Raw genomic sequence first — 57,671 nt, forward strand, 5'->3', positions numbered from 1 at the left:
CGAACCTGGAAGCTAAGGCCCGGCACGGCGATGGTACTGCACCCGACAGGGTGTGGGAGAGTAGCACGCCGCCGCAACCAAACGTAGGAAAGGCCCCGGACCCACACGGTCCGAGGCCTTTTCCCATATCCAGACCCCATCCCAATCACATGACTATGTGATTGGGATGGGCCTAACCACATATTCAAGAAAAAGTCACGTTCGTCAACATTCTTCTTTCAGTTGGACGAAACGACGACACCTCCATTTGGATGGATATAACACAGTCCATTCGATGGGGGAGCCATGAATCATAAGGATCGCAGGAAGCGCCGTTTCGTTTTTCGACGCTGTCAGGAAGAACGGCGGCGTATGCGGCAAAACAACGCCGTTGCCGTCGTCATCGTATTGGCGTTGTCACTCGTCGTGGTTGTCTCACCGAGATCCGTGCCCTCGGCAAGCGGCTCTGCCGATGTGGGATGCGCCGCCGCATTCATCTGGCCGGTACGGACCTCAGGTTCGGTGGATCCTCCCTTGGCACGTGTCTTCGACAACCCCGCGCAGCCGTGGCTTCCCGGCCATAGGGGAGTGGACATCGCGACCGGTACAGGTACCCAGCTTGTCTCACCTGCGGACGGCCATATTGTCTTCTCCGGCAAAGTCGCCACGAAGGACGTCATCAGCATAAGACATGCCAACGGATACACAACCACATACGAGCCGTCCGTATCCACACTGCCAAAGGGTGCAGCATTGCGGCAGGGACAGGAATTCGGAATCGTCAGGGGGAACTCCGACCATTGCGATACGACATGCCTGCATTGGGGGATGAAGACCGGAGACCGGTCATACCGTGATCCGGTGCACGAGGTGCATAAACGACGAATCGCGCTGAAACCACTGTGATGGAGAGCCGGTCTATACCGGCGGGAACCGTGTTCTTGTGTAGAATCCAAAGTAGAAGTTTCAACGATGGGAGCATCATGCTTAAGGAATACACTCGTCCCGAGGCAAACAGCATCGATTCCAACAAGAACATCTTCTCCATCCTTGAGGAGCGCGCCAATCGCACGCCTGCGGACTCGCTGGTGGAGTACAAGGACGAGAACGGCGTCTGGCAATCCTTCACAGCCGAGGAATTCCAGAATCTGGTCATCGCCCTGGCCAAGGGATTGATAGCCAAAGGTGTGACCAAGGGTGATGCCATCGCCGTCATCTCACATACCCGTTGGGAGTGGACGGCCTTGGATCTGGCGATCATGTCCATAGGTGCACTCACCGTTCCGGTCTATGAGACCAATTCCGCCTTGCAGGTCAAGACCATCTTCAACGATTCCAAGGTGCGTATGGCCTTTGTGGAGGACGACGGCCAACGCGACAAGATCGACTCCATTCGCGATCAGGCCGCCTACCTCGAAGAGGTGTATGTCATCGAACTCGGCGCATTGGACATGCTCGCCGAGTTCGGCCGAACCATCGCCGACGACGAGTTCTGGAACAGGGAGAACATGGTCGGGGGAGAGGACCTGGCGACCATCGTGTATACATCCGGTTCCACCGGCACGCCCAAGGGCATTGAACTGACCCACGGCAGCTTCGTGTTCATCGCGTATTCCGGATGCAACACCATGCCGGACATCGCCATGAAGCCCGACCGTCGACTGCTGCTGTTCCTGCCGTTGGCACATGTCTTTGCACGATACATGCAGTTCTTCTGCTTCGCAGGCAACGTCACTCTTGGCTTGTCCAGCAATCTCAAGACCATCATCCAGGATTTCCAGTCGTTCAAACCGACATTTGTATTGGCCGTTCCGCGAATCTTCGAGAAGATCTACAATGCCGCGTCGCAGAAGGCCGGTGCCGGCATAAAGGGACATCTGTTCTTCGACGCGGCGGATACCGCAAGGGAATGGTCCCGATACCAGCAATCGGCGCAGAAGATGCCTCTGCCTTTGAAGATGAAGCATGCGCTGTATTCCAAACTTGTATATTCGTCCATCATGGACGTCTTCGGCGGCCATGTCGAATATGCGGTCTCCGGTGGAGCGCCGTTGGACAGTTCCATCGCGCATTTCTTCAACGGCATCGGTCTGCCGCTGCTGGAGGGATACGGCATGACGGAGACCTGTGCGCCGGCCTGCGTGAATCCGACAAGTGGATACCGCATCGGCACCATCGGCCTGCCCATGCAGGGAGTGACGTTCGGCGTGGCCGATGACGGCGAGTTGTGCATCAAGAGCCGTGCAGTGTGCAAGGGATACCATAATCATCCTGAAATCACCACACAGCAGATCGTTGACGGATGGCTTCATACCGGCGATCTCGGCGACATTGATGACGATGGATTCATCACCATCACCGGTCGTAAGAAGGATCTCATCATCACCGCCGGCGGCAAGAACGTATCGCCCAGCGTATTGGAGACCTCGGTCATGACTTCTCCGGTCATCGACCAGTGCCTGGTGATAGGAGACAGACGTCCATTCATCGCGGCACTGATCACCATCGATTTGGATGATGCCAATGCATGGCTCAAGGCGCAAGGTGCCGAGCCGGTGGGATCGCTGATGGAGGCCAAGACGAACCCGATTATCGCGACCGAGGTGGAACGGGCGGTGGATGCGGCCAACGCCTTGGTCTCGCGTGCCGAGTCGATCCGCAAGTTCGAGATTCTCGACGAAAGCTTCACTCAGGAGAACGGATTGCTGACACCGAGTCTGAAGACCCGCCGCGCCGCCATCGAGGAACGGTACGCCGGTCTCATCAACGCCGTCATCTATGTGCCGCGTAAGAACCGTTGATCCGACATCGGAATAAATATGGGGAGTGACTGAGCAAGCGTTCGGTCACTCCCCATATTTGTCATCAGGGAACGTCTCTTACAATCCCGCGTCCGCGGGCCTGATGTACCCCGGATCGATCAGCATTTTCTTCAGGTTGCTTGCGGAGACGCTGCGAATCGATTCATGCACGGTCGGCACCTTGACATCATCCATCAGCGTTGTGGACAGTTTCAGGGACGACGTCGAGGCGAGCTTGTCTCCATTCGCCAGCATCCTGCATATCGTGGCGGCATCTGCCGCGTACTGGTTGCGGTCCTCCAGACCGGTGCTCCACTGTCGTCCGTTGACGACGTTCGTGATATTGGAAAGATACGCGCCATAGCCAGTGACAATGGGCCAGGCTGGATCGTCCTTGCCATTCTGGACTTCTGCGTCGGTCTCGGATTCGTCGCCGTCAGCGGAATCCGTCTTGCCTGGATCGGGGACCTTGCCCTTTTTCAGGTCCTTGTTGCCGGCGAGATTATCGACTATGCCGCCGATGGTGATTTGTGGATTGATATCCGCGGCCGATCCCTCGTATTTCATGTCCGACAGCGCATCCGTGACCGCCGCCGCAACCATGTCGTTCATGGCCAGTACACCATCCAGCGGGGGGTGCAGGTCGTTGTCGTCGTCGAAACCGATTCGTTTGGTGAACTCGGCGGAGATCGCAGAACGGTCGGTATTCTTGACGACCAGACTCTTCCAGCTGTCTTCGGTACTCGTCGAATCAAGTGCGCCCGAGGGGCTTACCGCCGCTCCCGATTTGAAGTAGGGGCCGAGAACCTGCCAGATGCCGGCAAAGATCTCCTTGTCGGTGGCGTCGCCGCTGGAGGGGATAAGAATCTCTACATGCTTCGGATTGGCCTTGGTGGCATGGGAGAGATCGAGTTTGTTGGCCAGCAATGTGGCCTGCGTATGGGCGATTTCACGTAGGGACGACATCTGCACATACGCATCGGGAGCGTAGCCCTCGATGGTGTTGGCGACGAGCACAACGGAGATTCCGGCTTTCTGGGCCTTGACCAGCGATGAGCGGAGCTCGAGGGCATCACTCGCCGATGCTGATGCGGAAGAGGAGACTTTCGCATCAGTCGGGGAATTCTCCGTGTTTTCGGTGCTCTTGTCGACGGAAAGACTCTGGTTGATATAGTCCCCATATTGACGCGTCGCATCATCGGGCTGTGCGACCGGAGCCAGGACCAACGTGGCCTTGGCATCCTTCGATGCTTCGTTCTCCTTGGTGAAATCCTCTACGGCACGGGTCTGGTCCTCAAGGGTCTTCGATTTGACGGAAGTGATGTCATCATCGTCGAAGCCCTGATCCGTAAGGGCCTTTTTCAGGCTGGAACCGAAGGATGTCCATTTGTTCAGAGGAGTGCTCTGCGAAAGGGTGATGCCGTCGTCGGGGAGCATCAGCGCCACTGGCCCCAATGATGATGTTGTGGCGGAGGGGCTGCTTGATGGAGTGTCCTGTGCCGGCCCGCCGCAGGATGCGGCGGCGAGCAGCAACGCCATTCCCATCACCGCACCGGTGGCCTTCCGCCCCCACCTGCTCAATCCACGCACTGGCATCACACATCCTTCGTAGTCGCCGGCATCTCGAACTTCTTAGACGATTATGTTAACCGACTATGGGGATTGTAGGGCATTTCGCCGACGCATGACGAAGCGGGTGTCAGGACGTTTTGAGGGGAGCAATGCCTCTGTAATGGTCCCGGCACCCGCTGCATGCGAGAGGAACGTCAGGCGGCGAGCGCCTTGGCGAGGTTCTCGTCGAGGGCGTTCATGAAGCCCTCTGTATCGAGCCATGCCTGATCGGGGCCGATGAGCATGGCAAGGTCCTTGGTCATCTGGCCGCCTTCGACGGTGTCGACGATGACCTTCTCCAGGGTCTCGGCGAAGTGGCGGACCTCGGGCGTGCCGTCAAGGTCCGCGCGGTGCTTGAGTCCGCCGGTCCAGGCGAAGATCGATGCGATCGGGTTGGTGGACGTCTTCTCGCCCTTCTGCCAACGGCGGTAGTGGCGGGTCACGGTGCCGTGCGCGGCCTCGGCCTCCACGGTCTGTCCGTCCGGGGTCATCAGTACCGAGGTCATAAGGCCCAGCGAGCCGAAGCCCTGAGCCACGGAATCGGACTGCACGTCTCCGTCGTAGTTCTTGCACGCCCAGATGTAGCCGCCGTGCCATTTGAGCGAGCTGGCCACCATGTCGTCGATGAGACGGTGCTCGTAGGTCAGTCCCTCGGCCTCGAAACGGTCCTTGTACTCGGTCTCGAACACTTCGGCGAAGGTGTCCTTGAACTGGCCGTCGTAGGCTTTGAGGATGGTGTTCTTGGTGGAAAGGTATACGGGGTAGTGGCGCATGAGGCCGTAGTTGAAGCAGGCGCGGGCGAATCCACGGATGGAGTCGTTGACGTTGTACTGCACCTGGGCCACGCCGCCGTCGTCGCCGTAGTCGTAGACCACGTGCTCGATGGGTTCGGAACCGTCCTCGGGAGTGAAGGTGACGGTGAGCCGTCCGGCTCCCGGAACCTTGAAGTCCGTGGCCTTGTACTGGTCGCCGAAGGCATGACGCGCCACGACGATCGGCTTGGTCCAGCCGGGGACCAGACGGGGGACGTTGCTCATCACGATGGGCTCGCGGAAGATGGTGCCGCCGAGGATGTTGCGGATGGTTCCGTTGGGGGACTTCCACATCTTCTTCAGACCGAATTCCTTGACACGGGCCTCGTCCGGGGTGATGGTGGCGCATTTGACGCCCACGTGTTCGCGCTTGATGGCTTCGGCGGCGTCGACCGTCACCTGGTCGTCGGTCGCGTCGCGGTTCTCGATGCCGAGATCGTAGTAGTCGAGGTCGATGTCGAGGTACGGCAGGATGAGGCGATCCTTGATGTCCTTCCAGATGACGCGGGTCATCTCGTCGCCGTCGAGTTCGACGACTTTGCCTTCGACTTTGATTTTCGCCATGGGATTGCGCTCCTTCTAACGGCATAAACGTATGCGTTGTCGATACAACATCATTTACATACACGATTCATGTTTCGTCGTGCGGGGAATGTCCAGTTTTTCTGCGGCGACATGTCGTCTTCACGCCGCATTAGCCTAGGAGTCATGACTCAAGAGACTGAAATCGGCCTGGGCAAGTCCGGCCGTCTGAGCTATTCGTTGGACGATGTGGCCATCGTTCCCTCCCGCCGTACGCGCGACCCCGGCGATGTGTCCACCTCGTGGCAGGTCGATGCCTATGAGTTCGACATTCCGGTCATCGGCGCGCCGATGGATTCGGTGATGAGCCCGGCGACCGTGATCGAGCTGGGACGTCTCGGTGGTCTCGGTGTGCTCGACCTCGAAGGCCTGTGGACTCGTTACGAGGATCCGGAACCGTTGCTGGAGGAGATTGCGCAGGCCCCGCAGGCAGAGGCCACCACGCGCATGCAGGAATTGTACAAGGCCCCGATTCGTTCCGACCTGATCACCCGCCGCCTGCATGAGATCCGTGACGCCGGCGTGACGGTCGCCGGATCGTTGACCCCGCAGCGTACGCAGGAATTCTATTCCACGGTGCTGGAGGCCGGGGTCGACCTGTTCGTAATCCGCGGGACCGCGGTCTCCGCGGAGCATGTCTCAAGGTCGCACGAGCCGTTGAACCTGAAGAAGTTCATCTACGAGCTTGATGTGCCGGTCATCGTCGGCGGTGCCGCGACCTATCAGGCCGCGCTTCATCTGATGCGCACGGGTGCCGCCGGCGTACTGGTGGGAATCGGCGGCGGCGCCGTCTCCACCATGCGCACCACCATCGGCATGCATGCCCCCATGGCCACGGCGATCGCCGATGTCGCCGCCGCGCGTCGCGACTACATGGACGAGTCCGGCGGCCGTTACGTGCATGTGATTGCCGACGGCGGCACCGGTGTTTCGGGCAATTTCGTCAAGGCGTTCGCTCTGGGCGCCGACGCCGTGATGCTCAGCGCTCCGCTGGCAAGGGCCTCCGAGGCCCCCGGCCATGGCGAGCTGTGGGGCTCCGAGGCCCATCATGCCGAGCTGCCGCGCGGTCGTCGCTTCCACGTCGGAACGGTGGGCGACATGCGCGAGATTCTGTTCGGGCCGAGTCATCAGGCCGATGGCACGGTGAACTTCGTGGGGGCGCTGCGTCGTGCCATGGCATCGACGGGCTACCTCGACGTCAAGGAATTCCAGCGCTGCGGCGTCGTGGTGACGCCCTACGAGCGCTTGTAGGATGTCGCCGCCGTACGTGCCGGTCTTGCGCGACGCGCGGCGGATTGCGGGGCCCTGCGAACAATGTTCGCAGGGCCCCGTTTCGTCGGTGGGGCCATCGCATCTCGTATCCATGCGTGAACATCCTCCCATGGTCTCGAATCGTCGTCGTGAAGACGAGTTGTTCGAGTTATCCACAATTTCGATACCCGAGTTGACCTATGGGGGCATTCGTACCATGCTTGTGAATGGCCCCCTTTTCCAAGGATGGTCGGGGGAAGCATTCAGGGCGATGAACGTCCTGCGGATAGGAAGAAGAAGATATGGCAAAGAAGCACGACGACAATGACGATTCCGATGAGGACCGCTGCTTTTCGTTCCGCCTGCCCAGCGCATATGGGGCCGAGGGCGGCGTACGCATGCGGATCAGCCGTATTTCGAAAAAGGACCTGACCATCAGAGAGGGTGCCGATCTGGCATCGAAGGCATGCCAGCTCGCGTGCCTTGGTTCCGACGTCGTCCGAGGACGCGTCTCCAGCAAGGTACTGGTATCGTCGGTGGACGACAGGACCATCGGCAGGCTGATGTTCATGGCGGGGCTGGTCAGGGAGAGCCGCGAACAGGGGAAGAGGGGATCCCTGCGCAACAAGCATCTGCCGCCCATCCCGATGTACCTGTATGGAACCGTGCTCAGCCATAATCGATTCGACGCCTGCGTCGGCATGACGATCGGCTATGACGACTACAGCGCCACGGTGGTCCTCGAGCGACGGGGAAGCCGCTGGGTGTGCACCGCGCTCGACTTCGGGTGACGGATTGCCCCTGACGGACGATCGGCGACGAGTGGCGTGCCTGTGGGGCGCGTCGTCCTATAGTAGTGCTTATGCTTCGTGAATACTCGGTCGATGTTATTCGCCCTACTACGGAAAAAGACACCATATACTCGTTGCTCGCGCGCCGATTCTCCAGGGACGGCGATGACCTCATCGCGCAATGGCAGGATGACGACACCCGTCAGTGGCATGACGTCACGGCGGCCGAGATGTACCACAGGGTGCGGCAGGTGGCCAAAGGCCTTATGGGGCTTGGCGTCAAGGCCGGAGACAACGTCGTCATCTATTCGGCGACCTGCTACCCGTGGGGTGTGGTGGACTTCGCATGCGCCGCCATCGGTGCCGTAAGCGTGCCGATATACGAAACCGATTCCTCGGAGCAGACCGCCAACATCGTCACGGACGTCGAACCGGTTATTGCATTTGCGGGGGACTATGAGCATGCGCAGACCCTGGAGCTGATTCGCAAGCACCGCGATTCCCTGAGGTATGTGTTCAACTTCAAGGCCGATGGCCTTGATGCGGTATCGGATTTCGGAGAGTCCGTATCGGACGCCGATCTGGATGCGGCAATCGAAGCGGTGAAGGCCGACGATCCGGCGACCATCGTATACACATCCGGATCGACGGGGAAGCCGAAGGGCGCCGTGCTGTCGCATCGCAACTTCACCCATACCGTGCTCAATGGCTATGAGGTGCTCAATGACATGCTCTTCCAGCCCAGCCGACTTCTGCTGTTCCTTCCGCTGGCCCACTGCTTCGCCCGATACATCCAGTACGTCGCCATCGGATCGCATGGCGTGGTCGGATATATTCCCGGGGCCCGTCATCTGCTCGCCGACCTGCGAGGCTTCAAACCCACGTATCTGCTGGGTGTCCCCCGTGTATTCGAAAAAGTGTACAATGCTGCCTCCCAGAAGGCCGGCGCCGGCATGCGCGGCCGCGTCTTCGCCAACGCGTTCCATCATTTCGTGCAATGGTCGAAGGACGAGCAGGACAAGGGAACGCACGGATTCGCCGACCGTATTCGCCATGCCTTCTACATGAAGACCGTCGGTGCGTCCATTCGTTCCGCCCTTGGCCCGAACCTGAAGTATCTGGCCTGCGGCGGGGCCCCGCTGAACACCGATCTCGCCCATTTCTTCAACGGATTCGACGGCATCACCTTCATCCAGGGTTATGGCATGACCGAGACGGCGGCACCCTGCATGGTGAACTTCCAGGATCGCAACGAGATCGGGTCCGTCGGGCTTCCCGGCTGCATGGAGGTGAAGCTGGCCGACGATGACGAGCTGATGATTCGCGGTGCCAGCGTGTTCCTCGGATACTACAAGCAGCCCGAACTGACCAGGGAGGTTCTGGAGCCCGACGGATGGCTGCACACCGGCGATCTCGCCCGTATCGACGACAACGGATTCACCTTCATCACCGGCCGCAAGAAGGACATCATCATCACCGCCGGCGGCAAGAACGTATCGCCGGCCCCTCTCGAGGACACCGTCGGCACCTGTCCGATAGTCTCCCATGCCGTGGTCATCGGTGACGGGCGTCCGTTCATCTCCGCACTGATCGCGCTGGACCCCGACATGCTGTCGTCGTGGCTTGAATCCCAGGGGTTGGATGCGTCCATGGACGCATCCCAGGTCGCCGACAACGATGCCGTCCGAGCACTGGTCCAGCAGTATGTCGACCGTGCTAACGCCACGGTGTCCCGTGCCGAATCCATCCGCAAGTTCGTCATCCTCGACCACGATTTCAACCAGGAGGACGGTACACTGACACCGAGCATGAAGGTGGTCCGTCCGAAGGTGCTCAAGATCTACGCCGATATGATCGACAAGGTGCTTTATGCCCCCAAGGCCGGTGCCCCCCGTCCCGCGCCTGCGCTTTCATCGAAGCAGATCTTCGAGCGGGCCTCCGAGACCATTGCGTCCCTGCCGAGCACCAAGGAGGCGAGGGAGATGCTCGACCAGGCCAAGAGCAATGTCAGCGGTTCCCTGGCCAACGTGTCGAAGAAGCTGCATCAGTCGGACGGCCGTGAGGAACAGGACGAGGCCTCCGAACAATCCGATACGCTTGAGGACGACATCCCGAACAACGACAACGACGATAAGGAGTAGAAGCCAGTGGCAATCCGTGAAATCCGCGTGGTACCCGATCCCATCCTCCGTACGCCATGCGATCCCATCCGCACCATCACCCCCTCCATCGAGCGCCTTGTGCGGGATCTGCTGGATACGGTCGACGATCCGGGCCGCGCGGGACTTTCCGCCAACCAGATCGGTGTGGGCCTGCGCGCGTTCTCGTACAACATCGAAGGCAGGATCGGATACATTCTCAATCCGGTGATCGAAGAGACCAGAGGCGAGCAGTACGGCGACGAGGGATGCCTCTCCGTTCCCGGCCTGTGGTACAAGACGCGCCGAGCCGACTACGCACGCGTGTCCGGCATCGACCTCGACGGCAAGCCGGTGACGTTGGAGGGAAGCGGCCTCATGGGCCGCATGCTGCAGCACGAGTGCGACCATCTGGACGGTCACGTTTATCTTGACCGTTTGGAAAAGGAAGAGCGCCGCGAGGCCCTTCGCATGATGCGCTCGCGCTGACCAAGGAATGTGGTAGACTGAAAAATCGCGTGCCAATCGGCCTTGGTCGCAGTCGCAGGTGAACAGGGCCACCATCATCATTATTTCCCAACCCGGCACGCGGAAAACGCGTCATGTCGGCGACGGTCTGTGTCGGTCGGCCTTCCCCGGGAAGGTTGCACGCAGACGCGCATGACCAGGCAACAACCGACAAGAAAGGTATATGGCATGGCACAGATCACCATGAGCCAGATGCTCAAGGCTGGCGTTCATTTCGGTCATCAGACCCGTCGTTGGAACCCCAAGATGAAGCAGTACATCTTGATGGAGCGCAACGGCATCCACATCATCAACCTGTTCAAGTCCCTCGATCTGATCGACAAGGCCTATGACTTCATCAAGGCCACCGTCGCCCACAACGGCACCGTTCTGTTCGTCGGCACCAAGAAGCAGGCCGCCGAAGCGATCGCCGAGCAGGCCACCCGCGTCAACATGCCGTACGTCTCCGAGCGTTGGCTCGGCGGCATGCTCACCAACTTCCAGACCGTCTCCAAGCGCGTCGCCCGCATGAAGGAGCTCGAGGAGATGGACTTCTCCGACGTGCACGCCTCCGGTCTGACGAAGAAGGAGCTGCTGCTGCTCGAGCGTGAAAAGGACAAGCTGGTCAAGCAGCTTGGCGGTATCCGCAACATGAACCGCACCCCCTCCGCTCTGTTCGTCGTCGACATCAACAAGGAATCCCTGGCCGTCGAGGAAGCCCACAAGCTTCACATCCCGGTCGTGGCCCTCGTCGACACCAACACCGACCCCGACCTCGTCGACTACCCGATTCCGGCCAACGATGACGCCATCCGCGCCGTCGAGCTGCTGACCACCCTGATGGCCGACGCCGTCGCCGATGGTCTGCTGGAGCGTTCCGGCAAGGCCGCCGACAAGGCCGCCGACAAGGGCGAGGCCCAGCCGCTGCCCGAGTGGGAGACCGAACTGCTGAAGCAGGGTGACACCGAGACCACCGCCGAGCCGAAGGCCGAAGAGCCCAAGGCCGAGTGACCCGACGTTCAGCCGTCCGCCAAAAAGGGGACGGCTGATGTCTATGATGATAGCGGCCGTGACAACACGGTCGCACATGTATTGAGGAGACAACTAGCTATGGCAAAGATCACCGCCGCTCTCATCAAGCAGGTTCGTGAAGACACCGGTGCCGGCATGATGGACGTCAAGAAGGCTCTTACCGAGGCTGAAGGTGACGTCGCCCGCGCCAAGGAAATCATCCGCGCCAAGGGCATCCAGGCCGCCGGCAAGCGTGAAGGCCGCAAGGCCCAGGAAGGCACCATCGCCTCCACCGTGGTCGACTCCGCCAACGGGCAGGTCGGCTACGCAGCCGAGCTGAACTCCGAGACCGACTTCGTGGCCAAGACCCCGAAGTTCGTGGAGTTCGCCGACGGCATCCTCGCCGACGCCGTCAAGGCCGAGGCCGACGACGCCGACGCCGTGCTTGCGGCCGCTGCCGAAGACGGCACCGTCAAGGAGGCCATCGAAGAGGCCGCCGCCCTGTTCGGCGAGCACGTCAAGCTTGGCCAGTACGCCAAGATCGAGGGCCCGCGCGTCGAGGTCTACGCCCACAAGAAGTCCGCCGAGATGCCGCCGAGCATCGTGGCCATGATCGCCACCGACGAAGCCGGTGCCGCCGTGGCCCACGAGGCTGCCCTGCAGATCTCCGCCATGGACCCGAAGTGGCTGACCCGCGAGGATGTCCCCGCCGATATCGTCGAATCCGAGCGTCGCGTTGCCACCGAGAAGTCCCTGGCCGAAGGCAAGCCCGAGAAGATCGTTCCGAAGATCGTCGAAGGCCGTCTCAACGCCTTCTTCAAGGACAACGTCCTTCTCGAGCAGCAGTTCGTCAAGGATCCGTCCAAGACGGTCGGCGACCTGTTCAAGCAGGCCGGCGGCAAGGCTCTCGGCTTCGTCCGCATCGAGGTCGGCAAGGGCGAGGAAGACTGATTTCCACCCGCTGACACAACGGTAAGGCGAATCCGCTCCGGCGGATTCGCCTTTTCCTTATATTGGGAGCGGCAGTAGCCGCATACCCTCGTATTGTCAGTAATCGCCGTTACCATGGATACGGTTTTTTTAAGAGACGAAAGGTGTCACATGGCTGACAACTGTTCCAAGGACCTGAACGACCAGCAGCGCAGCTCGCGAAGGGTATTGCTGAAACTTTCCGGAGAGGCGTTCGGCGGCGGCCACGTCGGCATCGACCCCGTCGTGGTGCGTCGAATCGCCGGGGAGATCGCCGTTGCCGTGAAGCACGGCGTGCAGGTCGCCATCGTCGTCGGAGGCGGCAATTTCTTCCGAGGCGCCGAACTGCAGCAGGCGGGCATCGATCGCTCGCGCGGCGACTACATGGGCATGCTCGGCACGGTGATGAACTGCCTCGCGCTGCAGGACTTCCTGGAACAGGAGGGACAGGCGACCCGTGTCCAGTCGGCCATTCAGATGACCCAGGTCACCGAACCCTACATCCCGCTCAAGGCGATTCGCCACCTGGAGAAAGGACGTGTCGTGGTGTTCGGCGCGGGAGCGGGCATGCCGTATTTCTCCACCGATACCGTGTCCATCCAGCGTGCCCTGGAAATTCACTGCTCCGAGGTGCTGATGGGCAAGAACGGCGTGGATGGCGTATACACCTCGGATCCCCGCAAGGACGCCGAGGCCAAGATGTTCACCCGTCTGAGCTACAATCGCGCACTCGTCGACAATCTTGCGGTGATGGACGCCTCGGCGCTTTCCATGGCCCGGGACAACACGCTGCCGATTCGCGTGTTCGGCCTCGAGGAGCCCGGCAATGTCACCAAGGCGCTGGAAGGCGAGACCATCGGCACGCTGGTGAGCGCGGTCGATTCGGTAACGAAGTAATATAAGGCAGGACATCTTCCCCGGAACAAGGAAGTTCGGTCGTGCGGCGTCCGCCGCGCGGCACCGTCAAAAGGAGAATTATGGCAGCAATCATTGATCAGGCCACGGCCCAGATGAACAAGACCGTCGAGTCCACGAAGGAGAACTTCGCCGGAATCCGCACCGGTCGCGCGAACCCCGCGTTGCTGAACGGCATCGTCGTCGACTACTACGGCGCCCCGACCCCGCTGAAGCAGATGGCCACCATCGGCGTCCCCGAGCCGCGCACCCTTGCCATCACCCCGTTTGACGTCACCCAGGCCTCGGCGGTCGAGAAGGCGCTGCGTGATTCCGATCTGGGCGTCAATCCGAACCGTGACGGCAACGTCATCCGCATCACCCTGCCCGAGCTGACCGAGGACCGACGCAAGGAGTACGTCAAGCTTGCCAAGGGCAAGGCGGAGGACGGCAAGGTCGCCATCCGCAACATCCGACGCAAGACCAAGGAATCCATCGAAGCGTCCGTCAAGGACGGCGACATGGGCGAGGACGAGGGCAATCGTCTGCAGAAGGAACTCGACAAGGTGACCAAGAAGATCTCCGACGAGATCGATGCCCTCTTCGCCGGTAAGGAAAAGGAAATCCTCGAGGTCTGAGACGGTTCAGACGGAACAAACGCAATGAGTAGGTCAAATCGCAAGGAAGAGGCCGAGGAGGCCATCGATTCGATCAACAAGCGGACGGGACGAAACATGCCCCAGGCCATCGGCACCGGCGTGGTGCTGGTGGCCATCATCCTGGCCGCGCTCATGATCAACGTCGATGTGTTCGTCGGCCTCATCGTTGTCTTCATGGTGCTGGCCCTATGGGAGCTGCGCGTCGATTTCGCCACGGTGGGCATTCGAATCCCCGTATTGGCGTTGTGGGTGTCATCGATCATCATTCTGATCGCCACATATGTCATCGAGGATCATGTTCTGGCGATGTGCATCGGCACGGCGCTGGCGCTGCCATATGTGGCGCTTGCTGCGTCCACCCGGCTGAGCATGGTGGGACGCCGCGTTTCGATGGCGGTCGCCAACAAGCTTTCGCACGCGGATGCGGACATGCGTGAGAAGTCGTCCTTCAACATGCAGGACGATGGCAGACATGTCCCTCGGTTCACCAATGTGGCGGTCTCCCTGTTCGTGGTGCTGTATGTGCCGTTCCTTGCGGGATTCATCGTGCTTCCGCTCACATGGGAGCATCCGGTCGCACACGCCTTCCTCATGGTGTTCGTTCCCGCTCTCGGCGATATCGGCGGTCTCGTCTTCGGTGCGTGGATGGGCAGGCACAAGCTGTCGCCGCGCATATCGCCGAAGAAGTCCGTGGAAGGACTGCTGGGTTCCATTCTCTTCTGTTTCGTAGGCGCGTTGGTGATCTTCCTGGTCACCTATGACCATTCGATGTGGCTTTCGCATTGGTGGGTTCCCGTGCTGTTCGGCATCATGATCGGCATCGTGGGTACGTTCGGCGACCTATGCGCGTCCATGCTCAAGCGCGACCTCGGCATCAAGGACATGGGGCATCTTCTCAAAGGCCATGGCGGCGTACTGGACCGCGTCGACTCCATCCTTATGGCGGCGCCGTTCATCTGCGCCGTTCTGGCAATGGCCGGCTTATAGCGACAACGGGTATTTGACGATGACAACGACGCGGGAGACGAACGATGAGTGAACAGATCGAAACAGGCATCACCGAAGGCGGGCGCTCAGGTGCGTTCCGCGACATCCTGGCCAAGGACCACGCCCGACGGGGCAAGCCGCCGGTCCACTTTGCGGATATGTCTCCCGAAGAGCGCATAGAGCGAGTGCAGGCTCTGGGTCTTCCCAAGTTCCGTGCCAAGCAGCTTGCCAACCACTATTTCTCCCGTCTGAGCGTGAACCCGGACGATTTCACGGATTTCCCGGCATCGCGAAGGCAGGATGCGGTCGATGCGTTCTTTCCCGTGCTGATTGAACCGCTTCTGAGGCAGGTCGCCGACCAGGGCACGACCGTGAAGACCCTGTGGAAGCTGTTCGACGGTTCGCGCATCGAGTCCGTTCTGATGCGCTATCCGACCCGTACCACGCTGTGCATCTCCAGCCAGGTCGGCTGTGGCATGGGATGCCCGTTCTGCGCCACCGGCAAGCTCGGCCTCACCCGCAACATGTCGACGGGGGAGATCCTCGAGCAGGTGCGGGTCGCCGCCAAGGCGATGCGCGACGGCGATGTCGCCGGAGGCCCCGGACGACTGAGCAACGTTGTGTTCATGGGGATGGGTGAGCCCATGGGCAACTACCGTTCGGTGCTCTCCGCCATACGACAGATCAGCTCCCAGCCGCCGGAGGGGTTCGGCATCTCGGCGAGGAACATCACGGTCTCCACGGTCGGTGTGGTCCCCGGCATCAGGAAGCTCGCCGCAGAGGGCATCCCCGTTCGTCTGGCGGTGTCGCTCCACGCCCCCAACGACAAGCTCCGTGACGAACTCGTGCCGATGAACCGCCGTTTCGACACCACACAGGTCCTTGACGCCGCCCACGACTACTATCTTGCATCCAAGCGCCGCGTCAGCATCGAATACGCCCTGATGAGAGGCATCAACGACCAGGCGGTGCACGCCCGGCAGCTGGCGAACCGGCTGAACCATTACGGCGACAACTGGGCGCATGTCAACCCCATTCCGCTCAACCCCATCGAGGGGTCGCGCTGGACGGCCTCCGATCCGGAGGATGAACGCATATTCCTGGACATCCTGCACAAGGCCGGCATCACCGCCACTCTGCGTGATACGCGCGGCTCGGACATCGACGGCGCCTGCGGGCAGCTCGCGGCGAAAGAACAGCTCTCCAGCGCGTCGTAATCAAAGCGTCGTCAAGTGACGTTACCCTGTTGCTAGTGCGCAGACGCTGCACTATACATGACTCATGCAAAAGGGGTGAACATGTCGCTGGCGGTAAGGGTGATACCGTGTTTGGATGTTGATGCGGGACGTGTGGTGAAGGGCGTCCATTTCGAGAATCTCAGGGATGCCGGCGACCCCGTGGAACTGGCCGCCGAATACTATCGGCAGGGAGCCGACGAACTGACCTTCCTCGATGTGACGGCCTCGAGCTCCCATCGCCAGACCATGTACGACGTGGTGCGCCGCACCGCCGAGGAGCTTTTCATCCCGCTGACGGTGGGAGGCGGCGTCCGTACCGTCGACGACGTCGATATGCTGCTGCGCTGCGGCGCGGACAAGGTGGGCGTCAATACCGCGGCCATCAACAACCCCCAGATGATCAGCGACGTCTCGACCAGATTCGGACGCCAGGTGCTGGTGCTTTCCGTCGATGCACGACGCGAGCAGGGCGAGCAGCACACCAGGTCCGGCTTCGAGGTCACCACCATGGGCGGCCGCAAGTCCACCGGCATCGATGCCCTGTGGTGGGTGAAGCGGGCCGAACAGCTCGGCGCCGGCGAGATCCTCCTCAATTCCATGGACGCCGACGGAACGAAGAACGGCTTCGACCTCGAGATGATTGAAAAAGTGCGCAACGAGGTATCCATCCCCATCATCGCCAGCGGCGGGGCGGGCAAGGCCGAGGACTTCCCTCCGGCCATCGCGGCCGGCGCCGATGCGGTGCTGGCCGCATCCGTATTCCACTTCGGCCAGGTCACCATCCCCGAAGTCAAGGCGGAACTTGCCAAGCACGGGTATGCCGTCCGTTAGCGTCCGATAGACGGTCCATACGACGCAAACACGTCCCGATTGTGCGACCGTAGGACGGGGAAACGGACTTTCCATGCACGTTCACGCGTATCGTGCACAAGGTGATAACGAGAAATGACGACAACAATGCAGGAAACATATGATAACGCCACGAAACTCGATCCGGGCATCGCTCGGCGTCTGAAGAAGGACGCCAAGGGCCTCGTCGCCGCTGTCATCCAGCAGTATGACACGAAGCAGGTGCTGATGGTCGGCTACATGAACGAGGAGGCGCTGCGTCGGACCCTGACCAGCGGCCGCGTCACGTTCTGGTCCCGATCCCGTCAGGAATACTGGCGTAAGGGGGACACCTCCGGCCACGTGCAGTACGTGAAAGCGGTGTCCCTGGACTGCGACGGCGATGCGCTTCTGGTCGAGGTCGACCAGGTGGGGGCCGCATGTCACACCGGCAAGCGCTCCTGTTTCGATGAGGGCGGTCCGCTGCCTGTCGTCGTTGGACATCGAACGGCACATCAGAAGGAGGACGAGTGATGGGAACGCAGACCACCACAGACATCGAATGCAGCGTGGAACATCTGAACTGGGGAGGTACGTGGCCCGACCGCGAGCAGTTCCATCGTCTGGCCGATGCCGGATACCGCGTGATTCCCATCGTCCGGCGCCTGCTGGCCGATTCGCTGACTCCCGTCGGCTTCTATGAGCGCCTGGCTGGGGGACGGTCGGGCACCTTCATCCTTGAATCCGCGGAATACGGAGGCTCATGGAGCAGGTACAGCTTCATCGGCGTCAACTCGATCGCCCAGCTGCGTTCCGATCATGGCAAGGCCAACTGGTTGGGGCGGGTCCCTGTCGGTGTGCCCGAGCACGGTGACGTGGTCGAGGTCGCCCATGAGGCGCTTCGGGTGCTCAAGGCGCCGAAGGTCAAGGGACTGCCCAACCTGACCAGCGGACTCGTGGGATCGGTCGGCTGGGACGCGATTCGTCACTGGGAGCCCACGCTCCGCGCGCAGGCCCCGGACGAGACCGGCCAGCCTGAGCTGGCCCTTGCCCTTGCCACCGACATCGCCGTCGTCGACCACGTCAGCGGATCGGTATGGCTCATCGCCAACGCGGTCAACGTGGACGACAAGCCCACGCGTGCGGACGCCGCATATGACGAGGCCGTCGAGCGCCTGGAATCCATGCAGCGCCGGGCCGCCACCCCGGTCGAGGGCGAGGCGAGGGTCAGTGCTCTCGACCCAACGGCGAAGCAGCCCGAACTGCGGTTCCGGACGGCGAAAAGCGACTACGAGCACGCCGTCGAGGAGACGAAGCGGCACATCGTGGACGGCGATGTGTTCCAGACGGTGATTTCGCAGCGCCTGGACCTCGATTCCCCGGCCGACCCGTTTGACGTATACCGTGTACTGCGCACGCTCAACCCCAGCCCCTACATGTATTTCATGACTCTGACCGATGTGGAGGGCAGGGATTTCAATGTCATCGGATCCAGTCCGGAGACTCTTATCAAGGTCGATGACGGCCATGCCATGACGTTCCCGATCGCCGGCTCCCGCCCCCGAGGCGCTACGCCGGAAGAGGACGAGCGACTTGCCAAGGAGCTGCTCGCCGACCCCAAGGAATGCAGCGAGCACATTATGCTGGTCGACCTTTCGCGCAACGACCTGAGCAAGGTGTGCATTCCCAGCAGTGTTGAAGTGGTCAAGCTCATGGATATCAAGAGGTTCAGCCACATCATGCACATCTGCTCGACGGTGACAGGAACCGTCGATCCCGAGCTGACGATATTCGACGTCTTCAAGTCCGCGTTTCCGGCCGGTACGCTTTCCGGCGCCCCCAAGCCCCGTGCCATCGAGATCATCGACGAGCTTGAGGTCGCCGACCGAGGCATCTACGGCGGCACCGTCGGCTACTTCGACTTCTCGGGCAACATGGACATGGCCATCGCCATCCGCACCGCGTTCCTGCGCGACCACGAGGCCAGCGTGCAGGCGGGAGCGGGCATCGTGCTTGACTCCGTGCCGGCCAACGAGTGGCAGGAGACCCGCAACAAGGCCGAGGCCTCGGTCGAGGCCGTGCAGATTGCGGCCCAGCTGAAAACCGTCAGGTAAGACAATCAAGCGAAGCTCGGAAAAACTGTGCTATAAGGTGTGACTGTCGACTCCGCACCTCATGCAAAAGGAGAATCATGTCGGTATTGGACGATTTGGTGGCAGGCGCCATCGAAGACCAGCAGGCACGGGAACGCACCGTTCCGCTGGCGGCGTTGCAGGAACGGGTGGCGTCATCCACCCGTAAACCCATCGACGCTCGTCGATGGCTGAAGCGTCGGGATTCCATACCGGTGATCGCGGAGATCAAGAGGGCCTCTCCCTCCAAGGGCCATCTGTCCGACATCCCCGACCCGGCGGCATTGGCCCGTGAATACGAAGCCGGCGGCGCCAGCGCGATTTCCGTGCTGACCGAGGGTCGACGCTTCCTGGGCAGCCTCGACGATCTGGATGCCGTCCGCGACGCCGTGCACATCCCCGTGCTGCGCAAGGATTTCATCGTCACCGACTATCAGATCTGGGAGGCGCGCGCACACGGCGCCGATATGGTGCTGCTGATTGTCGCCGCATTGGACGACGACAGGCTGCGTCATCTTCTCGGGCTCGCCCATGAACTTGGCCTGACCGTCCTTGTCGAAACGCATACGCGCGAGGAGATCGAACGCGCGATCGCCGCCGGTGCAAGGGTTATCGGCATCAACGCCCGCAATCTCAAGGACCTCAGGGTGGACGTGAACAAATACAGCGAGCTTGCGACGAACCTGCCGGAGGACGTCATCAGGGTGGCGGAGTCCGGGGTCTTCGGTGCCGTCGAGGTCGAGGATTACGGCCGGGCCGGCGCGGACGCCGTGCTGGTCGGCGAAGGCGTGGCCACCGCCGACGACCATGAGCTTGCAGTGGAACGACTAGTGAAGGCAGGAGCAAGAGTGAAAGCATCCGAAACCACTCCGTTGAGCGAACACCACGGTCCGTACTGGGGACAGTTCGGCGGCCGTTACGTGCCCGAGGCGTTGATCACGGCATTGGACGAGCTTGAACGCGTCTACGACGAGGCCAAGGCGGATCCCGAATTCCACAAGGAGTTCATGACCCTGCAGCAGCGGTACGTGGGCCGTCCCTCGCCACTGACCGAGGCGCCGCGCTTCTCGAAGCTCGTCAGCGAGAAGACCGGCCTCGATGCGCGCATCTTCCTCAAGCGCGAGGACCTCAACCATACCGGCGCTCATAAGATCAACAACGCGCTCGGACAGGCGCTGCTCGTCAAGCGCATGGGCAAGACCCGCGTGATCGCCGAGACCGGCGCCGGACAGCACGGCGTGGCCACCGCCACCGTATGCGCCATGCTCGGACTCAAGTGCCGCATCTACATGGGCCAGATCGACGCACGTCGCCAGGCCCTCAACGTGGCGCGCATGCGTATGCTCGGCGCCGAGGTCGTGGAAGTCACCCTCGGTGACAAGATCCTCAAGGACGCCATCAACGAGGCGCTGCGCGACTGGGTCACCAACGTCAAGGACACCCATTACCTGCTCGGCACCGTCGCAGGTCCCCATCCGTTCCCCGAGATGGTGCGCGACTTCCAGAAGATCATCGGCGAAGAGGCCAAGCAGCAGCTCAAGGACTGGTATGGCATCGACCATCCGGATGCGGTGTGCGCATGCGTGGGCGGCGGATCCAACGCCATCGGCGTGATGAACGCGTTCCTCGATGACGAACGTGTGAACCTGTACGGCTACGAGGCCGGCGGAGATGGCCCTGAATCGGGCAGGCACGCCGTCCGCTTCGCCCCTGGAACAGGCCAGCTCGGCATGTTCCAGGGAGCCAAGAGCTACCTGCTGGAGACCGACGAGGGGCAGACCCTTGATACTTACTCCATCTCCGCAGGCCTCGACTACGCCTCCGTCGGTCCGGAGCACGCATGGCTCAAGGACATCGGCCGCGTCAACTACAGCTGGGCCACCGACGAGGAGGCCATGAACGCGTTCCGCGACCTGAGCCAGACCGAGGGCATCATTCCCGCCATCGAAAGCTCGCATGCGGTCGCCGGCGCGTACAAGGCCGCCGCCGACCTCAAGGCCAAGGGATACGACAAGGCGGTGATGATCGTCAATATCTCCGGCCGCGGCGATAAGGACATGGCCACCGCTGGCAAATGGTTCGGATACCTCACCGACGACCAGGCAGCCGCGCTTGAAGTCACCGGCGCGCACGGCGACACCGTCGCCTGAAAGCAAGAGGAGCGAAGACAACAATGACGAACACAGCAACCACGCCCTCCGGACAGCCGCTGGGCATCAGCCACAAGGCAAGCCCCACCGAGACGATGTTCGATCGACTCCGGAAGCAGAACCGTCCCGCGTTCATAGGATACCTGCCCTATGGCTTCCCGGACCCTGACGTTTCCCTCGACGCATTGCGAATCATGGTCGAGCATGGCGTCGACGCCGTCGAAATCGGTCTGCCGTACTCCGACCCCGTCATGGACGGTCCGGTCATCCAGGCGGCAAGCCAGATCGCTCTCGACAACGGCGAGAGCATCAACAACGTGTTCAAGGCGGTGGAAACCGTGGCCAACGCCGGCGGCGTTCCTCTCATCATGAGCTACTGGAACCTCATCTATCATTACGGAGTGGAGCGTTTCGCCCGCGACTTCGAGAACGCCGGCGGCGCCGGCCTCATCACGCCGGATCTCATTCCGGATGAGGCGGGGGAGTGGATCGAGGCCTCCGACCGTCACGGTCTGGACCGCATCTTCCTGGTGTCTCCGGATTCGGCCGACGAGCGACTGGAGACCGTCGCGAGGAACGCCCGTGGCTTCGTCTACGCGGCCTCGCGCATGGGCGTGACCGGCGAACGCGACACCATCTCGTCCTCGCCTGAGCATCTTGTGGAACGTACCCGCAACGCAGGCGCGAAGAACGTGTGTGTCGGCATCGGCGTCTCCACGGCGCAGCAGGCGGCCAAGGTCGGTTCCTATGCCGACGGTGTGATCGTCGGCTCCGCATTGGTGCACACGCTTCTGAACGACGACAACAGGACCGCTCGTGACACGGATGAAGGCCTGAGGCTGCTCGCCGCCAAGACCGACGAGCTCGCCGAGGGCGTGCGCACCGCACGTTCCTGAACATGATTCGACGACGGTCGTGTCGGCCCTGCCCGTCCGACGCGGCCGTCCTGATGTGAACGAGGCATGATGACCGTAGCATCGATTCCCTCCCCGACTTTTTCGGAATTCCACATAGGTCCGCTGACCATTCATATGTATGCGATATGCATCCTGATCGGGGTATGTTTCGCCGTATGGATTCTCAGCATTCGATGGAGGAAGGTCGGCGGCATCTTCGACCAGGTGCTCGACACCACACTGGTCGCGGTGCCCAGCGGTCTTGTCGGCGCACGGCTCTATCACTGCATCACCACTCCCGAAGCGTACTTCCCCCCAAGTGGCGAGCTCATCAACATCGTCAAGGTATGGGAAGGCGGCATGGCCATCTTCGGTGGCATCAGCGTCGGAGCGCTTGGAGCCTTCCTGTGGTGCCGGCACAGGCGATATCCGTTCGCCCTGCTCGCCGACGCCTTGGCTCCGGGCCTCATGGTGGCCCAGGCCATCGGGCGTCTCGGCAACTGGTTCAACCAGGAGCTGTACGGCAAGCCCACCACACTGCCATGGGGACTGGCGCTCAACGACGCCGACGCCATCGGCAAGACGCAGGTCTGCTATAACGGGCAGTTATGCCCCGTGGGCACGCTGTTCCATCCCACCTTCCTCTACGAGATGCTGTGGAACCTCGTAGGCGCCGCGCTCCTCGTGGTCATTGGCCGCAGGCTCGCCGGACGGTTGAAGGCGGGCCAGCAGTTCGCGATGTACCTCATGTGGTACGGAATCGGCCGTACATGGATCGAGATGCTGCGCATCAATTTCTCCACGGAGATCCTCGGCCTGCGCATCAACGTCTGGACCGCCCTGATCGTATTCGTGCTCGGCGTGGTCCTGTTCCTCGCACTGGGCCGGCGCGGACACAGTATCGAAGAGTTGTCGAAACGACTCACCGCAGTCACCGCGGACGAGCTCGAACGCATCAACGCGCAGGAGCAGGCCGCCAAGGAAGCGCGACGGCGCAAGGGCGGTCGGACCCCGTCGGAACGTTGACCACCGCAACATGAACACCGCATGAATGATGCGACCCTTCACGTGTCTCGTCGTTCAGTTTCCCTAGAATGGATATCATGACGATTCAAATTGCACCAAGTATTCTTTCCGCCGATTTCTGCAATCTCGAGCGCGACCTGCATGCCATCGCCAATGCCGACCTTGTTCACGTCGATGTGATGGATCATCATTTCGTTCCCAACCTTACGCTGGGAGAGCCCATCGTCAAGCGCATCTGCGAAGTCAGCCCGCTTCCCGTGGATGTGCACCTCATGATCGAGGATCCCGATCGCTGGGCCCCGGAATTCGCCAAGTGCGGAGCACAGTCCGTGACCTTCCACATGGGTGCCACCCATGCCCCGGTGCGTCTTGCCCGCCAGCTGCGCGACATGGGCTGCAAGGCCTGCTTCGCCGTTCGTCCCGCCGAGCCGGTCGAGCCGCTCTTCGACATCCTCGACGAGTTCGACATGGTGCTCATCATGACGGTCGAGCCCGGTTTCGGTGGTCAGAAGTTCCTCGCCAACCAGATGGCCAAGACCCGCAGGCTTCGCGATGAGATCACCCGCCGGGGCCTCGATACCCACATCCAGGTCGACGGCGGCGTCAGTCCCTCCACCGCACATATCGTGGCCGAGGCCGGCGCCGACGTGCTGGTGGCGGGTTCCGCGGTCTACTGTGCGGACGACCCTGCCAAGGCCATCAACGAAATTCGAGACAACGCCCAGGCAGCCTATCGGGACTGAAGACGTTGTCGTGGATTCATCCCCCGATGAATCCATAATCAGCCGGGGCCCTGCCCCGGCTTCATCAAAGGAGAATCCCAAGTATGAAGACCTTCGATTCCTTGTTCGAGGAACTGAGCGCCAAGGCCGAAGCCAAGTCCGCCGGCTCGCTGACCGTCGAGGAGCTGGAAAAGGGCACGCATTTCATCGGCAAGAAACTCGTCGAGGAGGCGGGGGAGAGCTGGATCGCCGCCGAATACGAAGGCGCCGACCGCACCGCCGAGGAACTCAGCCAGCTGCTGTACCACGTTCAGGTGATGATGATCGACCGTGGCATCAGCCTCGAGGACGTCTACAAGCACCTGTGAGCCGATTCCACGGCTCCGCGGCCGCGTGACCGGTTATTTCCACAGGACACGCGGCCGTTTTTTCAAATTCACGATCAAGGGGAAACCATGCTGAGAATTGCCGTGCCCAACAAGGGCATGCTGTCCGAACCCGCTTGGAACATGTTGTCCGAAGCCGGATACCGTCTGCGTACCAATTCGCGTCAGCTCGTCGTCGAGGATCCCGACAACGGCATCGAGCTGTTCTATCTGCGTCCGCTGGACATCGCCGTATATGTCGGCCGTGGAACCATCGACTGCGGCATCACCGGCGAGGATCTGCTGAAGAACTCGGGCACCGAGGCCATCGAGCATATGCCGCTCGGCTTCGGCGCATCCACATTCCGCTTCGCCGCGCCCAACGACTCCGCGTTCTCCAAGCTCGAGGACATCGACGGCAAGCGTGTCGGCACGTCGTTCGACAAGCTGGTCCACGACTATCTCGTGGAGCATGGCATCAATGCCGAGACCATCCATCTGGACGGGGCCGTCGAATCCTCCGTGCAGCTGGGCGTGGCCGATCTCATCGCGGACGTCGTGTCCACGGGGACCACGCTGCGGAACGCGGGACTGCGTATCTTCGCCGACCCGATCATGCACTCCGAGGCCTGCCTGATCCGTTCCCCAAGGCTCGATCCGGAGGATGAGCGCCTCGCCGTGCTGAGCCGTCGTCTCGAAGGTGTGCTCACCGCCCAGCGCTACGTGCTCATGGACTATGACATCCCCGTCTCCAAGGTCGCAGCCGCCGTCGACGCGGCACCCGGCTTCGAAAGCCCGACCATCTCCCCCCTGCACGACAAGCAGTGGAACGCGGTCCGCGTCATGGTGCCGAAGGCACAGGTCAACCAGATCATGGACAAGCTGTACGAGGTGGGCGCCCGCGGCATCATCGTCACCGCGCTGCAGGCCTCCCGCATGTGATTCACACCGTATGAGCAAACACACACACAACGGCGAGGACGAGGCGTTCAGCCCGGAGCCGAAGAACATCATCTGGACGGTGCCGAATGCGATCAGCTTCCTTCGCATCCTCTCCATCCCGGTCATAGCGGTGCTGATTTCAAAGCGGTATCTGGTCTGGTCGTTGATTGTTCTCGCCATCTCCTCGGCGTCCGATGGCGTCGACGGATACATCGCCAGGAAATTCGACCAGGTGAGCAGAATCGGGCAGATACTCGATCCCATCGCCGACAGGCTGCTCATCATCTTCTCGATGCTGGCGCTCGGATGGGCGCAGATTCTTCCATGGTGGCTTCTCATCGCCGTCGGATCGAGGGATGTGGTCATGCTCGGCGAGGTCCTGCTGCTGTCCGACAGGGACTATGGTCCGCTGCCGGTGCATTTCGTCGGCAAGGCGGGTACAGCCCTGCTGCTCATGTCGGTGCCGGTCCTCATCGTCGCCGATCTGAGCGGTTCGACGTTCTTCCAGGTGCTTCACCTCATCGGCGTGGCGGGCGCCATCTGGGGCGCCGTGCTGTACTGGTGCGCCGGACTCATCTACATCATGCAGGGCCATGCGCTGCTCAGCAAGGACAAGAGACGCGCCAATGCCTGACCATGAACCACCGGCGTCTTTCCCCGTGGCGCCCGACAACACCCCGATCCGGCGGCGCTCGGCATTCTCCCGATCGGTTTTCGGGCTCATCAACCGACACGCCGTCAGGGACGAGGTCCACGGAGTCGGCAGGTCGCGTCGCCGCAAGGTCAGCGACGAGGCCCTTCATCTCATCGACGATCTGACGAACCGTCCCATCGACCCGATGTTCGGCGATTCCACCCTGGTCCCGCAACGCCAGTCCCGCACCATGACATTGGTCACCAAGGTGCTGACGTTCGTGTTCTGCGTCATCGTGGGAATCTCCGGATGCGTCATCGTGCAGGAGCTGCACATGAACACCAGGCAGAAGGTGCGCGAGGAACTCGCCAACCAGGTCGTCACCATGAACGACAAGCAGCATGGACTGGAGTCCGATGTGGCGTCATTGCGATCGCAGATCGATGCCATGACCAAGGACCTGCACTCCAATGACGACTCCACTGCGCAAAAGGACTCCATACTCAACGGCACGGCTGCGGTCAGCGGCCCCGGGGTGACCGTCACCCTTACCGATCCCATTGCGGCGGAGAACCAGAAGGGCGACCTGCCCCGCGACGACCATGGCCATGCCATTCGCGTCGTTTCGGACACCGACCTGCAGACGTTCGTCTCTCGGCTGTGGGGCTCCGGAGCCGAAGCCATAGCCATCAACGGCGTGAGGATAGGCGTCCAGTCGTCGATTCGAGTGGCCGGGCAGACCGTCCTCGTCGGAGTCACCTCCGTGGAAAGCCCCTACAGGATCCAGGCGATAGGCGACAGATACGCTCTCAGCCAGTCGGTACGCAAACAGAACAACGCCACGTTGTATGATTCGCTTGCACAGGTGGGCATCTATCCGGAAGTCGCGCAGTCGGCGACGATTACACTGGAGGCATCGAGCGCACCCGACCTGAAGTATGCGAGAAAGGAATGATGAAACATGCCGGCAATCATCGGTCTGATCGTAGGCGTCGTCGTGGGCATCTTCATCAAGCCCGACGTGCCGGTGGCGTTGCAGCCCTATCTGCCGATCATGGTGGTCGCGGCCATCGACGCTCTTCTCGGGTCCGCGCGCGCGTACTTCGAACGCAGCTTCTCCGACCGCGTGTTCGTCATATCGTTCCTCTCCAATGTGGTGACCGCGGCCCTGCTGGTGTTCCTCGGCGACCAGTTGGGTGTCGGTTCCCAGCTGACCACGGCCGTCATCGTGGTGCTCGGCATCCGCATCTTCTCGAACGTATCGGCGATTCGCCGATTCATCTTCAGGGGCTGATGGCATGCGACGCGGACACGGGCACGAGCACCGCCAGCCAAGGGCATTCAACCGGCTATGGCACCAGGAGATGGCCGACGAAATCAACGATGATCTTTCCACTGGAATGTTTCCCCAGGTCAAGAAGAAACCGGCCAAGACCGTACGCCATGAGTCACGTCGCGGCCGAATACTCTCCACGATACTGGTCATAGTATTGTGCGCGCTGCTGGGATTCGGCTACGCCACCCAGCTGCGCAACTCCCAGTCCTCCTATGCCACGTTGAGCGAGGATGAGCTGGTGCGTCTGCTGGATGAGACCAGCACGCAGATCGACTCCCTGGAACAACAGAAAACGCAGCTTTCCGAACAGCTCAAGTCCATCAAATCGGCTGCGGACAAACAGAAGGAAGTCGAACGCATCGCCAAGGAGAACGAGGAGAGCAGTGGCATCCTCTCCGGCAGGCTCGCGGCCCAGGGGAAGGGCGTCGTCATCACCGTTGGGCAGCGGGAGAGCCACATCCCCGCATCGATGATGTTCACGCTGATCGAGGAGCTGCGCAATGCCGGCGCCGAAGCGATGGAGTTCAACGGCGTGCGCGTGGTGACATCCACGGCGTTCGTCGATACCCAGTCGGGTGTGTCCTGCGATGGCAGGAGCCTGACGCCTCCGTATACGATCAAAGTCATCGGCGACCCGTCGGCGTTGCAGAACGCCGTGCAGATCGCCGGCGGCGTCGGCTCGCAGCTCCGCGTGAAGCACGGGGCCGCGGTAAGCGTGGTGCAGTCCGACAGCGTCCAGATCGATGCGGTGCGCCAGCCCTCCGACTACAAATACGCGAAGACGGTGGAATAGCCGCAACGTAATACGGAACGACGGCTCCTTCTCCTTCTCCGTCGTCCGGTCGGAGACGTCGTGCTCGGAACGGGAAACGATTGTCCGGGCACGACGTCTCCACGGAATGATGTCGCGAAGGCGCCGTATCAGCGCAGCAGCGAGCGGCACATGGAACGGAACTCGTCCACATATCCTCCGCCGAAGAACACGCAGTGCCCGGCGATGGGGTAGAGCTGCCAGAGTGTGACACGCCTCTCATACCCCTTTTTCAACGGGTGGACGGACTGGTATCCGTCCATGATCTGCCCAAGATAGGGAGCGCCGAACAGCTTCAGCATCGCAAGATCCTCCTCGCGATGCCCCCCGTGCGCGGCGGGATCGATGAGCACGGCCTCGGCATGGCCCGCATCCTCCGTCCACATGACGTTGCCGCTCCACAGGTCGCCGTGGATTCGTGCGGGCCGGTCCGCGGCCGCCGACCCCAGCAATTCGGGCAATGCGTCGACGACTTCCTGTGCCATCGTCATGTCGCCGTTCGTGAGCTCGCCGCGCTGGACGCCGAGACGAACCATCGGCATGAGCCGTCCCTCGCCGAAATACGTCGCCGGATCGGTCCAGGATCCGGTATCCATGGGCACCGGATCCTGCAATGGTCCGAAATAGCAGGTGCCGTGGTAACCCGCCGGGGCCGAGCCGAAGAACTCCGCTCCGGCATCGTGCATCCGTGCAAGCGCCGCACCGAAATCCTGCGCGGCCTTCGGGGTGGGGGAGGCCGGATCCACGCGCTCGATGTCCAGGAAGTCGTTCCCCCATTCATACACCTTCACCACGCGGGGGCCGCCCTGTTCCTCGGCCTCGCCAAGCCATTGCAGGCCCCTGCCCTCGCATTCGAAGAATCCTTCTGGGGGCCGGCGTCGACTTTTACGGTATGTGGCCATATCTGCTCCTTTCCGCAGTCGTCGTCCATATTAAGGGCGATGGGTCATCGCAGCCATCGTAATGTGACCATTGAACGAAAAAATGGGGAGCCCTTGCTGAATTCTTAGAGGGAAGGGTCTAAGGTGTTGCATCGTAATCGTTACGGAACGACGGACATTCGAATACCGTATATCATCAACGCGTAAAGGGATAAACGAAGGGTTATGAATTTCTTCCAGGCGATCTTCCTTGGTCTGGTGCAGGCTCTGACCGAATACCTGCCCGTGTCTTCAAGCGCACACATCCGTATCATCGGCGATCTGACGATCGGTTCCGACCCCGGCGCCGCGTTCACGGCCATCATCCAGATCGGCACCGAGCTTGCCGTGCTGTTGTACTTCCGACGTGACATCATCCGCATCCTCGGCGCATGGTTCGGCTCGCTGTTCGGCAAGGAGGGCACGGATGTGAGAAGCCGGCTGGGCGAGCACAATCGCGATACCCGGATGGGCTGGTACATCATCATCGGCACCATGCCCATCCTCATCGCCGGCCTGCTGTTCAAGAACGTCATCGAGACGACGCTGCGCAACCTGTGGATCACCGTCACCGTGCTGGCGGTGTTCGGCATTCTGCTGTGGTACTTCGACGCCCGCGCCAAGCAGGTCAAGACCATGGAGCGCATGACGGCGAAGGACGCCATCATCTTCGGCATCGGCCAGATGCTCGCGCTGATTCCCGGTGTCTCCCGCTCCGGCGGCACCATCACCTTCGGTCGTGCCATGGGCTATACCAGGGAAGCCGCCGTGCGCGTCGCCTTCCTTATGGCGATTCCCGCGGTGTTCGGCGCCGGAATCCTGGAGGCCGTGTCCGCCGTCAAGGATGTCAGCGCATGCAAGGCCGGCGGCGCCGCGGCCGCAGAGGCGTGCAAGGCCATCGGCATGTTCCCCGGCTGGGGGCCGACCATCGCCGCCACCGTGGTCTCGTTCCTCGTCGGATACATCGTCATCATCGGATTCCTGAAGTTCGTGTCGACGTTCTCCTACAAGGCGTTCGCCATCTACCGCATCGGACTGGCCGTCGTCGTGGCCGTCCTGCTCATCACCGGCGTCCTGCCCGCGATTGACCCCTCTGTGGCGGCGGCCGCCTAGGGCGTTTCTTCTTGTACGCATATGATGCGCCATCGTCTGCCGGCAATGGCGATATACGAGTGGCTCCCTTCCGGGATATCCCGGAAGGGAGCCACTCGTATATCGCGCCGTCATCTTTCCGCGGCGCTCGGATCAATGTGCCGTCATTCCGCAGCGGGATGGTCGAACGACCTGAGGAACTCCTCGGTCTCCTCCACCAGTCTTCTCGAATGGGGGGTGGACACGTCGTGCTCGGCCGGATCGTCGTCCATCAGGCGTTCAAGATGGTGCACGTAGTCGGAAAGGTCGTCGTTGCAGCGCACGAGCATGTCCGCCTTGGCCCTCCAGCGCTCGGCCTGCGACGCCAGATCGCCCTCCTCGAGCTCCGTCTCCATGACGGTGCCGAGTTCCTCGAGGAGACGCAGCGTGCCGGCCGCGCAGTCATCGCCGCCGAGATACTGGGGGATGGACACCCATAGGGAGCGGGCCTCGAAACCGTCCTCGGCCGCGGCGTAGTTGAGGACGGTGGGAATGCCGATGGGGCCGCAGTACGCATCCTCGCCGGCATCATCGTCATCGCCTTCGGAATGGCTCACCGGCAGCGCGCGGGTATGGGCGCAGTCGGCGAACATGGAGCCTATGGTGATGACGTCGGTGACCTCGCATTCGTCGGCGAACCGCAGCGAACGCTGGCAGAAGTCGGACCAGTGGAAGTTCGGTTCCGGACCCATCTCCACGTAGAGCGCGGTGTCGTCGTTCACGGTGATCTCGTAGAACGTGGTCTCCGGCCATACGATTCGTCTACGTCCCTGCACGGTGCACATCATCGGCCTCGACGACTGGTAGTCGTAATAGGAATCGCAGCAGATGTGACCGATCTCCCTTGATTCGTAGACGTCCAGAAGGTGACGGATGACGTTGGTCGCCGCCTGGCAGGCATCGTTCCATCCTCCGAACGCGGCGATCATGAATCGCCGCTTGCTCATACTCTCGCTCATGTCTCCCACCCTACAGCAGCCCTGTGTTTCCAATGGCTGAGTATGCCCAGCGAGAACTCGTGAGCGACGGTGGGGCAGAAGGGACGACACGCCGTATTTGCGTAATCGCAACCGTATGGCTATATTGATTACTCGTGCTTGCGGCTCCGTCGTTTATGACGGTGTCGAAGACATGCGGACATAGCTTAGTTGGTAAAGCGCGACCTTGCCAAGGTCGAGACCGCGGGTTCGAGTCCCGTTGTCCGCTCGAGTCCCAGATAAGGACCGTATGGTGGGTTAGCCAAGCGGTTAGGCAGCGGCCTGCAAAGCCGTATAGACGAGTTCGACTCTCGTACCCACCTCTTGTCGTCTCTAGGGGCGCTTCGGGCGGTTGGCGCAGAGGTAGCGCACTTCCCTGACACGGAAGGGGTCACAAGTTCGAATCTTGTATCGCCCACCAAGCCGGTTTCACCGGTGCGATATAACAACATAGACTTCGGGTGATTGGCGCAGCGGCTAGCGCACTTCCTTCACACGGAAGGGGTCGCAGGTTCGATTCCTGCATCACCCACCATGCCGGTTCTCACGCCGGCAGTTGCGCGGACATAGCTTAGTTGGTAAAGCGCGACCTTGCCAAGGTCGAGACCGCGGGTTCGAGTCCCGTTGTCCGCTCTCATGAACCGCTCCTCGGAGCGGTTTTTTTGTTATTCGCGTCACGTTTTCCATGAAGGCGCCGTGATCCGTCGGAGCTTCACGCGGCCCCTGACCTCTTGGGAGGCAGTGATTCCAAGGCTTTCGACGCGCCGTCTTCTCCGCTTGACCTTGTCGCCGCCGGCGCTTACTCTTGCATCGTCAAGTTCAGTCCAGGCCTGCACATTAGTAACGCGGACCCCCGATAGCAAAGGACATACCATGGCGCAAGCTACCATCTCCATCACGGTCGACGATGAGGCGAAGGAGGTGGAAGCAACCACCACCGGCGTCGAACTGTTCGCCGACGACAAGAACATCATCGCCGTCCGCCTCAACGGCGAGCCTCGCGATCTGTACACGCCGCTGCACGACGGCGACAAGGTCGAGCCCATCGCCCTGGACAGCGAGGACGGTCTGGCGATCATGCGCCACTCCGCCACGCATGTCATGGCCCAGGCCGTACAGCAGATTCGTCCCGAGGCCAAGCTCGGCATCGGTCCGGTGATCAAGAACGGCTTCTACTATGATTTCGACGTGGACGAGCCGTTCACCCCCGCCGACCTCAAGGACATCGAGAAGCGCATGCAGCGCATCATCAAGTCCGGACAGACCTTCCGTCGTCGTGCGGTCACGGAGGACGAGGCGCTTGCCGAGGAAAAGGACCAGCCGTACAAGATCGAGCTGATCAAGGACAAGGAGGCCCACCTCGATCCCGAGGCGGCCACCGAGATCAGCGAATCCGAGCTGAGCTTCTACGACAACGTCGACCGCGACGGCAACGTGGTGTGGAAGGATCTGTGCCGCGGACCCCACCTGCCCAACACCCGCTTCATCAAGGCGTTCAAGCTGGAGCGCAGCGCCGCCGCATACTGGCGCGGCAGCGAGAAGAATCCGATGCTGCAGCGCATCTACGGCGTGGCGTTCTTCACCAAGGAGGACCTCAAGGACTACCAGGCCAAGCTGGAGGAGGCCGCCAAGCGCGACCACCGCAAGCTCGGCCAGGAGATGGACCTGTTCTCCTTCCCCGACGAGATCGGGCCGGGCCTGGCGGTGTTCCATCCCAAGGGCGCGGCGATTATCAACGCCATGGAGGACTACTCCCGCGAACAGCACCGCAAGCACCACTACAGCTTCGTGCAGACCCCGCACATCACCAAGGGCGGCCTGTACGAGACCTCCGGCCACCTGCAGTGGTACAAGGACGGCATGTACCCGCCGATGCGCCTCGACGAGGAACGCGACGAGAACGGCAACGTCACCAAGCAGGGCTTCGACTACTACCTCAAGCCGATGAACTGCCCGATGCACAACCTGATCTTCAAGTCCCGCCAGCGCAGCTACAAGGAGCTGCCGCTGCGCCTCTTCGAGTTCGGCACCGTCTACCGCTACGAGAAGTCCGGCGAGGTCCACGGCCTCACCCGCGTACGTGGCCTGACCCAGGACGACTCCCACATCTACTGCACCCGCGAGCAGATGAAGGACGAGCTCAAGAGCCTGCTGAACTTCGTGCTCGGCCTGCTCAAGGACTTCGGCCTCAACGACTTCTACCTCGAGCTGTCCACCAAGGACGAGCACAAGTTCGTCGGTTCGGACGAAATCTGGGAGGAAGCCACCAACACGCTGGCCGAGGTCGCTAAGGAATCCGGTCTCGAACTCGTGGCCGATCCGGGCGGCGCCGCCTTCTACGGCCCGAAGATCTCCGTGCAGGCCCGCGACGCCATCGGCCGCACCTGGCAGGTCTCCACGATCCAGCTGGACTTCAACCTGCCCGAGCGCTTCAAGCTCGAGTACATCGCGAAGGACGGCACCCACCAGCGTCCGGTGATGATCCACCGCGCGCTGTTCGGCTCCATCGAGCGTTTCTTCGCCATCCTGCTCGAGCACTACGCCGGTGCGTTCCCGGCATGGCTCGCCCCCGTGCAGGTGACCGGCATCCCGGTGGCCGACGAGTTCGCCCCGCATCTGGAGAAGTTCATCCACGGGCTGGAGGACAACATGGTACGATGCGAGATCGACTCCTCCGACGACCGCTTCGGCAAGAAGATTCGCAATGCCTCCAAGTCCAAGGTGCCGTTCACGCTCATCGTGGGCGAGGATGACATGAACAAGAACGCGGTCAGCTTCCGCTTCCGTGACGGCAGCCAGCTCAACGGCGTTTCGGTGGACGAGGCCAAGGCCAAGATCCTCGAGATCATCGCCAAGAGGGTTCAGGTCAACAGCGTCGACGACTTCACCGCCGCCACCGAGGACTGATGTCCTGTTCCGACGCCCATCGCCCATGATGCGGAGAAGGGGCATTCCGGGGTCACGCCGAGCAATGTCGGCGTGACCTCATAAAATCGCACTGTTTAACGTAAACGAATACTTAGGAGAGTCATGTCAGGACATTCCAAGTGGGCCACCACCAAGCACAAGAAGGCGGCCATCGACGCCAAGCGCGGCAAGCTCTTCGCCAAGCTCGGCAAGAACATCGAAATCGCGGCCCGTCTCGGCGGTGGCGACCCCGACGGCAACCCGGCCCTGTACGATGCCATCACCAAGGCCCGTAAGAACTCCATGCCGGCCGACAACATCAAGCGCGCCATCAACCGTGGCTCCGGCGCCGAAGCCGGTGGCGCCAACTACGAGGACATCGTGTACGAAGGCTACGCCCCCGGCGGCGTCGGCCTCATCATCGAATGCCTGACCGACAACCGCAACCGTGCCGCCGCCGACGTGCGCTCCACCCTGACCAAGGGTGGCGGCTCCCTCGCCGAGAACGGCTCCGTGAGCTTCAACTTCGAGCGCAAGGGCGTCATCGAGGTCCCCGCCGAAGGCGTTGACTACGACAAGGTCTTCGAAGTGGCCGCCGAGGCCGGCGCCGAGGATGTGACCGAGGACGGCGACACCTACACCGTCACCACGAGCCCGAGCGACCTGGTCGCCGTGCGCACCGCGCTGCAGGACGCCGGCATCGACTACGATTCCGCTGAAAACGCCATGGTCGCCATGAATGAGGTCGAGCTCGACCTCGACGGCGCCCGCAAGGTGTCGAAGCTCATCGACAACCTCGATGACCTTGACGACGTGCAGAACATCTACAGCACGTGGAAGGCCACCGATGAGATCATGGCCCAGCTGGAAGCCGAGGACTGACAGCCCTTCATGATCATTCTTGGAGTCGACCCCGGACTGACGAGGTGCGGAGTCGGCGTAGTGGAAGCCGGCGCATACCGCCGGCTTTCCTTTATTCACGTCGATGTCGTACGCTCCGACCCGCATGAATCGCAGGATATCCGTCTGCTGAAGATATACAACGGCCTATGCGCCAAACTCGACGAGTTTTCACCGGACGCCGTCTCCATCGAACGTGTGTTCGCGCAGGCCAACCGCAATACGGTGCTGGGAACGGCGCAGGCTGCGGGCGTCGCCATGCTCGCCGCCGCGCAGCGCACCATCCCCGTGGCGTTACACACACCCACCGAGGCGAAGCTGGCCATCACCGGCAACGGCCAGGCGCAGAAGATACAGGTGGAGCGCATGGTCACCAGAATCCTCAACCTCAATCGGATGCCCACGCCGGCCGATGCCGCCGACGCGTTGGCGCTGGCGATATGCCATGCCCTCAGACCGTCCGGCGCATTGCAGGGCGGCGAGCGCGAGCAGCATCTCACCCCGGCGCAGCGGCAATGGGCCGAAGCCACCAGAAAGGCGCATGGGCGGGGACTGCGGCGCGGTATGTAGCGCACATCCGATATACTATCGAACACATGTTCGATTATTTGTCATATGAAGAACGGGGTGACTGATGATAGCGAGTCTGACCGGCACCATCGCCGCCATCATGAAGGATGCCGCCGTCATCGAGGTCCACGGCGTGGGCTACGAGACCCGCATGCCGGCGTCCGATCTCGCCTCCATGCACATCGGACAGCAGGTCACGGTGCATACGAGGCTCAATGTGTCGCAGGACGCCATATCGTTGTACGGCTTTCTCTCCAAGGCCTCGAAGGATCTGTTCCTGAGTCTGCAGAAGGTCAGCGGAATAGGACCGAAGGTGGCGCTGTCCATCGTGTCGACGCTTGGTCCGAAGCGGCTGCTCAACGCCGTTGCCGACGGGGACGCCACGGCTCTTGCCAAGGCTCCGGGTCTGGGAAAGAAAGGCGCACAGAAGATCATTCTGGAGCTGAAGGGCTCCATCGACCTTGATGATCTGGATGCGGGGGAGACGGCACCCGTGCCCGCGGATTCCGGAACCGACCAGGTGGTGGAGGCCCTGGTGTCGCTCGGCTGGCAGCAGCGTGACGCACTGCAGGCCGTGAGACGGGAGCTGAAGAATGAAGGCCATGAAGGACCTGTCGAGTCCGCCGACGTGCCGCGTCTGCTCAAGGCGACCCTGGCTTCCATGGATAGGGGGAGATGATCGTGAACGATGCCATGAACGCGGCGTTGCCACAGGACAATGCAGGCGCCCGGGAGGAGTCGCTGCGCATGGTCTCGGCCAACACCATCGGCTCCGAATCGGTGAGTGATGAGGAGCTTCGTCCCTCCGGTCTTGACGAATTCATTGGTCAGCCAAGGCTGAAGGCACAGATGAAGCTGTTCCTCAACGCGGCGCGCAAGCGGGGGGTCCCTCCGGATCATATTCTGCTTGCGGGCCCTCCGGGACTCGGCAAGACGACATTGGCCATGATCGTCGCCAACGAACTGGAATCCCCGATTCGAATCACCTCCGGACCTGCGATCCAGCATGCCGGCGATCTTGCCTCCATCCTCAGCTCGCTGGAGGAGGGTGAGGTGCTGTTCATCGACGAGATCCATCGACTGCCTCGTGCGGCGGAGGAGCTGCTGTACATCGCCATGGAGGATTTCCGTGTGGACGTGGTCGTGGGCAAGGGGCCCGGCGCGTCGTCGATTCCTCTGACCCTTCCCAGGTTCACCGTCGTGGGCGCCACGACCCGTGAAGGCATGTTGCCCTCGCCGTTGCGTGCACGCTTCGGCTTCACCGCCCACCTCGACTTCTATCCGCGTGACGAGATGTGCCGTCTGATCCTCCGTTCGGCGACGGTGCTCAATGTGCATATCGACGAGGACGCGGCGGATCAGCTTGCGCGGCGTTCGCGCGGAACCCCGCGTATCGCGAACCGTCTGCTGCGAAGGGTGCGCGACTGGGCCATCGTGCATGACCTGCGGAATGTCGACGTCGACGCCGTCGAGCAGGCGCTCGACCTGTACCAGATCGACGTCGAAGGACTCGACCGGCTTGACATCGCCGTGCTCACGGCGATATGCGGCAGCTTCAACGGCGGCCCGGTGGGACTCAACAACCTGGCGGCCATGGTCGGCGAGGAATCGGAGACGGTGGAGACGGTGTGCGAGCCGTATCTGGTGCGGGAGGGCTTCATGGTGCGCACGCCGAAGGGTCGCGTCGCCACGGCCCGGGCGTGGCGGCACCTGGGGCTTACCCCGCCGGATGATGTCAATGTGCTGTTTTAGCCTGAATGGGTTGGTTCCCGCCTGAGCCGCGGCTTGGATGGAACATCGCAAGTAACCTGCAAAGGAGATCAGAAACGTTATGGGTGGTAACAGCAGCAACTCCATGATGCTCATCGCCATCATCGTCGTCATCGCCGGCATGATGTGGTACCAGTCCCGCCAGTCCAAGAAGCAGAAGGGCAAGGTCGAGGACTTCCGTTCCAATCTGAAGAAGGGCGACCAGGTGGCCACCTATTCGGGTCTGGTCGGCACGATCGAGGAGGTCGACTTGGACATCGACCAGGTGGTCATCAACTCGGAAGGATCCCTGAGCCGTTGGCGCGTTCAGGCCATCACCGAGCCTCCCGTGGTGCCGAACTACGTCTCCGACGAGGAGTTCGCCAAGGAGCAGGCCGACAAGGACTCCGCCTCCGCCTCGGACACGGAAGGCAAGGACGAGTCGCCGGCCGATCAGACCGTGGCCGAGGAAACCGCTACGCCCGAGGAGCCGGCTCAGGACGGCGCTTCCGCCGTCGAATCCGAGGACGAGGCGAACGCCTCAGCTGAGGACGCAGGCAAGTCTGAGGACGCGGACAAGAAGGACGACGAGACCTCGAAGTAAGAGGATATCCGTCTTGTCGCGGCATCATAAAGCAATGTGACATATCGGCGCCCGGCATCACGTATGCCGGGCGCATTAATCGTCAGGGGGATATTTATGGAATCGGACATCACCATGAACAAACTGTCCGCCGTGGGTACGCAGGACGCGCAGTACCTGCTGTCGCTTATCCGCACCATTCCCGGATTCCCGAAGGAGGGAATCAACTTCAGGGACTTCATGCCCGTACTGGCCGACGCGAAGGGCCTGTCCATCCTCATCGATGCCCTGGCGAAGGCGCTGCCGGTCTCCGTCGACGACTTCGACGCCGTGGCAGGCCTGGAATCCAGAGGTTTTCTTATCGGTGCTCCGCTGGCCATGCGTCTCAACAAGGGGTTCATCGCCATCCGAAAGGCGGGAAAGCTTCCCCCGCCCACCAAGAGCATGAGCTATTCTCTGGAATACGGCACCGCCGCCATCGAGGTGGAGGATCAGGCCTTCAAGCCGGGTGAGCGCATACTGGTGGTCGACGATCTCATCGCCACCGGAGGCACTGCGGCTGCGGCCGAGCGCCTTATCCAGATGAATGGTGCCACCGTTGCGGGATTCAGCTTCGTCATGGAGCTCACCGGCATCCCCACCCCAGCCGCGATCAGCGCCTACAAGCGTTCGTCGCTGCTGACCATGCCGGCGTGAACCGTGTGAAGCACACGTCCATACAAGAAAGGAAATAGGGGAGCCACACCGATGGATCTTTACGAGCATCAGGCGCGAGAGCTGCTTGAAGAAGCGGGCATTCCCACGCCTCGAGCGATTTACGCGCAGAATTCCCATGACGTCGCGGAGGCGACCAAGAAGATCGGTTTTCCCTGCGTGATCAAGGCGCAGGTTAAGATCGGCCATCGAGGCCAGGCCGGAGGCGTCAAGCTGGCCCATAACCTCGACGAGGCCATCCTCGCGTCCGAGCAGCTGTTCCCGATGACCATCCACGGTCACAAGGTGAACGGCGTCCTCGTGGCGGAGGCCAAGAACATCATCCACGAGTACTACGTGTCCATTTCCGTGGATCGCACCTCGCGCGATTACGACGTCCTGGCCACCGCCAACGGCGGCACCGAGGTGGAGGAGATCGCCAAGGCGCATCCGGAATCGGTCAAGCGCCTGCACATCGATCCCCTCGAGGACTTCGACCTTGCCGCAGCGAAGCATATGGCCGAGCAGATCGGCTTCTATCACGCCGACGGCGATCAGGCCGCCGAGATCCTGCTGAAGATGTGGCAGACATTCCACAGCACCGATGCGACGCTGGTGGAGATCAACCCGCTGGCCAAGGTGGGCGATCCGGATGACGAGTCGTCGAAGTCGCTCTCCGCACTGGACGCCAAGATCTCGTTGGACGACAATGCCGCATACCGTCACGACGGATGGCAGCGGTTCGTCGACCCGAACGAGGGCGATCCGCTCGAGAACAAGGCGCATGCCCTGGGACTGCATTACGTGCATCTCGACGGACAGGTCGGCGTCATCGGAAACGGCGCCGGACTCGTCATGAGCTCCCTTGACGCCGTGGCCGGTGCCGGCGAGGCGCAGGGAACCGGCATCGAGCCGGCCAACTTCCTCGACATCGGCGGTGGAGCCTCCGCGGCAGTCATGGCGGAAAGCCTGGAGATCGTTCTTTCGGACGACAAGGTCCGTTCGGTGTTCATCAACGTCTACGGCGGAATCACATCCTGCGAGGAAGTGGCCAACGGCATCCTTGAGGCGATTGCCTCGATGAACAACATTCGGCCCATCGTCGTCCGTTTCGACGGCAACAAGGCCGCCGAGGGACTGGAGATTCTCGCGAATGCGGCGAATCCGCACGTCCTCGTGGCCAAGACCATGGAAGAAGCTGCGGCCAAGGCCGCCGAACTGGCGGCGAACGCCGATAACGGAGGCGAACGATGACATTGTTTATCGAAGACGGCGCGCCGGTCATCGTGCAGGGTATGACCGGCCATCAGGGTATGACCCACACGGCCCGTATGCTCGCGGCCGGGACCCGCATCGTCGGAGGCGTCAATCCGCGCAAGGCCGGCACCACGGTGCCGTTCACCCTTGCGGACGGTACCTCGGCCGACATCCCCGTGTACGGCACCTGCTCCGAGGCCAGGGAGGCGACCGGCGCGAAGGCGAGCGTGGTCTTCGTTCCCCCGCGTTTCGCGAAATCCGCCGTTGTCGAGGCCGTCGAGGCCGGCATCGAACTGATCGTGGTCATCACCGAAGGCATCCCCGTCGCTGACACCGCATACTTCGTCGCCCTGGCACGACGCAGCGGTGTGCGCATCATCGGACCGAACTGCCCCGGTCTGGCCACCTTCGGCAGCACGGCTGACGCCGACGGCGTCAACCTCGGCATCATTCCGGACGGCATCGTCCCCCGTGGTCCGCTGGGACTGGTTTCCAAGTCCGGCACGCTCACCTACCAGCTGATGGGCGAGCTGTCCGATATCGGCTTTACCGCAGCCCTCGGCGCCGGCGGAGACCCCATTGTCGGCACGACACTGCTGGAGGCGGTGCAAGCCTTCAACGACGATCCCAACACCAAGGCCGTGGTCATGATCGGCGAGATCGGCGGCAGCGCCGAACAGGAAGTGGCCGAATGGGCCAAAGATCATATGACCAAGCCCCTGGTCGCCTACATCGCCGGTTTCACCGCGCCTGAAGGCAAGCAGATGGGTCATGCGGGAGCCATCGTCTCCGGAGGCAAGGGAACGGCCAAGGAGAAGAAGGCCGCCTTGGAAGCCGTAGGCATTCGCGTGGGCCGCACACCCGGACAGACCGCGCAGATTATGCGCGAGGTCATGGCGGCACGCGGTATCCTATGAGTCCTCGGCTCAGGGAACTCAGCCGGGGAATGGGCTCAGCCGCCCTTTCCCTGGCTGTATACGTCATCGCCCTGGCATGCTTCAACGCCCTCATGCTGCTCATCATCTCGATGGAGGAGGGCGGTCAGGGACTCACCGGCTACACGATGGACTTCACCAAATCGGTGGTGCTGCTTTCCCAGGGTGTCGGACTGCAATTCCAGAGCATCCATCTCACCATCATCCCCCTTGGGCTCACCATGCTGCTCATCGCGCTTGTCCGGTCCGTGACGGCACGTTTCGGCTGCTCCCTGCCCGGATATCTCGGCGGAACGACATGCTGGCTGGCGCTGAACGCATGGCTTGCGGGCACCGTCAACATCACGCTCGTCGATTCGTTGGGCGTCATCATGGCCAAGGGCCTTCTGATATATTCGCTCGCATACTTTCTGGCATGGTTTGCCCATAGCAAGGCGAAATCGGCTTTGGTGCACAGGTTCCATGCGATGGTCGGCGAAGACCTTCGCATGGCATTGCGGTCCGGCATGCTGCTCACCCTCATATCGCTGGCGTCCCTCACGCTCATCGGCGCAGTGACCGTAATATCGTGGTCCGTCATGAACGCCGATGCCGTATCCAGGATGTTCTCGTTGACCGGCATGGCTACGGGATCTGCCGTGATGACCACCATCGCCTGCCTCATATGGCTGCCCAACTGCATGGTATGGGCGATGTCGTGGCTGTGCGGAGCCGGGTTCTCCGTAGGCTCGCTGGCCACTTTCTCCATGTGGAGCGGGCAGGCGCATGACCTTCCCTCCGTGCCGGTGTTCGGCATCTTCCCCGAGCCCGTCGACAACGCCGGAATCCGGATGCTGCTCATGTCGCTTCCCGGACTCATCGCCCTTGTCTGCGCGTTTTGGCAGCTGCTGTCAAAACGCCGTTTCCACGTGCTGCATCAGGAAGAGGACGAGACGTCGCTGGTCTCCATGCGGACCATCCGTCGCTTCGGCCTGCCCGCCTTGTCGTTCTGCATGGTGTGCAGCATCATCTGCATCGTCGTGTCCGTCGTATCCGCTGTTTCCGGCGGCTCGCTCGGTGTCGATCGGCTCTCCCACGTCGGTGCCGACCCAGCGGCCACGACACAGGCCGTGGCCCGGCCGATAGCGGTCGGTCTCCTCGCCGCATGGCTCATGGCGCTCATCATCGTAAGTCTGCGTTTCGCATTCCTCCAGATACGTTCGGGAGCCGCGAAACGAGAACAGACGAGGCAGGAAGAGACGGATGCGACGGCAGGGGAGAAGGATTCCGACACCAGCGCCGCCTCGGAGACGAGGACTTCCCGTACTATTTCATCAGAAGCCATCCAACCGACAACCAAGGAGGACAAGTAATGTCAAGCACCACGCGGCCCATCAAGCGTGCATTGGTGTCCGTATTCCACAAGGAGGGCATCGAGGTTCTTGCGCAGGCGTTCGTCTCGGCGGGAACCGAAGTGGTCTCCACTGGCTCCACCGCCAAGAAGCTTGCCGAACTGGGCGTGAACGTAACGCCGGTGGAGCAGGTCACCGGCTTCCCCGAGTGCCTCGACGGTCGCGTCAAGACGCTTGACCCGCATATCCATGCCGGAATCCTCGCCGATATGACCAATCCCGATCATGCCGAACAGCTGGAGAAGTTCGGCATCAAGCCGTTCGACCTTGTCGTGGTGAACCTCTACCCGTTCGCCGACACGGTGCGTTCCGGCGCCAACGAGGCCGACACCATCGAGAAGATCGACATCGGCGGCCCCTCCATGGTGCGCGGCGCGGCGAAGAACAGCGCCACCGTGGCGATCGTCACCGATCCCGCAGACTACGCACTGGTGGCCGAGCGCGTGGAGAACGGCAACGGCTTCACCCTTGAGGAGCGCCGCTACCTCGCGGCCAAGGCGTTCGCCCACACCGCGGCGTATGACGCCACCATCATCGAATGGGCTCGCAAGCAGTGGCCGAAGCCGGAGAGCTTCGTCCCCGCCTCCGAAACGCAGGACGAGACGCCCATCGACGAGCAGCTGTTCCCGTCCACCTTCACCGAAACGTGGGACCGCACCCATGTGCTGCGTTACGGCGAGAACCCGCATCAGCAGGCCGCGCTCTACCTCGATCCGCTGAACCAGCACGGATTCGCCCATGCCGAGCAGCTGGGCGGCAAGCCGATGAGCTACAACAACTATGTGGATGCCGACGCCGCATGGCGTGCCGTATGGGATTTCGCCCCCAGCATCGCCGTCGCCGTCGTCAAGCACAACAATCCGTGCGGTCTGGCGCTTGGGGCCACCGTCGCCGAAGCGCATAAGAAGGCCCATGCCTGCGATCCGATGAGCGCCTACGGCGGTGTCATCGCCGCGAATTCCACGGTCACCCTTGAAATGGCCGAAGGCGTCCGTCCCATCTTCACCGAGGTCATCGTGGCCCCGGACTACGAGCCCGCCGCCCTGGAGCTTCTGCAGACGAAGAAGAAGAACCTGCGCATCCTCAAGGTGAGCGAGCCGCCGCGAGCCAAGCGCCAGATCCGTCAGATCGACGGCGGTCTGCTGGTGCAGTCCACCGACCTGATCAACGCCGTCGGCGACGATCCGAACGCCTGGAAGCTCGTCTCCGGCGAGCCGGCCGACGATAAGACGATTCAGGATCTGGTGTTCGCATGGCGTGCCATCCGCTGCGTGAAGTCCAACGCCATCCTTGTGGCCCACGACCAGGCGACTGTCGGCATCGGCATGGGACAGGTCAACCGCGTGGACTCCTGCAACCTCGCCGTCGAACGCGCCAACACGCTGGCCGACGGTGCCAACCGCACCAAGGGCTCCGTGGCTGCCTCCGACGCGTTCTTCCCGTTTGCCGACGGCGCCGAGATCCTCATCAACGCCGGCGTCCGCGCCATCGTCCAGCCCGGCGGCTCCATCCGTGACGAGGAAGTGTTCGAGGCGGCGCGTAAGGCCAACGTCACGATGTACGTCACCGGCACCCGCCACTTCTTCCACTGATCGGACGCATCGTGGCAAAGAACAGACAGCGGAAGCATACGGGCGAAACACATCCGTACGTCTCCGAGGCGCATGAGGGCAGACCGGCCTATGAATGGGTGGTCGCCGCATTCGTGGCGCTGTCCGCCGTGCTCGCCCTATGCGACCAGCTGTTCTGGGCGACATTGACGATCGCCGTGATCTCGATGGTCTCGGCGATCGTCCGACTGGTACTGCGGACGCGCAGTCCATGGAAGATACGCTCGGTGGGATTCGACTGCTTCTTCGGGTTCGCCCTCGGCATCGGGCTGTTGGCGACGTATGCGGCAATCATGCTGCTGTAAACGACTGCATGGAACAAAAAAGCTGGGGCACGGTTCGCAGGCCGTGCCCCAGCTTTTTTTGTTATCGACGAATCTCGACTTAGTCCTTCTTCACGTCGACGGTTTCATCATTCGATTCCACCGTCTCGTCGTTGTCGTTGTCTCCGGGCTCCCCGCCGTTTTCGGTTTCGGCGTTCTCATCGGCTTCGGTGCCTTCGACGGCATCGTCCGATGCGGGATCCTGTGAGGAATCGACCGGCACATCAGCGACGGCCTTCTGCTTGCGGGACTGGCCGATGGCGGCCGTCAACAGCACGGCCAGCGCCACCAAGGCGCCGCCCAGCAGCGGGCACACCCAGAACAGCCACAGCTGGCTCAACGGCTCGACGGTAAGGCCCTTGCCCTGGGCCACGATCGCGATGCCGGTGGAACGTGCGGGATTCAGGCCGGCACCGGTGACGGCATATGCCACGGCGACGGCGGCGCCATATGCAAGGCCCGTCGCCAACGTATGGGTATGGGCGGGGGAACCGTTCTCACGCAGCGTGACGGTCGCCGCGGCGACGACAAGAATCGCCATGACGACCTCTACGGCCAGCGCCATGATGTAGTTGAAGCTGATGCCGGCCTGGCTCAGCATGCTGTTGGACGGCGAACCGTCACCATAGCCGTTGACTGCGGAGGTGAACCACATCGTCGACGTGACCGTGCTGGACGTCGGCAGAATGCCCATGATCAGGAATCCCGCGGCGATGCCGCCGGCCACCTGGGCCAGAACGTACAGAATGCCGTCGATCCATGACGTACGGGAGGTAAGGACCGCGGCGAGCGTGACCGCGGGATTGAAATGACCGCCGGAGAAACGGCCGAACACCGCGGTGGACGCGGCATATGCCAACGCCGTCGCCAACGCGACGAACAATACGTTGGCTCCGTACAGCACCGTACCGTAGGTGCCCGCGGTGTAGATCACGAAGCAGGCGAAGAACGTGCCCGCGAATTCGGAGAGCACGCGCACGACGGGGGAGGAGCTCAGTTCTTTCGGATGGCAGGTATGTGTAGAAAGCGTAGATGTTTCTTGCATTGATTATCCTTATTATAGTCCGTACGAACGTCTCACATAGTACCAGCGGTTCAGACCTCCAGATACAATGAAAACATTGTGATTTCTGAGAATCATCTGTGAAAAACACAATCATCAATGAATCATCCAATTCATCGAATCATGAAAGGCCACGTTGGGAGAACGATGCCAGAGCAGCATTCATCAAACAGGAAATCATTCGAAGCCGGTAACCAGAACGAGGGCGTCCGCCTGCAGAAGGTTCTGGCCCAGGCAGGGTTCGGATCCCGCCGCAAGTGCGAGGAGATCATCACCGACGGCCGCGTGGAGGTCGACGGCGAGCTGATCACCGAACTGGGAACCCGCGTCGACCCGAAGCGCCAGAAGATCCTGGTGGACGGGTCGCGCATCCACATCGACTACCGTCACGTGACGCTCGCGCTGAACAAGCCCCGCAAGGTGCTGTCCACTATGAGCGACCCGAAGGGTCGCTGGACGCTGCGCGACATCATCGGCGACAAGTACGAGCGCGTGTTCCACATGGGCCGCCTCGACTACGATTCCGAGGGTCTCATCCTCATGACGGATGACGGCGAGCTTTCGCAGCACGTCATGCATCCCAAATACGAGGTGGCGAAGACCTACATCGCCACGGTGGAGGGCAAGCTCAGCGGCAACGTATGCCGGCGACTGGTCCGTACCGGCGTCAAGCTCGACGACGGCTGGGTCAAGCTCGACAAGTGCTCCATCCTCGACCAGAACCGTGAATACACGCTCGTGCGCGTGGTGCTGCATTCCGGCCGCAACCGCATCGTGCGCCGTATCTTCGGTTCCATCGGGTTCCCCGTGCGACGCCTCATCCGCACGCAGATCGGTCCCATCAAGCTGGGAGAGCTCAAGTCCGGCTCGTACCGCGTGCTTTCCCCCACCGAGGTGAAGTCGCTGGAGAAGGAGGTCGGCCTGTGATCCGCGTAGCAATCGACGGTCCCGCCGGCGTCGGCAAGTCCTCCACTTCGAAGGCCCTGGCCACCTATTTCGGATTCGCCTATCTCGACACCGGTGCCATGTACCGCGCCGCCGCCTGGTGGTGCCTGAACCAGGGCATCGACCTTGACGCGGAACAGCCCGACGAGAACCTCATCGTCGCCACGGTGGGCAGACTCTTCACGGAGGATCATTTCGACATCTCCGTGGATCCCGCCAATCCCGATGTTACCTGCGACGGCGAAAGCATCGCCGAGGCCATCCGGTCCCGCGAGGTCTCGTCCCACGTCTCCGTGGTGTCCTCCATCCTTCCGGTCCGTCACCTGCTGATCGCCGCGCAGCGTGCGTTCATCGCCCGCGAGGAGAACGGGGACTCGTTCTCGCACGGTGCCGGAATCGTCGCCGAGGGCCGGGACATCACCACGGTCGTCGCCCCGGATGCCGAGGTGCGTGTGCTGCTCACCGCGCGTGAGGAGGTCCGCGCCGCCCGTCGAGCCGACCAGAGCGCCGGCGTGGCCGCGGTCGGAGCCGACGACGTGGCCGCCCGCGACAAGGCCGATTCCAAGGTCACCAGCTTCATGACCGCCGCCGACGGCGTCACCACCGTCGACAATTCGGACATGGACTTCTCCCAGACCCTCGACGTGCTCATCCGCATGGTGGAGGACGCCATGGAGGAGAAGGCGTACGAGGACTATGCCGCAAACCTTTCCGAATACGAGCTGAGCGACGAGGACGAGAGTCTGGTGCAGGGCGCGTTCACGACGCCGGAGGAGCGCTCCCGTTCCAAGGCCGTGGGCGTGCTCGCCGTGGTCGGCCGTCCGAACGTCGGCAAGTCCACGCTGGTGAACCGCATCCTCGGCCGCCGCGCCGCGGTCGTCGAGGACACCCCCGGCGTCACCCGCGACCGTGTGAGCTATGACGCCGAATGGGCCGGCACCGACTTCAAACTCGTCGACACCGGCGGTTGGGAGGCCGACGTCGAAGGCATCGAATCCTCCATCGCATCCCAGGCGGAGATCGCCGTGCAGCTCGCCGATGCGGTGCTGTTGGTCGTCGACGGCACCGTCGGTCTTACCGCCAGCGACGAGCGTATCGTGAAGATGATTCGCCAGTCCGGCAAGCCGGTCACTCTGGCGGTCAATAAGGTCGATTCGCAGGCCGACGAGTACCTGTCCGCGGAATTCTGGAAGCTGGGACTGGGCGAGCCGTTTGGCATCTCCGCCATGCACGGCCGCGGCATCGGCGACCTGCTCGACGAGGCCTTGGAGAAGCTGCGCTCCGCAGAGAAGACCTCGGGTCTGCTCACTCCCACGGACCTGCGTCGAGTGGCCCTGATCGGCCGTCCGAATGTCGGCAAGTCGTCGCTGCTCAACCGTCTCGCTGGCGAGGACCGCGCCGTAGTCAACGATCTGGCCGGCACCACCCGCGACCCCGTCGACGAAGTGGTGACCGTGGACGACGAGGACTGGCTGTTCATCGACACGGCCGGCATCAAACGTCGTCTGCACAAGTTGTCCGGCGCCGAATACTATTCGACCCTGCGCACGCAGGCGGCGTTGGAGCGTTCCGAACTCGCGCTCGTGCTGTTCGACGTGTCCCAGCCGATCTCCGATCAGGACCTCAAGGTGATGAGCCAGGCCGTCGATGCCGGCCGTGCCATCGTGCTGGTGTTCAACAAGTGGGATCTGCTCGACGACTTCGGCCGCCAGCGCATCGAACGACTGTGGAAGACCGAATTCAACCGCGTCACCTGGGCGCAGCGCGTCAATCTTTCGGCGAAGACCGGCTGGCACACCAACCGTCTGACCGGAGCGATGCACACCGCCTTGGAATCCTGGGATAAGCGCATACCCACCGGCAAGCTCAACTCCTTCCTCGGACAGTTGCAGGCCGCGCACCCGCATCCGCTGCGTGGCGGCAAGCAGCCGCGCATCCTGTTCGCGACTCAGGCCTCGAACCGTCCGCCGCGGTTCGTCATCTTCGCGACGGGCTTCCTCGAGCACGGCTATCGCCGATACATCGAGCGCAGCCTGCGTGAGGAGTTCGGCTTCGAGGGCTCGCCGATCCAGATCTCGGTGAACATCCGAGAGAAGAAGCGCCGCAAGTAGCGTCTCGTCACCGTTGTTCGGTGGCGGATGCGCAGGCGTTGTCCTGCAGGTGAAAATTGAAATGATGGCCGGTGTCATATCGATGCCGGCCATCATGCATTTACGCATGCCTCCACACCATGATTTCCAATAAGACACGCCGTGCCGTCGATGATTTTGACAGCGGCATAATCGTCGGGTATATTATCTACTCGTTGCGCAAGCGACATCGGACCATAGCGCAGCTTGGTAGCGCACTTGACTGGGGGTCAAGGGGTCGCGGGTTCAAATCCCGCTGGTCCGACGATTTAGCTCGGAATTTCAACGATTCCGGGCTTTTTTGTATCTTGCGATAACCCGTGTTTTTACCCGTTCGGACACGACGGGAAACGCCACTGCCCCGTGACCGCGTGACCGGCGTTTAGCCGACGTCACAGCCGAAACGCATGTACGCCGACATGGAGCCACTGGCCAACGCCGAAACATACCAAAGTGAAGACACTGAGTCTGGGTTTGACGAGTCGCAGGAGACCAAGCCTCATATCGATGCGCTGGGCTACGGCTGTGATTCCGATGGGGAGCCCGGACCGGCGCCCCGAATCTCCGTTCCGCGGGGGAGCCAAGGATGACCGGTGCCCATCATCTGCGACGCGTGTCTAGCAAAACGGAGGAGCCGAACCGCGCGACGCACCAAAAGCAAGGAAAACTCACAGAACCATGATTACCATGGGTACCCATCCGACGAAATCGGCGTGACTGCAGGCGTTATGGAGAAGAACACCAACAGTGCACTGGGCGACCTCTCGCTCCCGTTGATTCATCCCGGCAAGAATAGAAGGCGTTTCTTCAAACATAGTCGAAGGTGATTCCGAGGAGCTGAGGAACGAAAAGTCCTCGGATACTGGAGGAACGGATCGTCGGTCTTGCCCAGTGCAGTACAGTAGTCGGGCAACGAGTTGAGCAGTCTCGCAAAGAGCAAATCGTTCTCGGCCCGCCAGCGGTTTGTGACTCTCAGGCCGGTGCGTCGTCTCTCGTCGAGACTCCTCCCGCCTCCTCACGCATTGCCTTTAGCCTTTTGCAGACAGCCCCATCGACTGGAAAGACTTTCTACGGATAAGAACTCGAACAGGTGAAGTCGCCGCTGCGGATGAACTCACGATTATGTCCAACGTCGAGGTACCCTCTCGCGAAAGCTGTGACCAAAACACAAAATCAACCGCATAGACCCACGGCTGCGGACTGTCTTATCAGATGTCGTCCTCGTCGCCGTCATTATGTGGCTTGTTCCGGGAGTCGTAGACAATACCCAAAAAGACACCAAGCGTCGTGCCGGCCGAAAGCCACAGGACGATGTTATGGGTGAGCATGCCGACGGCGATACCGAAAAGCATGCCAAGGCAGACGCCGAACGGCAGTCTCGTATGTGGAATGTTGTTTCGCCCATTGCGGTTCGTCATCCGAGTCCCCGTTCTTTTTTGATAGCTCCCTTTCAGTCTACCTAGACTTTCATCTCTGTTCCCAGTTCAGTGACGGCGCCGATGCCACGCCTTCTGTCATGGGATCCGCCTTAGCCTGAGAGTCGGCGGTCTCAAGACCATCGCAGACAGCGGCACTGAATAACGGCACCCCCAAACGATGCGGCCTGGAATCAGTTGGTATGAATAAGACCGAGTTGCATTTCTGATCGGAGCATTCTCACGTGTCATTGTCGAGATAACCGGGCCGCGCGCCGCACATCCGAAAGGAAGGCCTTCAATCGCTTCTCCCGCCTGCGGTTGTCGCAGAACCGGCATTCCCAATACGACAACACGGTCCATCCCTCATCCACCAGCCGCTGACGGTCCTCCAGCGTCTCCTCCCATTGGGTGGCATGCGCATCCTGCCATATGCGCAGCATCTCCGGAGGAAACGCCTTCCTTTTGCATTCCGAACGGTCGTGCCACAGGCACGGGTCCACGAATATCATGATTCGATACTTCGGCAGCGCGATGTCCGGCGGGCCCGGATACCGATCGTCGTATTTGCGGAACCGGAACCCGTCGCGGAACAGACGCGACCTCAGCCGAGACAGCAACGGCTCCATGTACGAGGATTTCTCGGCGGTCGTCTTGTTTTGGGATCCGGCGACCTGCAAGGCATAGAGCATGCCCATATCCTGCTCATCCGAACCGTATTTGAAGGATGCCGTGACGTTCGGGGCCACAATTCCCACAATCGTGCGCACGGTCTCCTTCGCTTCCTCTCGCGACTGCGCTATGCCACGGGCCTCCAATTCGGGGATCGTATACACCCATTCGCCGCGGATGTTTTCGATGAACGCCGTGACGCCATTGAGCCTGGCCGGTTCGGGCGCAACCGCCGCCACATGCCGTCTTCTTTGACTCTTCCAACCGTTACGACGGCCTTGTGACGTCAGATGGTATCCGTGGCATTGAGGACACAGATAATAACGACGTTCATCCTTGGCGGAGGCGGCGCCGCGGCGTGCGCGGCGCGTTGACGCCAACGCGATCTTGGCGTCCAGCTCGGTGGGGTATCGAATCTTGCCGCACGATCTGGTCGTCTCCTGACGTCCCATATGCTCCCCACATCTGCTGTCGTATCTGAAATCTGCGAGCCTTCTTCTTCGGTGTCTTCAGACCCATGGCACCTCCGACAGCAGCAAATACAGGTTGTTATTATTCCACGTATTCCACGACCGGCTCAAGATCAATCACCGGTTTTCGGCTTCTTGCGTGGCCGTCCTCCACCGACGCCGCGTCCGGGACGGGCCGCATTCCAAGCGTCTATGGTCTCAGGCAGCCATCCTCGCGTTCTGCCTATCATCACATCCGGTTCGGGCAGCTTGTAACCGGTGGAACTCGGGTTCTTGATACCGAGGCGCTCGCCGATCTCCTTGATGCCGAGATAATGTGCGGTCATTGTTTCTCCTTCGTCATTGTTCACTTGTGATACCGTCGCAGTCATGGTCAGGCCTTGAAGAGCGGGGACTGTCCTCAAGTGAGACGGATACCGCTTACTGCTTCTGCGTCTTCACGGTGATGGTCGTTCCCATCATGGTCGTCTGCCAGCTCACGCCATCGGATTTCGTATAGGTGAACTCCTTCGTGGCGTCCTGTGAGCCAAGCAGTGACGATTCCATGGCGGCGGTGTCGCCCTTGCTGGTCCATTTCCAGTCGCCGGCCTTGGTGGGGGCCTCGTAGGTTCCTTTCCAGTACAGGCTCCTGGTATCGGTGCCGACGAAGTTGATTTCGATGGTGTCGGCGGTGATGGTCGCTTCCATATAGGAATCCGTGCTGTTCGAATTCGTCTGCTTCCACGTTCCCGTCAGATCAGCTGGTTTCGGTGTTTCCTTTTGCTGTGACGTGCCTGACTGTGCATCGGTGACCGATGATTCGTTGGAATTGCCGCAGGCGGCCAATACCGTCAGCATCGTTATGACGGCGACTGTTGCGATGATCTTCTTCATGGCATGCTCCCTTGCATTGCTTACGACGGCTCCGGACCGTTATATGGTCTGCCGCAATTGCATACAACACTACAGGTCAATGGCGATTGAGATACGTCGAGTGTGTCTCCGTTGGCCGGCTTCCATGGACCTGATTCTCGTAAGCCAAATCAGCTGCCGAGAATTGTTCCGCACTTTGCCTGTTGGCCGGCGCAACACCACAATAACCATCTCGGAATCGAATCACCACCCATCAACCACCACGATTCCATGGCGACTTTCCTTATGCCTGTGGGCCAGAAGAAAAAGAAGAGCCGATGTCCAGCAAAAACACGACGGTATGCCATCCCGACGTACAGTAGGAATCATGCGATTCCTCATCCGCAGATACCGTTCCGGTGACGCCGCAGCGACTCTCGCGGTATTCCGCAAGTCAATCGCCGGCCTAGCGTCACACGACTACGATACGAAGCAGATTCGCGTCTGGGCCGGCCATACGGGAACCATATGGCAATGGGACCGGCAACGATCATCCACACCCACATGGGTCGCCACGCCACCGGATGACGATGAAGCGGTTACAGGCTTCATCGACGTCGACGAAAACGGATACATCGGCAGGCTGTTCGTGGACCCGACACACGCGAGACTCGGCATGGCATCGATGCTCCTCACCGAAATGGAACACCACACCCGCGCTCGCGGTCTGACACAGCTGAGCGTGCACACGAGCAGCACCGCAAGACCGTTCTTCGAACATCACGGATTCCATGTCGAGCAGGTCCGACACCCGGCAATCGGGACCATATCGTTCACCAACTACCTGATGGTCAGACCATAACCACCAGACCGGCACCCTTTTGATTCTCGCCGAACACCGGGCAGACGCATCTCGCGCCGAAACACAGGTCCAAATCAGAGAACGGCGGAAACCAACAGGAGGGCCAGCGAAACAACCGGGAACAACGCCTGCTTGACGGCAGCGCCACGCTTATCGGGACTGCCGGTGAACAACACCAGGGCGGCGAGTGCCATGGACACGGTGCCCGCAACCATCAACGTCACGCCGACGACATACTGCCCGGCGAAAACAAGCACCGCACCCACCAAGGCCATGACGCCGAGAAACAGATTATAGAAGCCCTGGTTATAGGCCATCTCTCTCGTCGCCTCCGCCTCCTGCGACGACACGATGGAAAACGTCCTCATCGTCCTCGGATCGGTCCAGCGAAACGACTCCAAAACAAAAATCAGCCCATGAAGCAACCCGGCAAGAACCGCGAACACACACGACGCCACGAGCATACGAATTCCCTCCCACACACAACAAAACGTCAAACACAATAACAGTCCCCATATAAAAGACCACTAGTAGAAGACCACTAAACCAGCCGCCATACAACACGTTCAATAGCGACGCCGGCAGCAACCGCATACGCCGCGCGCCACGTCATGTTTCGCGCACGGCGATGGGGGAGAAGCCCATCATGTACTCTGGAAAGGTTGAATCCTCGCGGCCGCAAACCAGCCAACAACCAACGGCCGACTCCATTCACAAAAGCAGTTGTTAGGAGCAAACACATGACATCAGGTCCCCAAATCCACGAGGGCATACTCGAACCCGGCGCCATCAACATCCACAAAGGCAAACGACGCCTCATCGAACTCACCCACTCGTCCACCAAAGCCACCATACTCATGGTGTCCGCCGCGCTCGCCGCCTTCGCCATCGAAAACACGCCGGCACTGCCATACTTCAACGAATTCTGGCAATCCGTGCACCTGACATTCTCCGTCGGCGCATTCCATGCGAACATCAGCCTCGAACACTTCATCAACGACTTCCTCATGGCCCTGTTCTTCCTCATGGTCGGCCTCGAGATCAAACACGAAATACGCGCCGGAGAACTCACCGAACCACGCAAGGCCATACTGCCCATCGTCGCCGCCGCAGGAGGTGCCATACTCCCTGCCATCATCTACCTGATCGTGAACGTCGGCGGCCAATACGCGGGCGGATGGGGAGTGCCCATGGCCAACGACATCGCCTTCTGCCTCGGCCTGCTCGCCCTACTCGGACGACGCATACCATCGGGGCTGCGCGCCTACCTATCCACGCTCACCATCGCCGACGACATGATCGCCATCGCCGTCATCGCACTCTTCTACACCACCAACCTCAGCCTGCCCTGGCTCATCGCCGCACTCGCCGCATACGCCCTGCTCATCGCATTCAACCGCTGCCACATCTACGACCTGCCGCCATACCTCATCGTCGGATTCATCCTATGGGTGTGCATGCTCTTCTCCGGAATCCACGCCACCCTGGCCGGCGTCATGCTGGCGCTTGCCATTCCGGCCCGTTCCGAAATCAGGCTGGACCGGGTGGGCGGCTGGTTCGCGCATCGTGTGCGCAAGGCCGAGGACCGCTACTCTCCTGACGAGCCGGATGTGGCGCAGCGGGAATACCTGCGTGAGGTGTATTCGATCCGCCGCGTATCGCACGCCACGATTCCGCCGACGATCCGTCTGGAAAAGCGCCTGCATACGTTCGTGTACTTCTTCGTGCTGCCGTTGTTCGCGTTCTCGAACGCCGGCGTGATACTCGCCGGCATGTCGTTCACTCAGGTCGTGACCAGTCCGGTGGCGATAGGCGTGTTTCTGGGGCTGCTTGTCGGCAAGCCTCTCGGAATCTTCATCGCCACATGGGCTACGGTGAGGCTGGGTGTTTCGCAACTTCCCAAGGGCGTGCAATGGGGTCACATCGTTGGTGTGTCGGCGCTTGGTGGCGTGGGATTCACCATGGCGATCTTCGTGACGAACCTGTCGTTCACGGACCCGCAGGTCACGGCGGTCGCCAAGACAGCCATCCTTGCCGCGTCCATCCTTGCCGGTGCCATCGGCTTCCTGATTCTGCGGCGCGAGGCGTTGAACGCCGAACACGGATCCTGACGCGGCGATGCCGAAGTGGATTCTCCCGCTTCGGCATCGAAGGGTCTGTTTTTATCGGTATCGGCAATCAATCTTACGAAACTTGCCCAAAAGCATTAGGAAGAGGCAAGCCGTCATCCTATACAATGTGGTGATGTGTCCAAAGAAAGGGAAACCTGTGTCCAACGATCCGTTTGAACTGTCCGCGGCGAAGATGCGCGAACACGGCATGAGTGAAATCGCGATTTCGCAATTCGAACGCCTGTACCGCACCTGGCAGCAGGACAACCATTCCGAATGGATTCGCGAATCCGACGTCGAGCCGCTCACCGACATCCCCGCCGTCCGCGACATCCACCACACCATCGACCATGAGAAAGCGCTCGAGGCGTTCAAGAAGACGGCCTTCCTCAAGCTCAACGGCGGTCTCGGCACGTCGATGGGACTGGCCGGCCCCAAGTCGCTGCTGCCCGTACGCCGTCACAAGGCCAAGCGCATGCGCTTCCTCGACATCATCCTCGGTCAGGTCGTCACCGCCAGAACGCGCGAGGACGCACAGCTGCCGTTGACGCTGATGAACTCCTTCCGCACGTCGAAGGAGTCGATGTCGGTGCTCCGCCACAACCGCCGGTTCCATCAGGAGGGTATCCCAACGGAGATCATCCAGCATGTGGAGCCGAAGATCGACCTTGCCACCGGCGCGCCGGTCAGCTTCCCCGAAAACCCCGAGCTCGAATGGTGCCCGCCCGGTCATGGCGACGTCTTCGCCACGCTGTGGGAGTCGGGTCTGCTCGACCAGCTGCTCGACAACGGCATCGAATACCTGTTCATCTCCAACTCCGACAACCTCGGCGCACGTCCCTCGACCACGCTTGCCGGCGCATTCGCGCAGTCCGATGCGCCGTTCATGGTAGAGGTGGCGCACAAGACCGCAGCCGACCGCAAGGGCGGCCACATCGTCCGCGACCGCAAGACCGGACGTCTCTCGCTTCGCGAGATGAGCCAGGTACATCCCGACGACAAGGCCGACGCCACCGACATCGCCAAGCACCCGTATTTCAACACGAACAACATCTGGGTGCGCGTGCGCGACCTGCGCGACAAGCTGGCACAGACCGGGGGAGTGCTGGATCTCCCCGTGATCCGCAACCGCAAGACCGTCGATCCCACGGACTCGTCCACCACCAAGGTCCTGCAACTTGAGACCGCGATGGGAGCCGCCATCTCGCTGTTCGACGGCGCCGCCTGCATCGAGGTCGACCGTCCGCGGTTCCTGCCGGTGAAGACCACGAACGACCTGTTCATCATGCGTTCCGACCGGTTCCACCTGACGGACACCTACGAGATGGAGGACGGCAACTACATCTTCCCCGTGGTGGATCTCGACCCCCGCTATTACAAGAACATCGCCGACTTCGACGAACGCTTCCCCTACGGCGTTCCGTCACTGGCCGCTGCGAACTCCTTCACCGTCAAAGGCGACTGGACGTTCGGCCAGAATGTGAAATGCTTCGCCGACGCCAGACTCGAGGACAACGGTGACCCCTCATACGTGCCGAACGGGGAATTCGTTGGCCCTCAGGGCATCGAACCTGATGATTGGCTGTGATCGATTGCTATCCTTATGGGCAAAAATCGTCCATAAGGATAATTTTTGATGAAAAAGCGGGTTTTACGGAAAATTACCCGTAAAATGTCTAAAGGCGTGAAAACGCCAACAATCAAATAACAACGTTAACGAGACGTGAGGACAGATGGCTGAGGGAGCTTCGAACGGAAGGCGCCGTTTTTCCGATAAATGGGGCAAGCACGAACTGGATGTGTTGGCGGTGCTTTCATCAGCGTTCCCCCAATGGCTTACGTCCCGCCAGATCGCACAGCGTGTGAAGGCATACGCCGATTCCTATGGTGAACTTGCCGATCAGGCCGCCAAGGCGGCCTTCGCCAAGCAGTTCCAACGTGATCGTGCCAAGCTGGCGGCCATGGGCATCGCCATCGAGTCGCGGCAGCCCGAATACTCGTCGAAATCCGAGGGGCAGGACTTCGCGTCCTATCGTCTGCAGCTGGGCGACGAGCCGCGCATTCGCATGCGCTTCGAACAGGAGGACCTTCCGGTCCTGGCTGCGGCGAACTATCTCGCCCAGTCGATCTCCCTTTCCTCGGCCTCGCAGCGTATGGAATCGCGGGAGAACGCCAAGCTGTCGCGCACTGCACCGCGTGTTCCGCAGATGCCCGTCCCCGGTCTGGGGCTGGATTCGATCGCCCCGGGCCTTGGCACGCAGACCATTCCCGATGTGCTGGTCAAGGTCGTCGATTCGCGTCGCTTCGCGGCGACGGTGGATGTGGACGGCGAGCACATCAACGTCGCCTACACCGATTCCGACGACCTGGCCATGTTCGTGCTTGAACACCCCGGCTCCTCGATCATCAGCCCGCAGGAGGCCGTGGATGCGTTCAACCGCCGTCTTAACGCCGCCACGCAGTTCGGTTCCGCAGACCGTCCCGAAGAGGCGTTCGCGGCGCGTCGCGATGTCTCCACCCCGGCGGACCATGCCTCCGATGTGGAGGATGGCAAGGGTAAGTCGAAGGGACGCAAGTCGCTGAGTGCATCCTTCCAGACGGGCTCCGAAGTGGATCGTCGTCTGCGCCTCATGCTGTTCCTCTCCGCGCATATCGGCGAGGAGTTCCCGATGACCGACTTGGCGGAGCGCTTCATCGGACACGCCCGAAGCGAGGACGAACTGAAAAAGTCGGTGGCGGTCATCCGCAAGGACATCGGCACGCTCACCACCGTCTCTGACGATGGTGAGATGGCCGGCAGCCAGTTCTTCGACATCGACTGGTCCCTGCTGGAGGCGGAGGGCATCATCAGCGCCACCAACTCCTTGGGGCTTGAACGGCTGGCCGGCATCTCGCCGCAGTATCTCAGCATGCTGTCCGCCTCGGTGAGCTATCTGGCGCATTCGCCATTGCTGCCCGCCGAATCGCGCAGGCAGGCCGCATCGCTGTATACGCGACTGCGCGAGCACACCGAGCCGGGTGAGACCCCGTGGCTGAGCCTTACCGGATACGAGCTCGAACCTCCGTGTTTCCAGGCTGTGGACAGTGCCATCCATTCGCGTTCGCTGTTGCGCATCGAATACACCGACGGTGCGGGCCGTACGCGCGAGAAGCTG

At 61.4% G+C, this 57,671-nt stretch carries 54 protein-coding genes and 6 tRNA genes (1 of these 60 running past the window's edge); 50 read left to right on the forward strand and 10 right to left on the reverse strand.

What is annotated here, in order from left to right:
• Positions 1–285 precede the first annotated feature (285 nt).
• Both CS006_RS06010 and CS006_RS06015 read left to right on the forward strand, forming a co-directional pair.
• Positions 286–885 carry a M23 family metallopeptidase gene (locus CS006_RS06010; RefSeq protein ID WP_100510927.1) on the forward strand — a complete coding sequence of 200 codons (600 nt, stop codon included), beginning with the start codon at positions 286–288 and terminating at the stop codon, positions 883–885.
• Between the two features lie 77 nt (positions 886–962).
• Entirely contained in the window at positions 963–2,780 is a 1,818-nt protein-coding gene (locus tag CS006_RS06015; RefSeq protein ID WP_100510928.1) for an AMP-dependent synthetase/ligase, read from the forward strand.
• A gap of 78 nt (positions 2,781–2,858) precedes the next feature.
• Here the strand turns inward: CS006_RS06015 and CS006_RS06020 are convergent, their stop codons facing one another.
• Together CS006_RS06020 and CS006_RS06025 are read right to left on the reverse strand one after the other, a co-directional pair.
• A complete protein-coding gene (locus CS006_RS06020) occupies positions 2,859–4,376 on the reverse strand; it encodes a type 1 periplasmic-binding domain-containing protein (RefSeq protein ID WP_100510929.1) in 1,518 nt (505 codons plus the stop codon).
• A gap of 170 nt (positions 4,377–4,546) precedes the next feature.
• Complete coding sequence (locus CS006_RS06025; RefSeq protein ID WP_100510930.1) at positions 4,547–5,767, reverse strand: NADP-dependent isocitrate dehydrogenase; 1,221 nt, start codon at positions 5,765–5,767, stop codon at positions 4,547–4,549.
• Positions 5,768–5,911: 144 nt separating this feature from the next.
• Here CS006_RS06025 and CS006_RS06030 point away from each other — a divergent pair, with 144 nt between their 5' ends.
• The 23 genes from CS006_RS06030 (at position 5,912) to CS006_RS06140 (ending at position 28,054) form a co-directional block, all read left to right on the forward strand.
• Positions 5,912–7,036: a GuaB3 family IMP dehydrogenase-related protein gene (locus CS006_RS06030; RefSeq protein WP_100510931.1), complete on the forward strand. Its 1,125-nt coding sequence runs from the start codon at positions 5,912–5,914 to the stop codon at positions 7,034–7,036.
• 302 nt (positions 7,037–7,338) lie between these two features.
• Positions 7,339–7,827: a hypothetical protein gene (locus tag CS006_RS06035; RefSeq protein WP_100510932.1), complete on the forward strand. Its 489-nt coding sequence runs from the start codon at positions 7,339–7,341 to the stop codon at positions 7,825–7,827.
• Positions 7,828–7,898: 71 nt separating this feature from the next.
• Entirely contained in the window at positions 7,899–9,968 is a 2,070-nt protein-coding gene (locus CS006_RS06040; RefSeq protein WP_100511264.1) for an AMP-dependent synthetase/ligase, read from the forward strand.
• Between the two features lie 6 nt (positions 9,969–9,974).
• Positions 9,975–10,454: a peptide deformylase gene (gene def / locus CS006_RS06045; protein WP_100510933.1), complete on the forward strand. Its 480-nt coding sequence runs from the start codon at positions 9,975–9,977 to the stop codon at positions 10,452–10,454.
• Positions 10,455–10,661: 207 nt separating this feature from the next.
• Positions 10,662–11,483, forward strand: coding sequence for a 30S ribosomal protein S2 (rpsB, locus tag CS006_RS06050; protein WP_100510934.1), 822 nt, complete (start codon positions 10,662–10,664; stop codon positions 11,481–11,483).
• Positions 11,484–11,582: 99 nt separating this feature from the next.
• The gene (gene tsf / locus CS006_RS06055) at positions 11,583–12,434 is read left to right on the forward strand and encodes a translation elongation factor Ts (RefSeq protein ID WP_100510935.1); all 852 of its coding nucleotides are present in this window, start codon (positions 11,583–11,585) and stop codon (positions 12,432–12,434) included.
• A 150-nt stretch (positions 12,435–12,584) separates the two neighbouring features.
• The gene (gene pyrH, locus CS006_RS06060; RefSeq protein ID WP_100510936.1) at positions 12,585–13,349 is read left to right on the forward strand and encodes a UMP kinase; all 765 of its coding nucleotides are present in this window, start codon (positions 12,585–12,587) and stop codon (positions 13,347–13,349) included.
• Positions 13,350–13,429: 80 nt separating this feature from the next.
• Positions 13,430–13,984: a ribosome recycling factor gene (gene frr / locus CS006_RS06065; RefSeq protein WP_100510937.1), complete on the forward strand. Its 555-nt coding sequence runs from the start codon at positions 13,430–13,432 to the stop codon at positions 13,982–13,984.
• 24 nt (positions 13,985–14,008) lie between these two features.
• Complete coding sequence (locus CS006_RS06070; protein WP_100510938.1) at positions 14,009–14,992, forward strand: phosphatidate cytidylyltransferase; 984 nt, start codon at positions 14,009–14,011, stop codon at positions 14,990–14,992.
• A gap of 44 nt (positions 14,993–15,036) precedes the next feature.
• Positions 15,037–16,209: a dual-specificity RNA methyltransferase RlmN gene (gene rlmN, locus CS006_RS06075; protein ID WP_100510939.1), complete on the forward strand. Its 1,173-nt coding sequence runs from the start codon at positions 15,037–15,039 to the stop codon at positions 16,207–16,209.
• Between the two features lie 81 nt (positions 16,210–16,290).
• Complete coding sequence (hisF, locus tag CS006_RS06080) at positions 16,291–17,061, forward strand: imidazole glycerol phosphate synthase subunit HisF (RefSeq protein ID WP_100510940.1); 771 nt, start codon at positions 16,291–16,293, stop codon at positions 17,059–17,061.
• A gap of 126 nt (positions 17,062–17,187) precedes the next feature.
• Positions 17,188–17,592, forward strand: coding sequence for a phosphoribosyl-AMP cyclohydrolase (gene hisI, locus CS006_RS06085; protein ID WP_404801625.1), 405 nt, complete (start codon positions 17,188–17,190; stop codon positions 17,590–17,592).
• Entirely contained in the window at positions 17,592–19,172 is a 1,581-nt protein-coding gene (trpE, locus tag CS006_RS06090; protein WP_100510942.1) for an anthranilate synthase component I, read from the forward strand. The genes hisI and trpE overlap by 1 nt, the downstream gene beginning before the upstream one ends.
• A gap of 77 nt (positions 19,173–19,249) precedes the next feature.
• Entirely contained in the window at positions 19,250–21,340 is a 2,091-nt protein-coding gene (locus tag CS006_RS06095) for a bifunctional indole-3-glycerol phosphate synthase/tryptophan synthase subunit beta (protein WP_100510943.1), read from the forward strand.
• 23 nt (positions 21,341–21,363) lie between these two features.
• Positions 21,364–22,236, forward strand: coding sequence for a tryptophan synthase subunit alpha (trpA, locus tag CS006_RS06100; protein ID WP_100510944.1), 873 nt, complete (start codon positions 21,364–21,366; stop codon positions 22,234–22,236).
• A 69-nt stretch (positions 22,237–22,305) separates the two neighbouring features.
• On the forward strand, positions 22,306–23,262 hold the full coding sequence (lgt, locus tag CS006_RS06105) for a prolipoprotein diacylglyceryl transferase (protein WP_100511265.1): 957 nt from the start codon (positions 22,306–22,308) through the stop codon (positions 23,260–23,262).
• A 77-nt stretch (positions 23,263–23,339) separates the two neighbouring features.
• Entirely contained in the window at positions 23,340–24,005 is a 666-nt protein-coding gene (rpe, locus tag CS006_RS06110; RefSeq protein ID WP_100510945.1) for a ribulose-phosphate 3-epimerase, read from the forward strand.
• Between the two features lie 83 nt (positions 24,006–24,088).
• On the forward strand, positions 24,089–24,352 hold the full coding sequence (locus tag CS006_RS06115) for a phosphoribosyl-ATP diphosphatase (RefSeq protein ID WP_100510946.1): 264 nt from the start codon (positions 24,089–24,091) through the stop codon (positions 24,350–24,352).
• Positions 24,353–24,439: 87 nt separating this feature from the next.
• Positions 24,440–25,291, forward strand: coding sequence for an ATP phosphoribosyltransferase (gene hisG / locus CS006_RS06120; RefSeq protein WP_100510947.1), 852 nt, complete (start codon positions 24,440–24,442; stop codon positions 25,289–25,291).
• A 10-nt stretch (positions 25,292–25,301) separates the two neighbouring features.
• Positions 25,302–25,925 (forward strand): CDP-alcohol phosphatidyltransferase family protein, encoded by a 624-nt coding sequence (locus CS006_RS06125; RefSeq protein WP_100510948.1) that lies wholly within the window; start codon positions 25,302–25,304, stop codon positions 25,923–25,925.
• The gene (locus CS006_RS06130; protein WP_165777273.1) at positions 25,918–26,880 is read left to right on the forward strand and encodes a DUF881 domain-containing protein; all 963 of its coding nucleotides are present in this window, start codon (positions 25,918–25,920) and stop codon (positions 26,878–26,880) included. Before CS006_RS06125 ends, CS006_RS06130 begins: the two co-directional genes overlap by 8 nt.
• Before the next feature lie 6 nt (positions 26,881–26,886).
• Complete coding sequence (locus tag CS006_RS06135; RefSeq protein WP_100510950.1) at positions 26,887–27,219, forward strand: small basic family protein; 333 nt, start codon at positions 26,887–26,889, stop codon at positions 27,217–27,219.
• Positions 27,220–27,223: 4 nt separating this feature from the next.
• Positions 27,224–28,054: a DUF881 domain-containing protein gene (locus CS006_RS06140; RefSeq protein WP_100510951.1), complete on the forward strand. Its 831-nt coding sequence runs from the start codon at positions 27,224–27,226 to the stop codon at positions 28,052–28,054.
• Between the two features lie 128 nt (positions 28,055–28,182).
• Here the strand turns inward: CS006_RS06140 and CS006_RS06145 are convergent, their stop codons facing one another.
• A complete protein-coding gene (locus CS006_RS06145) occupies positions 28,183–28,974 on the reverse strand; it encodes a fructosamine kinase family protein (protein WP_100510952.1) in 792 nt (263 codons plus the stop codon).
• 204 nt (positions 28,975–29,178) lie between these two features.
• Between CS006_RS06145 and CS006_RS06150 the strand changes: the two genes are divergently transcribed.
• Positions 29,179–30,105: an undecaprenyl-diphosphate phosphatase gene (locus tag CS006_RS06150; protein WP_100510953.1), complete on the forward strand. Its 927-nt coding sequence runs from the start codon at positions 29,179–29,181 to the stop codon at positions 30,103–30,105.
• Between the two features lie 143 nt (positions 30,106–30,248).
• Here the strand turns inward: CS006_RS06150 and CS006_RS06155 are convergent, their stop codons facing one another.
• Positions 30,249–31,082, reverse strand: a complete 834-nt coding sequence (locus CS006_RS06155) for a PAC2 family protein (protein ID WP_243386829.1) — start codon at positions 31,080–31,082, stop codon at positions 30,249–30,251.
• Between the two features lie 174 nt (positions 31,083–31,256).
• On the opposite strand from CS006_RS06155, the gene CS006_RS06160 reads away from it, so the two are divergent.
• The 17 genes from CS006_RS06160 (at position 31,257) to CS006_RS06240 (ending at position 44,000) form a co-directional block, all read left to right on the forward strand.
• Positions 31,257–31,329: transfer RNA gene (locus tag CS006_RS06160), tRNA-Gly, on the forward strand.
• Between the two features lie 23 nt (positions 31,330–31,352).
• Positions 31,353–31,423 (forward strand) — tRNA-Cys (locus tag CS006_RS06165).
• Between the two features lie 23 nt (positions 31,424–31,446).
• Positions 31,447–31,521 (forward strand) — tRNA-Val (locus CS006_RS06170).
• Between the two features lie 38 nt (positions 31,522–31,559).
• Positions 31,560–31,635 (forward strand) — tRNA-Val (locus CS006_RS06175).
• A gap of 25 nt (positions 31,636–31,660) precedes the next feature.
• Positions 31,661–31,733 (forward strand) — tRNA-Gly (locus tag CS006_RS06180).
• A 240-nt stretch (positions 31,734–31,973) separates the two neighbouring features.
• A complete protein-coding gene (thrS, locus tag CS006_RS06185) occupies positions 31,974–34,007 on the forward strand; it encodes a threonine--tRNA ligase (protein WP_100510954.1) in 2,034 nt (677 codons plus the stop codon).
• A 123-nt stretch (positions 34,008–34,130) separates the two neighbouring features.
• Positions 34,131–34,889: a YebC/PmpR family DNA-binding transcriptional regulator gene (locus tag CS006_RS06190; RefSeq protein ID WP_100510955.1), complete on the forward strand. Its 759-nt coding sequence runs from the start codon at positions 34,131–34,133 to the stop codon at positions 34,887–34,889.
• Positions 34,890–34,898: 9 nt separating this feature from the next.
• Positions 34,899–35,477: a crossover junction endodeoxyribonuclease RuvC gene (gene ruvC, locus CS006_RS06195; RefSeq protein WP_100510956.1), complete on the forward strand. Its 579-nt coding sequence runs from the start codon at positions 34,899–34,901 to the stop codon at positions 35,475–35,477.
• A 64-nt stretch (positions 35,478–35,541) separates the two neighbouring features.
• Entirely contained in the window at positions 35,542–36,156 is a 615-nt protein-coding gene (gene ruvA, locus CS006_RS06200) for a Holliday junction branch migration protein RuvA (protein WP_100510957.1), read from the forward strand.
• Positions 36,153–37,229 carry a Holliday junction branch migration DNA helicase RuvB gene (gene ruvB, locus CS006_RS06205; RefSeq protein WP_163200343.1) on the forward strand — a complete coding sequence of 359 codons (1,077 nt, stop codon included), beginning with the start codon at positions 36,153–36,155 and terminating at the stop codon, positions 37,227–37,229. Before ruvA ends, ruvB begins: the two co-directional genes overlap by 4 nt.
• A gap of 79 nt (positions 37,230–37,308) precedes the next feature.
• Positions 37,309–37,830, forward strand: a complete 522-nt coding sequence (locus CS006_RS06210; protein WP_100510958.1) for a preprotein translocase subunit YajC — start codon at positions 37,309–37,311, stop codon at positions 37,828–37,830.
• 96 nt (positions 37,831–37,926) lie between these two features.
• Positions 37,927–38,505, forward strand: a complete 579-nt coding sequence (locus CS006_RS06215) for an adenine phosphoribosyltransferase (RefSeq protein ID WP_100510959.1) — start codon at positions 37,927–37,929, stop codon at positions 38,503–38,505.
• Between the two features lie 51 nt (positions 38,506–38,556).
• The gene (gene sucC / locus CS006_RS06220; RefSeq protein WP_100510960.1) at positions 38,557–39,756 is read left to right on the forward strand and encodes an ADP-forming succinate--CoA ligase subunit beta; all 1,200 of its coding nucleotides are present in this window, start codon (positions 38,557–38,559) and stop codon (positions 39,754–39,756) included.
• Positions 39,753–40,676 carry a succinate--CoA ligase subunit alpha gene (gene sucD, locus CS006_RS06225; RefSeq protein ID WP_100510961.1) on the forward strand — a complete coding sequence of 308 codons (924 nt, stop codon included), beginning with the start codon at positions 39,753–39,755 and terminating at the stop codon, positions 40,674–40,676. Before sucC ends, sucD begins: the two co-directional genes overlap by 4 nt.
• 29 nt (positions 40,677–40,705) lie before the next feature.
• Positions 40,706–42,046, forward strand: coding sequence for a cell division protein PerM (locus CS006_RS06230; protein ID WP_100510962.1), 1,341 nt, complete (start codon positions 40,706–40,708; stop codon positions 42,044–42,046).
• Positions 42,046–43,677, forward strand: a complete 1,632-nt coding sequence (purH, locus tag CS006_RS06235; RefSeq protein ID WP_100510963.1) for a bifunctional phosphoribosylaminoimidazolecarboxamide formyltransferase/IMP cyclohydrolase — start codon at positions 42,046–42,048, stop codon at positions 43,675–43,677. The genes CS006_RS06230 and purH overlap by 1 nt, the downstream gene beginning before the upstream one ends.
• Before the next feature lie 11 nt (positions 43,678–43,688).
• Positions 43,689–44,000, forward strand: a complete 312-nt coding sequence (locus CS006_RS06240) for a DUF3017 domain-containing protein (RefSeq protein WP_243386831.1) — start codon at positions 43,689–43,691, stop codon at positions 43,998–44,000.
• A gap of 79 nt (positions 44,001–44,079) precedes the next feature.
• On the opposite strand, the gene CS006_RS06245 is transcribed toward CS006_RS06240, so the two are convergent.
• Positions 44,080–45,063: an MIP/aquaporin family protein gene (locus CS006_RS06245; protein WP_100510965.1), complete on the reverse strand. Its 984-nt coding sequence runs from the start codon at positions 45,061–45,063 to the stop codon at positions 44,080–44,082.
• A gap of 165 nt (positions 45,064–45,228) precedes the next feature.
• On the opposite strand from CS006_RS06245, the gene CS006_RS06250 reads away from it, so the two are divergent.
• The 3 genes from CS006_RS06250 to CS006_RS06260 all read left to right on the forward strand — a co-directional run bounded on the left by CS006_RS06250 (position 45,229) and on the right by CS006_RS06260 (position 48,420).
• On the forward strand, positions 45,229–46,008 hold the full coding sequence (locus CS006_RS06250) for a pseudouridine synthase (protein ID WP_100510966.1): 780 nt from the start codon (positions 45,229–45,231) through the stop codon (positions 46,006–46,008).
• Entirely contained in the window at positions 46,005–48,137 is a 2,133-nt protein-coding gene (gene der / locus CS006_RS06255; RefSeq protein ID WP_100510967.1) for a bifunctional cytidylate kinase/GTPase Der, read from the forward strand. Before CS006_RS06250 ends, der begins: the two co-directional genes overlap by 4 nt.
• 209 nt (positions 48,138–48,346) lie before the next feature.
• A tRNA-Pro gene (locus CS006_RS06260) sits at positions 48,347–48,420 on the forward strand.
• A 943-nt stretch (positions 48,421–49,363) separates the two neighbouring features.
• Here the strand turns inward: CS006_RS06260 and CS006_RS06265 are convergent.
• The 4 genes from CS006_RS06265 to CS006_RS10960 form a co-directional block, all read right to left on the reverse strand.
• Positions 49,364–49,573 carry a glycine zipper domain-containing protein gene (locus CS006_RS06265; RefSeq protein WP_100510968.1) on the reverse strand — a complete coding sequence of 70 codons (210 nt, stop codon included), beginning with the start codon at positions 49,571–49,573 and terminating at the stop codon, positions 49,364–49,366.
• Positions 49,574–49,818: 245 nt separating this feature from the next.
• A complete protein-coding gene (locus tag CS006_RS06270; protein ID WP_243386833.1) occupies positions 49,819–50,481 on the reverse strand; it encodes a hypothetical protein in 663 nt (220 codons plus the stop codon).
• Positions 50,482–50,825: 344 nt separating this feature from the next.
• Positions 50,826–51,038 (reverse strand): hypothetical protein, encoded by a 213-nt coding sequence (locus CS006_RS06275; protein WP_100510969.1) that lies wholly within the window; start codon positions 51,036–51,038, stop codon positions 50,826–50,828.
• A gap of 94 nt (positions 51,039–51,132) precedes the next feature.
• Positions 51,133–51,399: a hypothetical protein gene (locus tag CS006_RS10960; protein ID WP_243386835.1), complete on the reverse strand. Its 267-nt coding sequence runs from the start codon at positions 51,397–51,399 to the stop codon at positions 51,133–51,135.
• Positions 51,400–51,409: 10 nt separating this feature from the next.
• Here CS006_RS10960 and CS006_RS06285 point away from each other — a divergent pair, with 10 nt between their 5' ends.
• Positions 51,410–52,405, forward strand: a complete 996-nt coding sequence (locus CS006_RS06285) for a GNAT family N-acetyltransferase (protein WP_243386838.1) — start codon at positions 51,410–51,412, stop codon at positions 52,403–52,405.
• Positions 52,406–52,479: 74 nt separating this feature from the next.
• Here the strand turns inward: CS006_RS06285 and CS006_RS06290 are convergent, their stop codons facing one another.
• Positions 52,480–52,869 carry a DUF1304 domain-containing protein gene (locus CS006_RS06290; protein ID WP_100510972.1) on the reverse strand — a complete coding sequence of 130 codons (390 nt, stop codon included), beginning with the start codon at positions 52,867–52,869 and terminating at the stop codon, positions 52,480–52,482.
• Between the two features lie 276 nt (positions 52,870–53,145).
• Here CS006_RS06290 and nhaA point away from each other — a divergent pair, with 276 nt between their 5' ends.
• From nhaA to CS006_RS11145, 3 genes are all read left to right on the forward strand, one after another.
• Positions 53,146–54,516: a Na+/H+ antiporter NhaA gene (gene nhaA, locus CS006_RS06295; protein WP_207760013.1), complete on the forward strand. Its 1,371-nt coding sequence runs from the start codon at positions 53,146–53,148 to the stop codon at positions 54,514–54,516.
• A gap of 133 nt (positions 54,517–54,649) precedes the next feature.
• Positions 54,650–56,104: a UTP--glucose-1-phosphate uridylyltransferase gene (locus CS006_RS06300; protein ID WP_100510974.1), complete on the forward strand. Its 1,455-nt coding sequence runs from the start codon at positions 54,650–54,652 to the stop codon at positions 56,102–56,104.
• A gap of 145 nt (positions 56,105–56,249) precedes the next feature.
• Positions 56,250–57,671, forward strand: the 5' portion of a protein-coding gene (locus tag CS006_RS11145) for a helix-turn-helix transcriptional regulator (RefSeq protein ID WP_100510975.1). The gene runs 489 nt beyond the window's last position; the window shows 1,422 of its 1,911 coding nt (coding positions 1–1,422); it begins with the start codon at positions 56,250–56,252; its stop codon lies off the right edge, out of view.

This window comes from Bifidobacterium primatium (assembly GCF_002802875.1).
Taxonomy (GTDB): Bacteria; Actinomycetota; Actinomycetes; order Actinomycetales; family Bifidobacteriaceae; genus Galliscardovia; species Galliscardovia primatium.

Coding starts and splice junctions, on each gene's coding strand:
- CS006_RS06010 (WP_100510927.1), top strand. CDS start 286: ATGAATCATAAGGATCGCAGGAAGCGCCGTTTCGTTTTTCGACGCTGT.
- CS006_RS06015 (WP_100510928.1), top strand. CDS start 963: ATGCTTAAGGAATACACTCGTCCCGAGGCAAACAGCATCGATTCCAAC.
- CS006_RS06020 (WP_100510929.1), bottom strand. CDS start 4,376: ATGCCAGTGCGTGGATTGAGCAGGTGGGGGCGGAAGGCCACCGGTGCG.
- CS006_RS06025 (WP_100510930.1), bottom strand. CDS start 5,767: ATGGCGAAAATCAAAGTCGAAGGCAAAGTCGTCGAACTCGACGGCGAC.
- CS006_RS06030 (WP_100510931.1), top strand. CDS start 5,912: ATGACTCAAGAGACTGAAATCGGCCTGGGCAAGTCCGGCCGTCTGAGC.
- CS006_RS06035 (WP_100510932.1), top strand. CDS start 7,339: ATGGCAAAGAAGCACGACGACAATGACGATTCCGATGAGGACCGCTGC.
- CS006_RS06040 (WP_100511264.1), top strand. CDS start 7,899: ATGCTTCGTGAATACTCGGTCGATGTTATTCGCCCTACTACGGAAAAA.
- rpsB (WP_100510934.1), top strand. CDS start 10,662: ATGGCACAGATCACCATGAGCCAGATGCTCAAGGCTGGCGTTCATTTC.
- tsf (WP_100510935.1), top strand. CDS start 11,583: ATGGCAAAGATCACCGCCGCTCTCATCAAGCAGGTTCGTGAAGACACC.
- pyrH (WP_100510936.1), top strand. CDS start 12,585: ATGGCTGACAACTGTTCCAAGGACCTGAACGACCAGCAGCGCAGCTCG.
- frr (WP_100510937.1), top strand. CDS start 13,430: ATGGCAGCAATCATTGATCAGGCCACGGCCCAGATGAACAAGACCGTC.
- CS006_RS06070 (WP_100510938.1), top strand. CDS start 14,009: ATGAGTAGGTCAAATCGCAAGGAAGAGGCCGAGGAGGCCATCGATTCG.
- rlmN (WP_100510939.1), top strand. CDS start 15,037: ATGAGTGAACAGATCGAAACAGGCATCACCGAAGGCGGGCGCTCAGGT.
- hisF (WP_100510940.1), top strand. CDS start 16,291: ATGTCGCTGGCGGTAAGGGTGATACCGTGTTTGGATGTTGATGCGGGA.
- hisI (WP_404801625.1), top strand. CDS start 17,188: ATGCAGGAAACATATGATAACGCCACGAAACTCGATCCGGGCATCGCT.
- trpE (WP_100510942.1), top strand. CDS start 17,592: ATGGGAACGCAGACCACCACAGACATCGAATGCAGCGTGGAACATCTG.
- CS006_RS06095 (WP_100510943.1), top strand. CDS start 19,250: ATGTCGGTATTGGACGATTTGGTGGCAGGCGCCATCGAAGACCAGCAG.
- trpA (WP_100510944.1), top strand. CDS start 21,364: ATGACGAACACAGCAACCACGCCCTCCGGACAGCCGCTGGGCATCAGC.
- lgt (WP_100511265.1), top strand. CDS start 22,306: ATGACCGTAGCATCGATTCCCTCCCCGACTTTTTCGGAATTCCACATA.
- rpe (WP_100510945.1), top strand. CDS start 23,340: ATGACGATTCAAATTGCACCAAGTATTCTTTCCGCCGATTTCTGCAAT.
- CS006_RS06115 (WP_100510946.1), top strand. CDS start 24,089: ATGAAGACCTTCGATTCCTTGTTCGAGGAACTGAGCGCCAAGGCCGAA.
- hisG (WP_100510947.1), top strand. CDS start 24,440: ATGCTGAGAATTGCCGTGCCCAACAAGGGCATGCTGTCCGAACCCGCT.
- CS006_RS06125 (WP_100510948.1), top strand. CDS start 25,302: ATGAGCAAACACACACACAACGGCGAGGACGAGGCGTTCAGCCCGGAG.
- CS006_RS06130 (WP_165777273.1), top strand. CDS start 25,918: ATGCCTGACCATGAACCACCGGCGTCTTTCCCCGTGGCGCCCGACAAC.
- CS006_RS06135 (WP_100510950.1), top strand. CDS start 26,887: ATGCCGGCAATCATCGGTCTGATCGTAGGCGTCGTCGTGGGCATCTTC.
- CS006_RS06140 (WP_100510951.1), top strand. CDS start 27,224: ATGCGACGCGGACACGGGCACGAGCACCGCCAGCCAAGGGCATTCAAC.
- CS006_RS06145 (WP_100510952.1), bottom strand. CDS start 28,974: ATGGCCACATACCGTAAAAGTCGACGCCGGCCCCCAGAAGGATTCTTC.
- CS006_RS06150 (WP_100510953.1), top strand. CDS start 29,179: ATGAATTTCTTCCAGGCGATCTTCCTTGGTCTGGTGCAGGCTCTGACC.
- CS006_RS06155 (WP_243386829.1), bottom strand. CDS start 31,082: ATGAGCGAGAGTATGAGCAAGCGGCGATTCATGATCGCCGCGTTCGGA.
- thrS (WP_100510954.1), top strand. CDS start 31,974: ATGGCGCAAGCTACCATCTCCATCACGGTCGACGATGAGGCGAAGGAG.
- CS006_RS06190 (WP_100510955.1), top strand. CDS start 34,131: ATGTCAGGACATTCCAAGTGGGCCACCACCAAGCACAAGAAGGCGGCC.
- ruvC (WP_100510956.1), top strand. CDS start 34,899: ATGATCATTCTTGGAGTCGACCCCGGACTGACGAGGTGCGGAGTCGGC.
- ruvA (WP_100510957.1), top strand. CDS start 35,542: ATGATAGCGAGTCTGACCGGCACCATCGCCGCCATCATGAAGGATGCC.
- ruvB (WP_163200343.1), top strand. CDS start 36,153: ATGATCGTGAACGATGCCATGAACGCGGCGTTGCCACAGGACAATGCA.
- CS006_RS06210 (WP_100510958.1), top strand. CDS start 37,309: ATGGGTGGTAACAGCAGCAACTCCATGATGCTCATCGCCATCATCGTC.
- CS006_RS06215 (WP_100510959.1), top strand. CDS start 37,927: ATGGAATCGGACATCACCATGAACAAACTGTCCGCCGTGGGTACGCAG.
- sucC (WP_100510960.1), top strand. CDS start 38,557: ATGGATCTTTACGAGCATCAGGCGCGAGAGCTGCTTGAAGAAGCGGGC.
- sucD (WP_100510961.1), top strand. CDS start 39,753: ATGACATTGTTTATCGAAGACGGCGCGCCGGTCATCGTGCAGGGTATG.
- CS006_RS06230 (WP_100510962.1), top strand. CDS start 40,706: ATGGGCTCAGCCGCCCTTTCCCTGGCTGTATACGTCATCGCCCTGGCA.
- purH (WP_100510963.1), top strand. CDS start 42,046: ATGTCAAGCACCACGCGGCCCATCAAGCGTGCATTGGTGTCCGTATTC.
- CS006_RS06245 (WP_100510965.1), bottom strand. CDS start 45,063: ATGCAAGAAACATCTACGCTTTCTACACATACCTGCCATCCGAAAGAA.
- CS006_RS06250 (WP_100510966.1), top strand. CDS start 45,229: ATGCCAGAGCAGCATTCATCAAACAGGAAATCATTCGAAGCCGGTAAC.
- CS006_RS06265 (WP_100510968.1), bottom strand. CDS start 49,573: ATGACGAACCGCAATGGGCGAAACAACATTCCACATACGAGACTGCCG.
- CS006_RS06275 (WP_100510969.1), bottom strand. CDS start 51,038: ATGACCGCACATTATCTCGGCATCAAGGAGATCGGCGAGCGCCTCGGT.
- CS006_RS10960 (WP_243386835.1), bottom strand. CDS start 51,399: ATGGAAGCGACCATCACCGCCGACACCATCGAAATCAACTTCGTCGGC.
- CS006_RS06290 (WP_100510972.1), bottom strand. CDS start 52,869: ATGCTCGTGGCGTCGTGTGTGTTCGCGGTTCTTGCCGGGTTGCTTCAT.
- nhaA (WP_207760013.1), top strand. CDS start 53,146: ATGACATCAGGTCCCCAAATCCACGAGGGCATACTCGAACCCGGCGCC.
- CS006_RS06300 (WP_100510974.1), top strand. CDS start 54,650: ATGTGTCCAAAGAAAGGGAAACCTGTGTCCAACGATCCGTTTGAACTG.